At 38.5% G+C, this 57,098-nt stretch carries 55 protein-coding genes, 4 tRNA genes, 1 rRNA gene and 1 pseudogene (1 of these 61 only partly in view); 15 read left to right on the forward strand and 46 right to left on the reverse strand.

What is annotated here, in order from left to right:
* A protein-coding gene (locus C502_RS0106145) for a sensor domain-containing diguanylate cyclase (RefSeq protein ID WP_018677956.1) crosses the window boundary here: on the forward strand, window positions 1-439 show its end. 980 nt of this gene lie to the left of the window's left edge; the window shows 439 of its 1,419 coding nt (coding positions 981-1,419); its start codon lies off the left edge, out of view; its stop codon occupies window positions 437-439.
* Window positions 440-531: 92 nt separating this feature from the next.
* Window positions 532-888: a hypothetical protein gene (locus C502_RS0106150; RefSeq protein WP_018677957.1), complete on the forward strand. Its 357-nt coding sequence runs from the start codon at window positions 532-534 to the stop codon at window positions 886-888.
* Between the two features lie 99 nt (window positions 889-987).
* Here the strand turns inward: C502_RS0106150 and bfmS are convergent, their stop codons facing one another.
* Window positions 988-2,628 (reverse strand): sensor histidine kinase BfmS, encoded by a 1,641-nt coding sequence (gene bfmS / locus C502_RS0106155; RefSeq protein ID WP_018677958.1) that lies wholly within the window; start codon window positions 2,626-2,628, stop codon window positions 988-990.
* Window positions 2,629-2,668: 40 nt separating this feature from the next.
* A complete protein-coding gene (gene bfmR, locus C502_RS0106160) occupies window positions 2,669-3,385 on the reverse strand; it encodes a response regulator transcription factor BfmR (RefSeq protein ID WP_000076440.1) in 717 nt (238 codons plus the stop codon).
* 543 nt (window positions 3,386-3,928) lie between these two features.
* On the opposite strand from bfmR, the gene C502_RS0106165 reads away from it, so the two are divergent.
* The 4 genes from C502_RS0106165 to C502_RS0106180 all read left to right on the forward strand — a co-directional run bounded on the left by C502_RS0106165 (window position 3,929) and on the right by C502_RS0106180 (window position 8,777).
* Window positions 3,929-6,763 carry a ribonucleoside-diphosphate reductase subunit alpha gene (locus tag C502_RS0106165; RefSeq protein WP_018677959.1) on the forward strand — a complete coding sequence of 945 codons (2,835 nt, stop codon included), beginning with the start codon at window positions 3,929-3,931 and terminating at the stop codon, window positions 6,761-6,763.
* A gap of 71 nt (window positions 6,764-6,834) precedes the next feature.
* Window positions 6,835-6,963, forward strand: coding sequence for a preprotein translocase subunit YajC (locus C502_RS18770; RefSeq protein ID WP_081401095.1), 129 nt, complete (start codon window positions 6,835-6,837; stop codon window positions 6,961-6,963).
* Window positions 6,964-6,987: 24 nt separating this feature from the next.
* Complete coding sequence (locus tag C502_RS0106175) at window positions 6,988-7,452, forward strand: hypothetical protein (RefSeq protein ID WP_018677961.1); 465 nt, start codon at window positions 6,988-6,990, stop codon at window positions 7,450-7,452.
* A gap of 41 nt (window positions 7,453-7,493) precedes the next feature.
* Window positions 7,494-8,777 carry a ribonucleotide-diphosphate reductase subunit beta gene (locus C502_RS0106180; protein ID WP_018677962.1) on the forward strand — a complete coding sequence of 428 codons (1,284 nt, stop codon included), beginning with the start codon at window positions 7,494-7,496 and terminating at the stop codon, window positions 8,775-8,777.
* Window positions 8,778-8,839: 62 nt separating this feature from the next.
* Here the strand turns inward: C502_RS0106180 and C502_RS19680 are convergent, their stop codons facing one another.
* From C502_RS19680 to C502_RS0106195, 5 genes are all read right to left on the reverse strand, one after another.
* Window positions 8,840-9,067 carry a sialidase family protein gene (locus C502_RS19680; RefSeq protein WP_018677963.1) on the reverse strand — a complete coding sequence of 76 codons (228 nt, stop codon included), beginning with the start codon at window positions 9,065-9,067 and terminating at the stop codon, window positions 8,840-8,842.
* Window positions 9,068-9,070: 3 nt separating this feature from the next.
* Window positions 9,071-10,465 carry a hypothetical protein gene (locus tag C502_RS18110; protein ID WP_018677964.1) on the reverse strand — a complete coding sequence of 465 codons (1,395 nt, stop codon included), beginning with the start codon at window positions 10,463-10,465 and terminating at the stop codon, window positions 9,071-9,073.
* A gap of 361 nt (window positions 10,466-10,826) precedes the next feature.
* Complete coding sequence (locus C502_RS19465; protein ID WP_018677965.1) at window positions 10,827-11,087, reverse strand: hypothetical protein; 261 nt, start codon at window positions 11,085-11,087, stop codon at window positions 10,827-10,829.
* 25 nt (window positions 11,088-11,112) lie between these two features.
* Complete coding sequence (locus C502_RS18115) at window positions 11,113-11,799, reverse strand: alpha/beta hydrolase (protein WP_228129323.1); 687 nt, start codon at window positions 11,797-11,799, stop codon at window positions 11,113-11,115.
* 165 nt (window positions 11,800-11,964) lie between these two features.
* On the reverse strand, window positions 11,965-13,137 hold the full coding sequence (locus C502_RS0106195) for a zinc-binding dehydrogenase (protein WP_018677966.1): 1,173 nt from the start codon (window positions 13,135-13,137) through the stop codon (window positions 11,965-11,967).
* 308 nt (window positions 13,138-13,445) lie between these two features.
* Between C502_RS0106195 and C502_RS0106200 the strand changes: the two genes are divergently transcribed.
* From C502_RS0106200 to ntrR, 5 genes are all read left to right on the forward strand, one after another.
* Complete coding sequence (locus C502_RS0106200) at window positions 13,446-14,168, forward strand: hypothetical protein (protein WP_018677967.1); 723 nt, start codon at window positions 13,446-13,448, stop codon at window positions 14,166-14,168.
* Between the two features lie 4 nt (window positions 14,169-14,172).
* Complete coding sequence (locus C502_RS0106205) at window positions 14,173-15,018, forward strand: hypothetical protein (protein ID WP_018677968.1); 846 nt, start codon at window positions 14,173-14,175, stop codon at window positions 15,016-15,018.
* A 213-nt stretch (window positions 15,019-15,231) separates the two neighbouring features.
* A complete protein-coding gene (locus tag C502_RS0106210; RefSeq protein WP_018677969.1) occupies window positions 15,232-16,116 on the forward strand; it encodes a phosphoribosyltransferase family protein in 885 nt (294 codons plus the stop codon).
* Window positions 16,117-16,135: 19 nt separating this feature from the next.
* Complete coding sequence (locus C502_RS0106215) at window positions 16,136-17,623, forward strand: nicotinate phosphoribosyltransferase (RefSeq protein WP_018677970.1); 1,488 nt, start codon at window positions 16,136-16,138, stop codon at window positions 17,621-17,623.
* Window positions 17,624-17,892: 269 nt separating this feature from the next.
* Window positions 17,893-18,660, forward strand: a complete 768-nt coding sequence (ntrR, locus tag C502_RS0106220; RefSeq protein WP_018677971.1) for an ADPR responsive transcriptional repressor NtrR — start codon at window positions 17,893-17,895, stop codon at window positions 18,658-18,660.
* A gap of 23 nt (window positions 18,661-18,683) precedes the next feature.
* On the opposite strand, the gene C502_RS0106225 is transcribed toward ntrR, so the two are convergent.
* Window positions 18,684-20,288, reverse strand: coding sequence for a GMC family oxidoreductase (locus C502_RS0106225; protein ID WP_018677972.1), 1,605 nt, complete (start codon window positions 20,286-20,288; stop codon window positions 18,684-18,686).
* 229 nt (window positions 20,289-20,517) lie between these two features.
* On the opposite strand from C502_RS0106225, the gene C502_RS0106230 reads away from it, so the two are divergent.
* On the forward strand, window positions 20,518-20,982 hold the full coding sequence (locus tag C502_RS0106230) for a hypothetical protein (protein WP_018677973.1): 465 nt from the start codon (window positions 20,518-20,520) through the stop codon (window positions 20,980-20,982).
* Between the two features lie 150 nt (window positions 20,983-21,132).
* Here C502_RS0106230 and C502_RS0106235 read toward each other — a convergent pair.
* The 14 genes from C502_RS0106235 to rpe all read right to left on the reverse strand — a co-directional run bounded on the left by C502_RS0106235 (window position 21,133) and on the right by rpe (window position 30,938).
* A tRNA-Pro gene (locus tag C502_RS0106235) sits at window positions 21,133-21,209 on the reverse strand.
* A gap of 4 nt (window positions 21,210-21,213) precedes the next feature.
* Window positions 21,214-21,289, reverse strand: a tRNA-His gene (locus C502_RS0106240).
* 39 nt (window positions 21,290-21,328) lie between these two features.
* Window positions 21,329-21,405: transfer RNA gene (locus C502_RS0106245), tRNA-Arg, on the reverse strand.
* A gap of 70 nt (window positions 21,406-21,475) precedes the next feature.
* Window positions 21,476-21,552: transfer RNA gene (locus tag C502_RS0106250), tRNA-Pro, on the reverse strand.
* Between the two features lie 131 nt (window positions 21,553-21,683).
* Window positions 21,684-22,748 (reverse strand): quinolinate synthase NadA, encoded by a 1,065-nt coding sequence (gene nadA / locus C502_RS0106255; protein WP_018677974.1) that lies wholly within the window; start codon window positions 22,746-22,748, stop codon window positions 21,684-21,686.
* A gap of 143 nt (window positions 22,749-22,891) precedes the next feature.
* Complete coding sequence (argJ, locus tag C502_RS0106260; protein ID WP_018677975.1) at window positions 22,892-24,112, reverse strand: bifunctional glutamate N-acetyltransferase/amino-acid acetyltransferase ArgJ; 1,221 nt, start codon at window positions 24,110-24,112, stop codon at window positions 22,892-22,894.
* Between the two features lie 349 nt (window positions 24,113-24,461).
* The gene (locus tag C502_RS0106265; RefSeq protein WP_018677976.1) at window positions 24,462-24,938 is read right to left on the reverse strand and encodes a methylated-DNA--[protein]-cysteine S-methyltransferase; all 477 of its coding nucleotides are present in this window, start codon (window positions 24,936-24,938) and stop codon (window positions 24,462-24,464) included.
* A 62-nt stretch (window positions 24,939-25,000) separates the two neighbouring features.
* A complete protein-coding gene (locus C502_RS0106270) occupies window positions 25,001-25,321 on the reverse strand; it encodes a DMT family transporter (RefSeq protein WP_018677977.1) in 321 nt (106 codons plus the stop codon).
* A gap of 167 nt (window positions 25,322-25,488) precedes the next feature.
* Entirely contained in the window at window positions 25,489-26,034 is a 546-nt protein-coding gene (locus C502_RS0106275; protein WP_018677978.1) for a hypothetical protein, read from the reverse strand.
* Between the two features lies 1 nt (window position 26,035).
* Window positions 26,036-26,539 (reverse strand): hypothetical protein, encoded by a 504-nt coding sequence (locus C502_RS0106280; RefSeq protein WP_018677979.1) that lies wholly within the window; start codon window positions 26,537-26,539, stop codon window positions 26,036-26,038.
* 82 nt (window positions 26,540-26,621) lie between these two features.
* Window positions 26,622-27,521, reverse strand: coding sequence for a copper resistance protein B (locus tag C502_RS0106285; protein WP_018677980.1), 900 nt, complete (start codon window positions 27,519-27,521; stop codon window positions 26,622-26,624).
* Window positions 27,508-29,397 carry a copper resistance system multicopper oxidase gene (locus C502_RS0106290; RefSeq protein ID WP_018677981.1) on the reverse strand — a complete coding sequence of 630 codons (1,890 nt, stop codon included), beginning with the start codon at window positions 29,395-29,397 and terminating at the stop codon, window positions 27,508-27,510. The genes C502_RS0106285 and C502_RS0106290 overlap by 14 nt, the downstream gene beginning before the upstream one ends.
* Before the next feature lie 68 nt (window positions 29,398-29,465).
* Window positions 29,466-29,885: a hypothetical protein gene (locus C502_RS0106295; RefSeq protein ID WP_018677982.1), complete on the reverse strand. Its 420-nt coding sequence runs from the start codon at window positions 29,883-29,885 to the stop codon at window positions 29,466-29,468.
* 366 nt (window positions 29,886-30,251) lie between these two features.
* Window positions 30,252-30,938 carry a ribulose-phosphate 3-epimerase gene (gene rpe / locus C502_RS0106300; RefSeq protein WP_018677983.1) on the reverse strand — a complete coding sequence of 229 codons (687 nt, stop codon included), beginning with the start codon at window positions 30,936-30,938 and terminating at the stop codon, window positions 30,252-30,254.
* 186 nt (window positions 30,939-31,124) lie between these two features.
* Between rpe and C502_RS0106305 the strand changes: the two genes are divergently transcribed.
* Window positions 31,125-31,400 carry a DUF2218 domain-containing protein gene (locus C502_RS0106305; protein ID WP_018677984.1) on the forward strand — a complete coding sequence of 92 codons (276 nt, stop codon included), beginning with the start codon at window positions 31,125-31,127 and terminating at the stop codon, window positions 31,398-31,400.
* Window positions 31,401-31,531: 131 nt separating this feature from the next.
* Here C502_RS0106305 and C502_RS0106310 read toward each other — a convergent pair whose 3' ends face one another.
* The 9 genes from C502_RS0106310 to C502_RS0106350 form a co-directional block, all read right to left on the reverse strand.
* Window positions 31,532-31,873, reverse strand: a complete 342-nt coding sequence (locus C502_RS0106310) for a hypothetical protein (RefSeq protein ID WP_154650406.1) — start codon at window positions 31,871-31,873, stop codon at window positions 31,532-31,534.
* A gap of 97 nt (window positions 31,874-31,970) precedes the next feature.
* Window positions 31,971-32,336: a hypothetical protein gene (locus C502_RS0106315; protein ID WP_018677986.1), complete on the reverse strand. Its 366-nt coding sequence runs from the start codon at window positions 32,334-32,336 to the stop codon at window positions 31,971-31,973.
* A 147-nt stretch (window positions 32,337-32,483) separates the two neighbouring features.
* On the reverse strand, window positions 32,484-33,323 hold the full coding sequence (gene fghA / locus C502_RS0106320; RefSeq protein WP_018677987.1) for an S-formylglutathione hydrolase: 840 nt from the start codon (window positions 33,321-33,323) through the stop codon (window positions 32,484-32,486).
* Entirely contained in the window at window positions 33,292-34,737 is a 1,446-nt protein-coding gene (locus C502_RS0106325) for a C13 family peptidase (protein ID WP_018677988.1), read from the reverse strand. Before C502_RS0106325 ends, fghA begins: the two co-directional genes overlap by 32 nt.
* 203 nt (window positions 34,738-34,940) lie before the next feature.
* Complete coding sequence (locus tag C502_RS0106330) at window positions 34,941-35,750, reverse strand: class I SAM-dependent methyltransferase (RefSeq protein WP_018677989.1); 810 nt, start codon at window positions 35,748-35,750, stop codon at window positions 34,941-34,943.
* Window positions 35,750-36,571, reverse strand: a complete 822-nt coding sequence (locus tag C502_RS0106335; RefSeq protein WP_018677990.1) for an undecaprenyl-diphosphate phosphatase — start codon at window positions 36,569-36,571, stop codon at window positions 35,750-35,752. Before C502_RS0106335 ends, C502_RS0106330 begins: the two co-directional genes overlap by 1 nt.
* Before the next feature lie 8 nt (window positions 36,572-36,579).
* Window positions 36,580-37,278, reverse strand: a complete 699-nt coding sequence (tsaB, locus tag C502_RS0106340) for a tRNA (adenosine(37)-N6)-threonylcarbamoyltransferase complex dimerization subunit type 1 TsaB (protein ID WP_018677991.1) — start codon at window positions 37,276-37,278, stop codon at window positions 36,580-36,582.
* A gap of 141 nt (window positions 37,279-37,419) precedes the next feature.
* A complete protein-coding gene (locus tag C502_RS0106345; RefSeq protein ID WP_162147117.1) occupies window positions 37,420-37,950 on the reverse strand; it encodes a gamma carbonic anhydrase family protein in 531 nt (176 codons plus the stop codon).
* A 33-nt stretch (window positions 37,951-37,983) separates the two neighbouring features.
* Entirely contained in the window at window positions 37,984-38,598 is a 615-nt protein-coding gene (locus tag C502_RS0106350; RefSeq protein ID WP_023274602.1) for a CoA pyrophosphatase, read from the reverse strand.
* Window positions 38,599-38,718: 120 nt separating this feature from the next.
* Here C502_RS0106350 and C502_RS0106355 point away from each other — a divergent pair, with 120 nt between their 5' ends.
* Entirely contained in the window at window positions 38,719-39,267 is a 549-nt protein-coding gene (locus C502_RS0106355; protein ID WP_018677994.1) for an NUDIX hydrolase, read from the forward strand.
* A gap of 41 nt (window positions 39,268-39,308) precedes the next feature.
* Here the strand turns inward: C502_RS0106355 and filF are convergent, their stop codons facing one another.
* The 6 genes from filF to filA all read right to left on the reverse strand — a co-directional run bounded on the left by filF (window position 39,309) and on the right by filA (window position 47,440).
* Window positions 39,309-41,279, reverse strand: a complete 1,971-nt coding sequence (gene filF, locus C502_RS0106360; RefSeq protein ID WP_018677995.1) for a putative pilus system protein FilF — start codon at window positions 41,277-41,279, stop codon at window positions 39,309-39,311.
* Between the two features lie 23 nt (window positions 41,280-41,302).
* A complete protein-coding gene (filE, locus tag C502_RS0106365; RefSeq protein WP_018677996.1) occupies window positions 41,303-42,505 on the reverse strand; it encodes a putative pilus assembly protein FilE in 1,203 nt (400 codons plus the stop codon).
* Entirely contained in the window at window positions 42,505-44,169 is a 1,665-nt protein-coding gene (filD, locus tag C502_RS0106370; protein WP_026315758.1) for a putative pilus system OmpP1/FadL family transporter FilD, read from the reverse strand. The genes filE and filD overlap by 1 nt, the downstream gene beginning before the upstream one ends.
* A gap of 12 nt (window positions 44,170-44,181) precedes the next feature.
* Entirely contained in the window at window positions 44,182-45,297 is a 1,116-nt protein-coding gene (gene filC / locus C502_RS0106375) for a putative pilus system protein FilC (protein WP_018677998.1), read from the reverse strand.
* A 44-nt stretch (window positions 45,298-45,341) separates the two neighbouring features.
* Window positions 45,342-46,175 carry a putative pilus system C39 family peptidase FilB gene (gene filB / locus C502_RS0106380; RefSeq protein WP_018677999.1) on the reverse strand — a complete coding sequence of 278 codons (834 nt, stop codon included), beginning with the start codon at window positions 46,173-46,175 and terminating at the stop codon, window positions 45,342-45,344.
* 287 nt (window positions 46,176-46,462) lie between these two features.
* The gene (gene filA, locus C502_RS0106390; protein WP_018678000.1) at window positions 46,463-47,440 is read right to left on the reverse strand and encodes a putative pilus system protein FilA; all 978 of its coding nucleotides are present in this window, start codon (window positions 47,438-47,440) and stop codon (window positions 46,463-46,465) included.
* A 503-nt stretch (window positions 47,441-47,943) separates the two neighbouring features.
* Here filA and C502_RS0106395 point away from each other — a divergent pair.
* Window positions 47,944-49,287, forward strand: a complete 1,344-nt coding sequence (locus C502_RS0106395) for an anthranilate synthase component I family protein (RefSeq protein ID WP_026315759.1) — start codon at window positions 47,944-47,946, stop codon at window positions 49,285-49,287.
* Between the two features lie 14 nt (window positions 49,288-49,301).
* On the opposite strand, the gene hisC is transcribed toward C502_RS0106395, so the two are convergent.
* The 9 genes and pseudogenes from hisC to rrf all read right to left on the reverse strand — a co-directional run bounded on the left by hisC (window position 49,302) and on the right by rrf (window position 56,984).
* The gene (gene hisC / locus C502_RS0106400) at window positions 49,302-50,387 is read right to left on the reverse strand and encodes a histidinol-phosphate transaminase (protein WP_018678002.1); all 1,086 of its coding nucleotides are present in this window, start codon (window positions 50,385-50,387) and stop codon (window positions 49,302-49,304) included.
* 64 nt (window positions 50,388-50,451) lie between these two features.
* Window positions 50,452-51,741, reverse strand: coding sequence for a histidinol dehydrogenase (gene hisD / locus C502_RS0106405; RefSeq protein WP_018678003.1), 1,290 nt, complete (start codon window positions 51,739-51,741; stop codon window positions 50,452-50,454).
* A 106-nt stretch (window positions 51,742-51,847) separates the two neighbouring features.
* Window positions 51,848-52,531 (reverse strand): ATP phosphoribosyltransferase, encoded by a 684-nt coding sequence (hisG, locus tag C502_RS0106410; RefSeq protein WP_018678004.1) that lies wholly within the window; start codon window positions 52,529-52,531, stop codon window positions 51,848-51,850.
* Window positions 52,528-53,787 (reverse strand): UDP-N-acetylglucosamine 1-carboxyvinyltransferase, encoded by a 1,260-nt coding sequence (gene murA, locus C502_RS0106415; RefSeq protein WP_018678005.1) that lies wholly within the window; start codon window positions 53,785-53,787, stop codon window positions 52,528-52,530. The genes hisG and murA overlap by 4 nt, the downstream gene beginning before the upstream one ends.
* A 6-nt stretch (window positions 53,788-53,793) precedes the next feature.
* Entirely contained in the window at window positions 53,794-54,045 is a 252-nt protein-coding gene (gene ibaG / locus C502_RS0106420) for a BolA family iron metabolism protein IbaG (protein WP_018678006.1), read from the reverse strand.
* A gap of 138 nt (window positions 54,046-54,183) precedes the next feature.
* Entirely contained in the window at window positions 54,184-54,525 is a 342-nt protein-coding gene (gene hpf / locus C502_RS0106425) for a ribosome hibernation-promoting factor, HPF/YfiA family (protein ID WP_018678007.1), read from the reverse strand.
* Between the two features lie 167 nt (window positions 54,526-54,692).
* Window positions 54,693-56,141, reverse strand: coding sequence for an RNA polymerase factor sigma-54 (locus tag C502_RS0106430; protein ID WP_018678008.1), 1,449 nt, complete (start codon window positions 56,139-56,141; stop codon window positions 54,693-54,695).
* Between the two features lie 268 nt (window positions 56,142-56,409).
* Window positions 56,410-56,734: pseudogene (locus tag C502_RS0106440) on the reverse strand (hypothetical protein).
* Between the two features lie 135 nt (window positions 56,735-56,869).
* Window positions 56,870-56,984: ribosomal RNA gene (gene rrf / locus C502_RS0106445) — 5S ribosomal RNA — on the reverse strand.
* Window positions 56,985-57,098: the final 114 nt, after the last annotated feature.

The raw sequence follows: 57,098 nt of genomic DNA on the forward strand, positions 1-57,098 counted from the left end.
ACTTTTACAACAACAAGCAACTCATTCAACCCAAACAACCGCTTTTCTCATGCTAGATATTGATCATTTCAAACAAGTAAATGATAGCTATGGTCATCAAATTGGGGATCGTGCCCTACAAAGCTGTGTGCAGACAATCCAAACAGTGTTAAGTCCTCAAGATTTATTAGGACGTTTAGGCGGTGAAGAATTTGCGATATTCATGATCAATACTGATATAAATACTGCATACCAATGTGCTGAAATCATTCGAGAAAAAATTAGCAAAACCCCGATTCAATTAGACCATCAGCAGCATTTTTTCATCCAGATTAGTATTGGTATTTGTGTCCACAGACCTAAAAATCAACAACCGATTGAACATTTATTCAAACAAGCTGACGACGCTCTCTACCAAGCCAAACGCCAAGGTCGAAATCAAGTTGTCATCTCGACATAATATGTTTCAATTCAGCTAAATACTTTAATTAACTTTATACACAGCTTGAGCAATTGATCGGTATTCTAAAAGTAGAAAACAAGGAGAAAAATATGCATTTAGAATATACACACGACTCAGATTATTTCTTTTTTTCACAACTCTTAATGCGTCATATAGAAAGTTATATTCGAAAGCATCCAGATGCTGACAATGCAATTTTTGATTTAAGAGATATTTACGAAGTTTTTAGAGAAGATTTCGCTGCAACAACCACAAATCTTGAAAGCATCCTTAATATTGCAGACTCCTATAAAGTAGAAACATTAAATGGGGATCAGGTGCTGATCAAAAGCTATAAAATAGATGTCAAAAATAATTCCTTACTCCTTGATTTTAATGTTGACTCATTAAATAGTCTTAAATCAGGTTATCCACTGATTGAACCAGACTCTTCTGTTCACGAATAAATTATTACTATTTAATAATTTATTAGAGAAATGACAAAAAAGCCAAAGCATCTCAACTTTGGCTTTTTTGTCAACATATTAAAATTTGATAAGTTAAAACTATTTTTTTACATTTTGTTTATAGCGCTTTGCAGGCCATGTCATGGTGAAACGTGCACCACCTAAATTTGGGCTCTGATCAACTTGGATTTGACCACCAAACCAATACGCAATACGACTTACAATAGATAAACCTAGGCCATAACCACCGGAAGCACGAGTACGACTATCATCCAAACGAGCAAAAGCTTCAAAGATTCGTGCACGCTCTTGTTCTGGAATACCAGGACCATCATCTTCAACACAAACATATGCCTTACCATCTGCACGTACACCACCACTAATCCGAACTTTATGATCGCAATAACGAACTGCATTTCCAACCAGATTCTGAACCACACGGTGCAGATAACGTCTCTCAGCATCAACACGTAATGCCAATGGCGGAGCAATTAATTCGATTTCTTTTTGTGTCTTCAGTGCTTCTGTTTCTACAGCAACTTGATCAAGTACTTCAACCAGTACCACATCTTCAAAATCTAACGATGGCGTACCCTGTTCTAGTTTTGCATAAGTCATAATCTCATCAATTAAGGTATTGAGTGCTTCAATATCTTTATCAATCATATCGACTTGCTGAATACGATAATTATAGTCATCCTCTTCAGCCAACATTTCCATGCCAAATCGAATACGCGCAACTGGCGTTCTCAACTCATGCGAAACCGCACGCATTAATTCACGCTGTGCTTCGATCAGACGTTGGATATGATCGGACATATTGTTATAACTCGATGCCAAGTTTGCCATTTCATCCGTACCTTCAATGGGTACACGTAATGATAAATCACCTGACTTCATCTTATTCAAGGCATAACGCACCTGACGAATTTTACGTTCTAATGGCAAGATTAAGCCATAGACCCCCAAACTCAATAAGAATAAACTGAATAGCGTAATACCTGCTGCAAGCTGAAAAGGCATCCAATTAAACATTGGAACAGGACCCAATACCAAAACTTGTGCAGGATGATTTGGCATTGGTGAAACAATTGAAATAGTGGTGCCACGTACAGTTGCGCTATCTTTATAAAGCAATACGCTTTGATCTTGGCGTAATCGACCAATCTGCTCTGAATCCAGATTAATATCTTTAATATTATAAATTTCAATTGGGTAATAAAAATGCTTTTTAATACGCTCTAGATATTCACGTTCTTGACCAGGATAAAAAATCAAATAATCCAATACAAAAATAGGTAACGCCTTCATTTGACGCTCACCAAGCTTATCAACCTTGATATAAAGATAATGTTTCGCATCATCTTTCAAACCAATAATGATATAGCCCACACCATTATTTGCATCATAACGAACCACTGACTTTTGCTCAGCAATCCGTTTTTTTTCTGTACGAGAAAGCTCTACCCGTTCTGCATCCACATAGTAGATTGGAAGTTCGAGCAAATCAGATGCATCAGAAATCCAATCTAACTTTTGTTGTTTTTGAGGCTGTCGAGATACCCCCTCACTAATGACATACGAAATACCATCAGTGAGGGATTCACGATATTCTTGCGCACGTTGGTAGTTGATGACTTGCACTAGCAAATAACAAAATGCGGCAACTACAACAACTAAAACCACTAATCCAGCATAGATTCGCAAGAAAATGCTGTTTCTTAGTACTCGACTCACCATACGAAAAATAATTCCAAGCTAATTTTAAGCAAGCGGCAAATTATAATCCGTTGGTTTCTTTAACGAATAAATAACCTTTACTCCGCACAGTTTTAATACGTTTTGGATTTTCTGGATCATCACCAATTTTTGGACGAATACGTGAAATACGCACGTCAATCGAACGATCTTGACCGTCGTACTCAATACCACGTAGACGCTCAAAGATATCTTCACGAGATAAGATACGTCCTGCATTTGAAGCTAATAACCACAATAAATCATATTCCGCACTGGTGAAATCAACCAACTCACCGTTGAGCGTTACTGAACGACCGCCGTTATCAATCACAAGATCGTCAAACTCAATACGTTGAGCAACTTCATCTTCAACTGTTTTATCTGTACGACGTAATAAAGCACGGATACGAGCCAATAACACACGCGGCTGAACAGGTTTCGCCACGTAATCATCTGCGCCCATTTCCAAACCAAGCACCTGATCCATATCTTCAGTACGTGCTGTTAACATCAAAATCGGTTGATGATAATGTGGACGAACTTCTCGACAAACGGTTAAGCCATCCGCACCTGGTAACATCACATCAAGCACCACTAAATCGGGTTGCTCACTGATAATACGGCGAATCGCACGATTACCATCCGTTTCAACCCCAACTTCTAAACCGTTACGAATCAAATACTCTTGTGTTAAACGTGCTAGGCGTTCGTCATCTTCAACGATCAAAATCTTCGGTAACTTTTCTTCTTGGCTCATTTGTTTGCCCCTAAAATCTGAGTGAATCTGTGTAAAAAATTGGACAGATACATTGGTTTATGTTTTGCAATATACACACGTTTACATTGTAAACAAGTAGGCGTTCACCAAACTGATACACGCCTAAGCACTTTTGTTATACTTTTATTAAAATTATGAATTTTAATATATTTTTTAATTTTATCTGCATTTTCCGACAGGATGAATTTTTAGTATAAATTTTGTGCCAATGTTAAACAATTTGTTTCTTTCTTCGCCCAAAATAATTTAAGTGTTTGTTTTTTGACTTATCCACAGAGTTATCTATAAGCCTTTTTTAATGGCTTTGTTATGCTATGTGCCTGTGAATTCAGCAGTTAAGACATGAAAAAAAATTTACCAAAATGTCAAGGATTGATCTGCTGTAAAAAATCCCGTATCTTGTGTTGAAAATAAACTTTAACCACTAAGTATTGTGTTTATCCCTCAAACATCGTGGCATATTTCTGCTCGATTCAAACGGTCTATGAACATAAAAATAGATGATAATGGAGCTATGCTGACATGAGCATAATCACTTCTACTCCTGGTCAAATTCAGGTTATTAAGCGCACTGGTGAGATTGCGTCATTTAATGCCGAGAAGATTTCTGTTGCGATTGGGAAAGCCTTTTTAGCTGTTGAAGGTCAACAAGGTGCTGACTCTAGTCGCATCCATGACCGTATCACTCAACTCACTGAGATGGTACTCAATACATTTAACCGTCGCTTGCCATCGGGCGGTACGATTCATATCGAAGAAATCCAAGACCAAGTCGAATTGGCTCTTATGCGTACAGGCGAACAAAAAGTTGCCCGTGCCTATGTGATTTATCGTGACCAACGTGCAACCGCTCGTCAGCAAACTGGTGCAAACCACCACCCTACGCTTCAAATCACGGATGCCAAGGGTCAGCTCCAACCGTTAGACCTCGATGCGCTTACAACAACGATTGAAATTGCAAGCGAAGGTTTGGAAGGGATTGATGTTCAAGCAATCGTTGATGAAACTGTTAAAAATTTATATAACGGCGTAAAAGAAAGCGATATCGCGACCACCATGATGATGGCAACGCGTACTCGTATAGAACAAGAGCCAAACTATACCTATGTCACAGCACGTTTATTATCGAATGAATTGGTGAGCACTGGCTTAGAATTCCTAGGTCTATCTACAGATACATTAGAAAATGATGCTCTAGAAACTTTCTTAAAAAAAGGGATTGAGCTTGATCTACTTTCAGCGGATCTTCTTAATTTTGACCTTGCCAAATTGGCAGTAGCGATTCAGCCAGAACGCTCAAACCAATTTACCTATTTAGGTCTACAGACATTATTTGACCGTTACTTCATTCATTCAAATGGTGTACGTTTCGAATTACCCCAATTGTTCTTCATGCGTGTATCAATGGGTCTCGCACTGAATGAAGAAAACAAAGAAGAACGTGCGATTGAGTTTTATAACTTACTCTCTAGCTTCGACTATATGGCATCTACGCCTACCCTGTTTAACTCAGGTACATTACGTCCACAATTATCAAGCTGTTACCTCACCACGATTGGTGATGACCTCTATGACATTTATGGTGCAATGCGTGACAACGCAATGTTATCAAAATGGGCAGGCGGTTTAGGTAATGACTGGACACCTGTACGTGCCTTGAACTCTTATATCAAGGGTACAAATGGTAAGTCTCAAGGTGTTGTTCCATTCCTTAAAGTTGCGAATGATACAGCCGTTGCAGTCAACCAAGGTGGTAAACGTAAAGGTGCCGTTTGTGCATACCTAGAAACTTGGCACTTAGATGTTGAAGAATTCCTAGAGCTACGTAAGAACACAGGTGATGATCGTCGTCGTACCCACGACATGAACACAGCAAACTGGGTTCCTGATTTATTTATGCAACGTGTATTCGAAGATGCTGAATGGACATTATTCACGCCTTCTGAAACACCAGACTTACATGATCTAACAGGTGCTGAATTTGCTGAGCGTTATGCACACTACGAAGCAATCGCAAAAGACCAAAACATGTTGCACAAGAAAATTCGTGCAAAAGATTTATGGCGCAAAATGCTTTCGATGTTGTTCGAAACAGGTCATCCGTGGATCACATTCAAAGACGTATGTAACTTACGTTCACCACAACAACACGTTGGCGTGGTTCATTCATCTAACTTGTGTACAGAAATTACCTTAAACACAAACCAAGACGAAATCGCGGTATGTAACTTGGGTTCGATTAACCTTGTGCAACACGTTCAAGGTGGTGTCTTAGATCGTGAGAAACTTGCTCGCACGATTAAAACTGCGGTACGTATGCTCGATAACGTGATCGACATTAACTACTATGCAGTACCACAAGCGAAGAACTCAAACATGAAACACCGCCCTGTGGGCATGGGGATCATGGGCTTCCAGGATGCGCTTTATGAAATGGGCATTGCTTACGGTTCAGATGCAGCAGTAGATTTCGCTGACGAATCAATGGAAGTCATCAGTTACTATGCAATCGAAACGTCTAGTAACTTGGCGATCGAACGTGGTGCTTATTCAACATTCAAAGGATCATTGTGGGATCAAGGGATCTTGCCAATCGACTCTTTAGAAATCGTTGCAAAATCACGTCCAGAGCGTATGTTTGAAGTTGACCGTACTCAACGTTTGGACTGGGATACTTTACGTACTAAAGTTCAAAAAGATGGTATGCGTAACTCAAATGTGATGGCAATTGCACCAACTGCAACCATTTCAAATATTTGTGGCGTGTCTCAATCAATTGAGCCAACATTCCAAAACTTATATGTGAAATCTAACCTTTCTGGTGAATTTACGGTCATCAACCCTTACCTTGTTCGTGCATTAAAAGAACGTGGTCTGTGGGATACTGTAATGGTCAATGACCTGAAACACTTTGAAGGTTCAGTTCAAAAAATTGCGCGTATTCCTGAAGAATTAAAAGCAATCTTTGCAACTGCGTTTGAAGTAGATACACGCTGGATCGTTGATGCTGCGTCTCGTCGTCAAAAATGGATTGATCAAGCGCAGTCTCTTAACCTTTACATCGCTGGTGCGAACGGTAAGAAACTTGACATCACTTATAAGATGGCATGGTTACGTGGTCTTAAAACTACGTATTACCTCCGAGCTTTAGGTGCAACCTCTGCTGAGAAATCAACAATCAATACGGGTGCGCTTAATGCAGTAAAACCAGCGACTGTTGAAACACCTGTGGTTGCAGCTCCTGTCCTTGAAGAAAAGAAACCAGCAGCTCAAGTTGAAGAAGATGGTTTCACTACTGCTGCTCCAGTACCAATGGCGTGTTCAATTGACAATCCAGACTGCGAAGCTTGTCAGTAATTAAATCTTGGGATAGCCCTTCTCAAATAAAGTAGGGCTTATTCAAGATTTAAAATATAGAGGCAAAGATGATGTTCAATATCAACCATAACTATATGTTAGGACTTGCAGTTCTCATCTTTGCTTTTATTTTCTTTTATGTGCCAATGGTCTATGCATTTTTAGCCATTCGTAAACAACAGCGTAAGCAAGACGAATAAAGTGCTTTATTAGGGAATAGAACTATGCTTCAACCTGATTTAGAACGATATGCCAATGCCCCTGCTGTTTTAGTACAGATCTATGTCGATCGGATAGTACTTCATTATCCATCTTCTACAGAATATCTAACTGAATGTGCACAGTTTTCACATCCACGTTCGTTATTGGGTGATTTTAGTATCGCTGAAACGGCGTTAACGCAGTTATTCAAACGTGGTGGTGGCGGTTTTAAGTATTTAGCTCCTTATATGTTTATTCAAGCAATGGAGCGAATGGAATTTGGTTTAACACAAGTAGAAATACGAGCATTACAAGAGTTAGGCTTAAATAGTGGGGCAAGAGCGATTGCCATTTACGATGAAACAGGCAAATTATTAACGCCAAACTCACTCCCCGTGCCCATCAATCTCAAACGTATAGCAATTATGGGATTGATTGTAACTAGTATTGTTTTGCTATGTTTTCTTTGCGCCATTTTCATTTTTTAAAACTGCAATGTAAATAAATTAAGATTATAGTGAGATTAAATATGTCTATCCTTAGCTGGGACGATTTTGAAGATGATACGCAAAAACCGACTGCACCTGAACACAAGTCTGCGTCCCTCGAATCGCAGAAAACGGTTAATACGCCGGTGGTATCTCCTACAGAGTCATCATCGGAGAGCGTGGCAGTTGCACAACCCACTAGAACCAGTGCCAGCCGATCAACAGATCCAACCGATTCGTTGGCTCGAGCATCTGCAGCCTTAGAACATTTAGATGTTGCACCTGGCTTAGAAGAGCTTGAAATGGGCGCCCAACGTGTACAAGTTGATGATAAAGCCATGATCAACTGTCGCGCAGACTTAAACCAACTTGTTCCGTTTAAATACGAGTGGGCTTGGCAAAAGTATCTTGACGGGTGTGCAAACCACTGGATGCCGCAAGAAGTCAACATGAACCTAGATATCGCACTTTGGAAGTCTGAAAATGGCTTAACTGAAGATGAGCGTACGATTGTGATGCGTTCTTTAGGTTTCTTCTCTACCGCAGATTCATTGGTTGCAAACAATTTGGTTTTGGCAATCTATCGTCACATTACTAACCCTGAATGTCGCCAATACATCTTGCGTCAAGCATTTGAAGAAGCGATTCATACACATGCTTACCAATACTGTATCGAATCTCTAGGTATGGATGAAGGCGAAGTCTTCAATATGTACCGTGAGATTCCGAGTGTTGCACGTAAAGCATCATGGGGTCTGAAATATACCCAATCATTAACTGATCCTAATTTCCATACAGGTACACCTGAAAACGACCAACGTTTACTGCGTAACTTGATCGCATTCTACTGTGTACTTGAAGGGATCTTCTTCTATTGTGGCTTCACTCAAATCTTGAGTATGGGTCGCCGTAATAAGATGAATGGTGTTGCTGAGCAATTCCAATACATCTTACGTGATGAATCAATGCACTTGAACTTTGGTATCGACATGATCAACCAAATCAAGATTGAAAACCCACACTTATGGACGGCTGAGTTCCAACAAGAAGTGATTCAGATGATTCTTGAAGGCACAATGCTTGAAATCGAATATGCGCGTGACACGATGCCACGTGGTGTATTGGGTATGAATGCGGCAATGATGGAAGAGTATTTGAAGTTCATCTGTAACCGTCGTTTATCTCAACTTGGTTTACCTGAGCAATTTGCTGGAGTAACCAATCCTTTTGCGTGGATGTCTGAGATGATGGACTTGCGTAAAGAGAAGAACTTTTTTGAAACGCGCGTTACGGATTACCAAACGGGCGGAGCGTTAAGCTGGTAAACAGATATAAAAAAGAAAAACCGCTTTTATGGCGGTTTTTCACATTCAGTCAAATCATCAACTTATTTTTTATCGGAAGCATTCCGTTGCCTCTTTAGCTCATCTAATTTCTTATTATAAGTACTATAAATTCCCTGCCATGTCTTGCCTTTATCTTTAGATATTTTAACTACAGCATAATCATTCCAAGCATAACTACTCAAAAGCGTCCCAGAATTCAATACAGTTATAGAAGCTGGTGCCATCACATTAGTATAATTTTCCCAAGTTTGCCCGTTATCTTGACTCACAGCTCACTTTGTAGAGCGTAGAAAACCCCCATCAATAGCATATATATCTCCTTGCGTAGAGAATTTCGGAGCTGCATAATTAATAGAAAAGGGTATTTCTAATTTTTGCCATGTTAAACCATGATCTTTTGTGATATATGGATGATCCCCTAAACCGAGTAATACACTAAGCGTCTGATCAGGATTAGAAGCTAACTGTCTAATAACCTTATTATCTGGTGTTTTACTATGCTGCCATTCTTTTGTTTTATAGTTATAATAATGCAGATCACCATTTATATGCGCATAACCAAATCCTGTTTTATCTTCCCATGTCCGAAACGCTTTAAAATTTGGCATTTCAATAGTTTGTTTTTTAACAACCTCTTTCCAGTCTCCTTTTTCTAACTGATCACTTTGATATATTGAAATATAAAGACCTGTAGAACTTTGTACAAAATGCTCTATAAACCATCCCGCTTTATCATTTCCAAAAACAGAAAGGATAATTCCTATCAGCAAATTACCGGTATCAATAGGACTCAGTGCATCACTACCTTTTTGATGTTTATATAGTCCATTCATTTCGCCATAAGCTAAAAAGTCAAAATCAGTACCTTCTTTTACCGTTACACACTCTAGAGCAAGTCCATCTTTACTTCTAATAATCTTTGCCTTTTCCTTTTTATCTTTGATATCATCTGAAAAAGAAAAAACCGAACCAATTTTACTAGCTGAAACTATCCTATTATCTTGTGTTTCCCTAAAACACTGCATTCCAAATGGTAATAGACCTTCTATATTCCCGAATTCTTTTTCTGCGTCTGTAATAGGTTTCATCCAACCCGTTATATCATCATTAGTATAAATTGCTTTGAAATATTGGTCGCCAAGTTTAGTGATTAAATCCTTATTAGAATTAAAACTCTCCAACCTAGCTAATAGATAAGCACTATTTGCATGAGTCAATATAAGACGACCTAAATCTGTTGTTTTATCTTTTTCAACCTTAAAAGTACCCATATAACTTAAGGGACTATCTTCTCTACCATTTACACTTTCAGTAGAAGCCCCTATCTGAACAATACGATATTCTCCCACAGGTAATTTTCCACTATAAATCTGAGTAGAACGCGAAACACCACCATTAATCACACCGATCAAATAGTTCTTATTTTTTTTCATGACTAATGTTTTTTCAGTAATACTTTCCACTATTAAAGAAAAAGGTATAATTCCACTATTAGAACTAAAACTCATAACCACAGGATATAAGTTTTCTTCCTGTTTGTGTGGTTGCAATATATTTTTCGCATATTCATTCACCTCCCTTGACTGTGGTGTTGTCGCACATGCTTGTAATACCAAACAGATAACCAAAGCAATGCTGCTTTTTAATATCAAATCTAATTTATTCATTTACGTCATCATTTCAATATTAGAAACTAAAAATACAAAAGAAGAGAACCGGTTCTCCTCTACCTAATAAAGCCAAACATTACTAGATTTATGAATAACAAACCACAAACAAAACAATAAAATTGGTTTAAACTACATAATAAAAAAAATCAAACACACTAAAAAACCTCTATTTTAAAGTAAAATTAAAACATTAATTTCACTATCTACAAACTCTTATTCTATTTTATATTTAAATCTAACCATCATTTAAAGATTCTTCCACATTCCCCAAATAGGAAAAAAATGTAACTCTTAAAGAAAGTAAACTGAATAAAAAGTCTTAGAAATACTTATGAGTACTTCTATAAATCAAAACAACTTACCTAGTTCGATTTTCCTCTAAGAAATGCAATGTATCTTTGAAGGTGAGCTGAGCAGGTACAATTTTTAGTAAAAATTGATATTCATGACCTGTAGGATAAGTTGCCTGATCAAAAAATCTGGTCGTCGTCGGAACTGAACGCTTTTTAAGTTCTATAGCAAGTTGCCGAGCTTGTTGTTCAAAAGATGCTGTATTTCCATCAGTCAAATAGATTGCGGGTAAGTTTGCAGTCAAATAATCAGAAGCCGTTAGCCCCATATCATTTGGATTAACTAACCAATTTTTATCCTGTAAATAAGCCCACCCTACACGCTTGAATACAAATCGTGTAATCGATGAATTCCATATCTTTTAAATCATAAGGTCCACAATACAACAGTGATCCACGAATCTGTTGTGGTTCTAAAACAGCAGGTATTTTGAGTAATACAGCATAGTGAGGGTTATGCTGTATAAGTAAAAACTGTAATGCAATCTGAGCGCCAGCCGAATCACCTGCAATAAATAGATTAGAGCTATTCAAGCGATGTGTATTTGCAAAGCTTGTATTGATATATCTGATTGCCTCCGAGACTTGAATCACAGACTCTGGATATTTAGCAGAAGGAACTAAATCATAATTCAGTACCATCACATAATAACCCTCGTATGCTAAACGAGTTGCATATTCCTTAACTTCGAATTTATCCCCACCAATAAAACCACCACCATGAACCCAAATAATCAAAGGTTTATGCTGTAAAGGATGATTTGGCGCATAAAAATCAAACTGATTCTTCTGATATCGTGATGGATAGCGTAAATCTTTAAAGACTTGTACATTTTTATCGAGATATTGCTTAGGACGATCGTCTTGAGGAATGCCAAATAAACTATGTTGCAACAACCATAAAGTTGGCTTTGGACTAAATAAACATACACTCAATAACAAGACTAAAAACAATGCAGCTAAAATTATTATTTTTCTCATCGTCATTTCCATGATTCAGTCTCGTATCTAAAACAACAAGACATAATATACATAGATATAAACGTGATTATAAAATTAGGCAATCGTAATGCTTGCCTAATTTTATCCATGACCTAATCATCTATCTCCATAATAATAACGAAATAGATGTATCAATTCACATCATCAACCCAATAGCTGAATCTCTGAACCAGCACGTTTTGGATCAATTAGAATTTTGGCATGTTGTTCTGGGTCACGTAAGGCATCAAAGGCATTACCTACCCCTTCCAAGCCCACCACACCAGTGATGAGTGGTGAACAATCCACTTTGCCTTCCGCAATCATATGTAAGGTGTCACGGAACTCAAGCGGTGTATAGCCCAGTACATACTGGATTTCCAATTCTTTATTAATCGCCAATGCAGGCTCAATTTTATCGCTTTGCATACAGACACCAACCCCCACAATACGTGAGAACAATGGTGCTCCTTCCAAAATTTGCTGCATAATTCCTGCAACACCCACACATTCAAATATCACGGGACGTTTAGGTAATAAACCGAGTTTGTCACCCACTCGCATGGCATTGACCCACGGTAATGAGAAGGTCTGAACTTTGTCAAAAATACCCATCCCCATATTAATTGCTTCAGACACATTGCCCAATAAGCCAAGCTCTTTCCAACTACTAAATGGCGATTGCTGTTTAGGATCAATCAACACATCTGCACCACATTGCTCAGCTAAACGACGGCGATTCGGTGAAAAATCACTCGCAACCACGGTTTTGACGCCTGCCGCTTTGAGCATAATAATCACACCCAAACCGACTGGACCACAACCAATCACGATTGCTGGTTCATTTTTCTTGATGCGACTACGACGTACTGCATGTAAAGCAACTGCCATTGGCTCAGTCAATGCTGCGCTATCCGCATCTAAACCATTTGGCACTTCAAACATCAAACTTGATTGAACCAAGACTTGCTCTGCATAAGCACCCGATGCACTGGGTGAAAGTCCAGTGGGTAGATAACCTTGCGGGTCAACATTTAACAATGGCATCGCACAAACCAAAGTATCCGCTTTCAGTTTACGACGTGTTTTTGGACCATAGTCTAAGACCTTGCCGCAAAACTCATGACCAAAAACTAATTTATCAGAGGATTTTGCAACTCCGTTAAAACCTACACGTGCTGCCAAATCATGCATATGGTCACAGTGATGTTGCATGTGTAAATCTGAACCACAGATTCCACAACGTACCACTTCAAGTAAGACTTGCCCTTTTGCAGGCACTAATTGAAGACTGTCTTCTAGCTTTAACTCAGCGTTATGACAAACCAGAGATTTCATAGGATGCTTTCCTTATTGTTTTATTGCATTTGTTAGCTTTTCTGACTTTTTATTGATTAAAACAGTTTGGCTAACACATTTCATTTTTAATTTTGACAAAGTGTATTGTCAGAATCTATGACCTAAAGATCAATATCACAGAAGAATAAGGTCAGAACTTCATGAAACGATGATTAAAAACAATAAGTTCAAATAACATCCAAATAAATAATGGGTGATTGTAATGAGAATATAATCATTTACAATTAACATTACTTTACGTAAAAGATCAAAATTTTAACAATTACCCTATATTTAAGGAATCTCCTATGCGCTTGCAATTCGCAGCAATCACTTTAACAGCAATCACTTTAACAGGCTGTGCCACACTTAAACCAATGGAATTACAACCTGAGTTTTGGCAACAGTCCAACAAAAAAGTCGCTGTAGTTGTATATGAACTACCTAAAACAGCGGCTTATAAAGCAGGTAATCAAGGATTGTTGGATATCGCCATCAATAATGCGATTTCTAATAAATTTGATAACTTTGTATCTAGTCTACAATTTGAACCATATAGCGCACTTGCAGAAGATATTGAAAAAGAATTTGATCAACGCGGTTTTGATGCAACTGTTGTAAAGGTAGATGTAAAAAATGTTCCTACTTTGGTCAAAACACCTGAACAGAAAAAGAACCCTGCCATTTTTCAGATGAACCTCGCCGCTGTATCAGAGCTAAAAGATAAAGATCTTGTATTTATTATTACGAGTACCCAAGTTGGCACAACCCGATCTTATTATAGTGTTGTGCCAACCTCTGCACCTCAAGGTATATATGGAGGAATTGCCCATCTCGTTGATGTAAAAACCAATGAAATTAAATGGTGGAAACCTGTAAGTGTAATAAAACCTGTAAATGGTGATTGGGATCAACCACCATCTTATCCAAATGTTTCACAAGCAGTGGATTTAGCAATCGAAGCATCAAAACAAGAGTATAAAAAGCAATTATTCAACAATAAAACACCAAATACGGTGATAACTAATTAATATTATGAATAAACTCAACAAACTCTCTTGGTTTGTGGCTGTCGTTATCTTTACTTTTACCTCATCTGTGTCCGCAGATGAGGTGCTAACGCCACCACAAGCAGCAATCAAAATTTCTTTAGCTAGCAGTGATACCGATTTCTCAATTGATATGACGAATGCAGCAGCCGTACCAGTCCCGATACAAGCAGTTCAAGGGGTAGACCCTTTAGTTGCATTAACTGGTGTTATTATTGGTTATATGGCAGTAGATAAAATTAGTTCAACAGCTGAACAAGCTGAACAAAAAAAGAAAATTCCCCATCTTTTAGAAATATCAGAAACAATTAATCCTCATCTTCTGCTCAAAAACCAATTTAACTCAGAAATCATCAAATACCCAAAGTGGGCAGATGGTCGCTCATATCAGTTAGATATAGCACCTGAATATCATTTGAATGCTACGTTAAATACAATAAGGATGGTCTTCAAATATCACTTAAAAGCATCAAAACCAAATACTAAAAGTGAATCAACAAAAGCTAATATTTATATCTTCCACAACCTTGATCAAGAAACAAGTAATCCTGAAAAAATAAAAACTTGGGAAGAAGCCAATGAAGAAAAGCTTAAAAATACCTTTCTACAAAGTGCAATTTTACTCACAGATGCTTTTTCAAATATAGATGTAAATCAAACACTCAATAGTGATTTTTTAATCGCAACTACTTTTAATGATGAGAAACTAAGGGGTTTTGCAATTAAACAAGATCACGATTGGTTATGGCTATTAGACCAAAATAAAAATATTTATATTCTAAAACCTAAACGCACCTTTGTTCTTAAGGCTGGCAATTTAAAAACAAGCTAAGCTCACAAAATTCATCGCCTAAATATATATAGAGTATTTCACGAAAAGACAGCATTCATGCTGTCTTTTTTATGAACTATTCTCTGAATTAATGATTTATTTAAAACACTTACCCTTTTTCTAAAAAATTCTATAGAACGCTTGCATTTAATAGCGTCTTTATGACAATATATATTTACTGGCTTTAAGCCACTATAAATGAGAAGTTAAAAAATGACGATTCAACTTATGACAGCTCAAACGAATGTTCCCATCGAGTTTTTGCAGTTTTCAGGTGGTGAACGTCATATTCAACTCAAACAAAATCTATTAGATCAGCTGCAAGAAAACACGCAGATCAAAGCCTCACTGAATAACAGTGCAGACGTGATGGATTATCTGCTATTGGAAAATGTGTTGCTTGAGCAAGGCTCTCTCCTTTCTGTGGAAATCCCTTATTTCCCTTATGCACGTCAAGACCGCATCTGTACACAAGGTCAAGCCTTTTCACTAGACTTAATGACTAAATTATTGAATAGCAATACAGAAAAATTTGCAGGACAGCGTCAAAAAATTGTGGTGTGGGATTGTCATAGTCAAGTGACCCTTGAACTATTACGCCAAAATACCCGCTTCCAACAGGTGATCAATATCGAACCAATTCAGATCATTCAACAAAGTGAAGCATTGATGCAGATCTTAACCGCCGACAATACGATTTTGGTCTGCCCCGATGCAGGCGCAACACAACGTACCCAAACGATTGCGAATGGCATCAACTCACAACGTCATAATGCGATCGAGATGATTCACTGTGAAAAACAACGTGATCCTAGCACTGGAAAAATTAGTACAACGACAGTGAATAGCCCTGATCTGACAGGAAAAACCGCAGTGATCACCGATGATATTTGTGATGGCGGTGCAACCTTTATTGGTATTGCCAAACAACTGCGCAGCCTAAATTGCCAAAACATTATTTTATATGTCACGCATGGCATTTTTAGCAAAGGTTTAACCGTATTCGATGGACTGATTGATCAAGTGTTTACGAGTAGCAGCTTGGTTCAAGTAGAGCCCACCAAACTCAATATCATTAATTTTCAAAACCAAGATTAAAAGCACGAGGAGTATAAAAATGAGTATTAAAATTAACCCACTCAATGCAATTGATTTCTACAAAGCAGACCACCGTCGTCAGTATCCAGTGGGAACTGAATACGTCTATGCCAACTTTACGCCTCGCTCATCGCGTTTAGCCAAAATGCTGCCTGATTTTGATGACAAGATTGTGTTCTTTGGTCTGCAAGGCTTTATCAAACATTTTTTGATTGAAACATGGAATGAGGGCTTTTTTAATCAACCCAAAGCCAAAGTGGTCGCAGCCTATAAACGCCGTATGGACAACGCTTTAGGTGAAGGAGCTGTGCCTGTTGAACACATTGAAGCCTTGCACGATCTCGGCTATTTACCCTTAAAAATTAAAGCATTGCAAGAAGGTAGCCGAGTCAATATCAAAGTGCCAGTATTGACCATTATCAACACTGATCCAAACTTCTTTTGGTTAACCAATTATGTTGAAACCGTGCTCAGTGCCGAGCTATGGAAAAGCTGTACCACTGCAACCATCGCTTATGAATACAAGCGTTTATTAACACAATATGCAGAAAAAACGGGCGCACCTTTAGATTTCATCCCAGTTCAAGGACATGATTTCAGTAGCCGAGGGATGAGTGGGATCTATGATGCTGCCCAATCGGGTGTGGGTCACTTAACCAGTTTTATCGGTACCGATTCAGTCGCTTCCATTGATTATGCAGAAGAATATTACAATGCAACTGGTGTCGTGGGCGTTTCAGTACCTGCAACCGAACACAGTGTGATGTGTATGGGCAGTGAAGAAAGTGAAATCGAGACCTTTAGACGTTTGATCTGTGAGCTTTATCCTACAGGCATCGTCAGTATCGTTTCTGATACTTGGGATTTCTGGCGTGTGATTACTGAGTTTAGCGTGGCATTAAAAGCAGAGATTTTAAAACGCCAACCCAATACCCTCGGACTCGCCAAAGTGGTGTTTCGTCCAGATTCAGGTGATCCAGTAAAGATTATCTGTGGTGATCCTGATGCAGAGATGGATAGTCCTGCTTATAAAGGTGCGGTGCAATGTTTATGGGAGATTTTTGGCGGAACAGAAACCGCACAAGGCTATAAAGTGCTAAATGAACGGGTTGGTTTGATCTATGGTGACTCAATCACACTAGAACGTGCGCAAAACATCTTAAAAGGTTTGTCAGCCAAAGGCTTTGCCTCTAATAATCTAGTCTTTGGGATTGGTAGTTATACTTATAACTATTTGACTCGTGATACTTTTGGTTTTGCAGTTAAAGCCACTTGGGGACAAGTGAATGGTGTAAGTCGTGAACTGTTTAAAGACCCTGTAACGGATTCAGGCGTTAAAAAATCAGCTAAGGGTTTATTACGAGTAGAACAAACGGTGAATGGCTTCGAACTATTTGATCAACAAAGTTTTGAACAGGAAAATATGGGCGCACTGCAAACTGTATTTGAAAATGGTCAATTGTTAAGAGAATGCTCGCTTGATCAAATTCGAGAGAGATTGATCTAAGCAAAACTCTCTATGATTAAAACACATCCAGTGATTAGATACTCGGAAAAGTCATCCGCAACCTGCATGGTATTAAAAGAATATCTGCACGATTCTCTTTACTAGAATTAAATAGATGCAAGTGGTGAACAGGTTTTGCGGATGACAATGGTTTTGCCTACTTTTGCCAAAACAAAAGTAGGTCGAGCCGAAGGCTTATCCTAAAATATGATGAGAACCCAATAAGACTCCGCTATGATATTACTTTATTCCGATTTCTTAATATTTCTATGAGTAAGGAAACTATCCATACCTCCGAACAGGAATACCTTGCCCACTATCAAAAAACAGACTATGACACGCCTCTGTTTACGGTCGATATGGCAATTTTTTCTGTAGCAAAAGGTCAATTACAAGTCTTAATGATTCAACGCTCCAACTTTCCCGAAAAAGGCAAATGGGCGCTACCGGGTGGCTTTGTCGATTTAAAAACCGATCCAGACTTAATGGCAACAGCCCACCGTAAACTGCTTGAAAAAACAGGGATTCATTCCCCGTATCTTGAACAAGTTGAGACCATCGGCAATCAATATCGTGATCCACGCGGTTGGTCAATCACTTCACTATACTTTGCCCTAATTGATTTTAATAAATTTCAAATCCAACAAAGTACAACAACAGAAAAAAGTGAGTGGCTTTCTATAAATGAAGCCTTGAAACTTGATTTAGCCTTCGATCATAAAGACTTACTACAGCTAGCATTTGATCGTCTTTGTAACAAAACCCGCTATACAGCCTTACCTGCTAGTCTCATGCCTGAGTTATTTACGCTGACTGAATTACAAACCATTTATGAAATTATTTTAGGTCATACATTAGAAAAGAAATCATTTAGACGTCGTATGCAAGAAGCAGCTGTCGTTGAGGAAACAGGGCAGCAAAAGATTGTCGGCAAACGCCCTGCCCAACTGTTTCGTTATGCACTCGACAATTATCATTTCACTTTTCCACGTATGTTAGAAACACCACGTCATCCGACTGAAAATGAAAAGAGCTAAGGCAAAACCCTAGCTCTAAAAATTTACTTCCAAGTTTGACGAATCATATCGACTGCTTTCTCAGCAATCATGATTGCTGGTGCATTGGTGTTACCATTCACAACCGTTGGCATAATGGAAGCATCAATCACACGAAGCCCATCAATACCATAAACTTTCAGCTCAGGGTCCACTACTGCCATTTCATCCACACCCATCTTACAACTACCCACTGGATGATAAACCGTGTCGACACGTTGACGTAAAACCTCACGAATTTCATCGTCAGACTTCACATTGGCAGTAAACATATCTTCTTTGATTTTTTCATTTAACGCAGGTGCGTTCATTAACTTCTGTGTAACCTTATAGCCATCGACCATATCCTGAAGATCTTGTTCATCCTCTAAGAATTTAAAATCAATCAATAATGGATCATCCACATTTTTACCACTGAGTTTGACTGAACCACGCGCACGTGGATTCAATAAACACACATGACATGAAATACCATGACCTGCATGCATCGTGCGAGCATGGTTATCTACTACAGCAATCACAAAGTGCAATTGTAAATTCGGCTTATCTAACTCAGGACGGCTTTTTAGAAAACCACCACATTCAGCATAATTGGTCGTGATCAAACCACGGCGTTCTTTACGATAACGTCCAATCTGCTTGACTAGATCTAGGCTTCCACCCACTGACACCCCAAAGGTTCCATCCATTTGCTTGGTCTTATAAGCAAAAATAAAATCAGGATGGTCATGCAGGTTTTCCCCAACACCAACAAGGTCTTTCACCACAGGGATACCATGCTTTTCCAACTCTTGACGTGGGCCAATCCCTGATAACATCAACACTTGTGGCGATTGGAATGCACCAGCAGAGAGTAAAACCTCTTTTTTAGCATTAATGATCGTGGTTTGCCCTTTATGTTTATACTCCACCCCAACAGCACGACCATTTTCAATCACAATACGAGCAACCATTGCTTGTGTGATGACATGTAGGTTTGGACGTTTACCCAAATAAGGCAATAAATATCCTCGTGCAGCACTCCAACGCTCACCATTTTTTTGTGTAACTTGATAAACCCCCAAGCCCTCTTGCTCAGCGCCATTAAAGTCATCATTCAATGGATAGCCAACTTGTTGAGCAGCTTCAACAAATGTTTTTTGATAAGGATTGTCTGAACGTAGCTCTCCAATATTCAATGGGCCATGCTGTCCATGATATTGATTACGAATGCGTTCGTTATGTTCTGATTTTATAAAATAAGGCAGTACTTCTTGATATGACCAACCTGTATTGCCTAGAGCAGCCCAATGGTCATAGTCACTGTGATGTCCACGGATATACACCATCGCATTAATCGCAGAACTCCCCCCTAAACATTTCCCGCGAGGTTGATAACCCTTACGCCCATTTAAACCTTTTTGTGGAATAGTCTCCAAAGCCCAGTTATTCAGTTTTGTAGGAATACTAATCACAGCAGCAGCAGGTGTATTCACCAACCAACTATTCCCATCACCACCTGCTTCTAGTAAACATACTGATATATTTGGATTTTCTGAAAGCCGACCTGCAAGTACACAACCTGCTGAGCCACCACCAATAATTACAAAATCAAAAGCTGCTTGTGTCATTTCTATCCCTGTTATTTTCATTTTTTAAAAAGTTAAAAATATTATGCCTAAAACTACATAAATAGGCGGCATTACTTGTCTAACAGCTCCATGCTCTACAATTAAAAATTAACTGGATATCACGAGAATCACAATAATTTATTAGCTTCTTTTCGATTCAATATTCAATTAACTTTTATTTTCAATACATTTAAAATACGCTATAAACTGAATTTATTAGAATCAATTGATGATGACAATTAAGAAATTTATATATTTTTTACTATGCTACCTCACAACAAGTCTAGCATTTGCAAACAACCCAACGCCTAAACAATTTTTTAATCACTATATAACACTCAATGAAAACTTTGATCCAGCACTTGCAGATTTATACGCTGACACTGCAAAAATTCAAATCTTTCGAAAATACCCTCATGGTTTGGAAAGAAGCATGGCTCTCTCAGGTCTACAATGGAAAATGTTGATCAACAAAATGATGCCTATCGCTAAAGCTAGTAATGACCGTAGTAAATTTTCTAATATAAAAATTACACCTATTGCTAAAAAATATAAAATCAAAGCAGATCGCTTTTCAACAATAAAGTGTTATACCGACAAAGGCTACTATATGGTGATTGAACCAAAAGAAAATGGAGCATTTGAAATCATTGAAGAATATATGGAAACTCAGCCAAACTCGAATTGCGAATGATCTGAATAAAATTATTTTATACAGCTTTATTCAACAATACGATGAACCAAAGTGATACTCGATATAATTAGGAATTGTGTTGAGTAAACTAAAACTTTAGACGTAAAAAAACCGCTAACTTAGCGGTATTTTATCTCATCTTTAAGATGATGGTCGGAACAGTAGGATTTGAACCTACGGCCCCCTGGTCCCAAACCAGGTGCGCTACCAGACTGCGCCATGCTCCGAATGTGGGGTGAATGACGGGATTCGAACCCGCGACAACTGGAATCACAATCCAGGGCTCTACCAACTGAGCTACATCCACCATAACATGTTTTGATTCTATGTACCAAGCTACCAAAAATGGCGCGCCTGACAGGATTCGAACCTGTGACCATCCGCTTAGAAGGCGGATGCTCTATCCAACTGAGCTACAGGCGCATAACGATGATAATAATATCAAGCGATACTTCGCCGATTTTAAAGCAATGTTTTACAACATTATTTTAAATGGTCGGAGCAGTAGGATTCGAACCTACGACCCCCTGGTCCCAAACCAGGTGCACTACCAGGCTGTGCTATGCTCCGATTTTCTCAGCTTTTATTGTATCGCACATCGTGCGGTACGGTGTGCATTCTAGGCTTGACGTCGCATCACGTCAACACCTAGTTTTAAAAAAAATGCTTTTTCCTTATCAAATGTATATTTAACAAGCATTTTAACGCTTTAGCGAGGCACTAAAGTTCAACATTCGATCTAATGGTAATTTTGCTCGTTCAGCAAGCGCAGGATCAACGTGTATTTCTTGATCAGCATGCTGCAATACATGCAAAATTCCATCCAATTCATTCATTGCCATCCACGGGCAATGCGCGCATGAGCGACAGGTTGCCCCCTCACCTGCGGTTGGTGCTTCAAATAATTCTTTATCTGGTGCAGCTTGCTGCATTTTATAAAAAATGCCACGGTCTGTTGCTACAATCATTTGTTTATGCGGCAAGGTCTGAGCTGCTTTAATCAGTTGCGAGGTGCTTCCCACCGCATCAGCAATATCCACCACAGATTCAGGTGACTCTGGATGAACTAAAACCGCTGCATCTGGATAGAGCGCTTTCATTTGCGCAATACCACGGGCACGGAATTCTTCATGCACGATACATGCACCATCCCACAACAACATTTCAGCGCCCGTTTTCTTTTGAATATAGCGACCTAAATGCTGATCTGGTGCCCAAATAATTTTTTCGCCCAAACTATCTAAATGTTCAATAATCTCAACCGCACAACTTGATGTCACCACCCAATCGGCACGTGCTTTGACTGCTGCCGAGGTATTGGCATACACCACCACGGTATGATCAGGATGTTGATCACAGAATGCAGAAAACTCATCGACTGGACAACCCAAGTCAAGTGAACAGGTTGCTTCTAGAGTCGGCATCAATACTGTTTTTTCAGGTGATAAAATTTTAGAGGTTTCACCCATAAATTTAACCCCAGCAACAACCAGTGTTGTCGCAGGATGATCACGTCCAAAACGTGCCATTTCTAATGAGTCAGAAACACAACCACCTGTCAGTTCCGCAAGCTCTTGCACTTCAGGATCGCAATAATAATGTGCGACAAGTACAGCATTGCGTTTTTTAAGCTCTGCTGCAATTTGCGCAAACTTTTCTTGTTTCACTTCTGGGCTAAGACGATTGTCTTTTGGGTCACCCAAACGATCTAAATGCGCCTGCACAATATTTTTGGCTTCGTTCGCAATTAAATTCGCATCATTCATAAAGCGTCTTCTCTATCCTGCGTGCTTGCATCGCTGCAAACTTATAACGTGGGTATTTTGGTGATCATTTGGGATAAATCACTTTATCCACAAACCAGCTTATAAAAAAAGCCTCCCTGTGGAGGCTTTATTATAACGCAAATTTATGAGCGATAATCGGCATTAATTTTTACATAGTCATAAGAAAAGTCACAGGTATACACCGTGTCTTTGGCTGTACCACGTCCAAGATCAATACGAATCGTGATTTCCTTCTCAGCCATAACTGCTGCACCTGCCGCTTCGGTATAGTCAGGATTCGCACCACCATCCAAACAAATCTGCACATCACCTAACCAAACTTGTACTTTACTACTGTCTAGGTTGGGTACGCCTGCCTTACCGATTGCCATCACAATGCGTCCCCAGTTTGGATCTGAAGCGAATAAAGCCGTTTTAATGAGTGGTGACTCAGCAACACTATAAGCAACATCACAACACTCTTGCGTGTTTGCTCCACCGTCAACTTGAACCGTGATGAACTTGGTTGCACCCTCACCATCACGCACAATCAATTGCGCTAGACGATTCATAATCCGTGCCAACACATCAAGTACCTGTTGATAACGTGCATCATCTTGACTCTGAATCTCAACACCACCCGCTAAACCCGTGGCTACAAAGATACAAGAGTCATTGGTTGAGGTATCACCATCAATGGTGATACGGTTAAATGAATGCTCAACTGTAGTCTGCAAAAGCTGCTGTACAGATGCTTTTGAAATCGGCGCATCTGTTGCAACAAAGCTGAGCATGGTCGCCATGTTCGGGCGAATCATACCTGCGCCTTTACTGATACCTGTCATGGTATAAATCACGCCATCAAGTTCAAACTGCTCAGAAGCACCTTTAGGCGTAGTATCTGTGGTCATAATGCCTGATGCAGCATCTGCCCAACGATCAGCATTTGAATCATTTAATGCAGGCTGAATACCTTGTACTAAACGTTCAATTGGCAATTGCTCACCGATAACACCCGTTGAAAATGGCAATATCTGATTGGTTTGCACACCTGCCAACTCAGCGAGTTTCGCACAGGTCACTTCTGCATTTTTATAGCCAATTGTTCCTGTTGCAGCATTGGCATTACCTGTATTGATAATCAGGTAACGTGGCGTGTTCTCTGCCAAGTGTTTTTTGCTGAGAAGTACAGGTGCAGCAGCAAAGGCACTTTGGGTAAACACCCCAGCAACGTTTGAGCCTTCAGCAAATTCAAAAATGACTAAATCTCGTCGATTTGGATAACGTACATACGCCTCAGTTGAGCCAATTTTTACACCCTGCACCACATGCATAAGTGGCATTGTTACGTCACCAACAGCCATTTTTAAACTTCCATTCAATTTGTTATGAAAGGCTTAAGCTTATTCCAAAAAGCAATGAAAATCGAGCGTTAACGAGATAGATCATTTATAAATTAAAAGCACTTTCATTGTCTGATTTTAATAAGATATTCATGCAGCAGTCGCTATTGTGAGGCGGCATGGATGCCGCCCGTTGAACAGGGGCTACATGGATGTGCCCTCTGTCCAACAAAAGATTTTTTTTACTTTTCATCTTTGAAAAGTAAAAGAATGCCTATACACAATGCATATAAAGTTATGCTTTAACTAAATGGCTGTGCTAACTCTTGATAAGTGAACACTCAAACGATCTACATTTTTAAAACTAAATTTATTGTTCCAAACTCAGTAAAATCTGCTTCTTATCCAAACCACCTGCAAAACCAACTAATGCCCCACTCGAACCAATCACCCGATGACACGGCGCAATAATCGAAATTGGGTTTCTACCATTGGCAGCCCCAACAGCACGTACTGCTTTTTCATTACCAATCTGAACGGCAATGTCTTTATAACTACGCTTCTCACCATAAGGGATGGTCAACAAAGCCTGCCAAACCTGTTGTTGAAAATCTGTGCCTTGGAAGTCCAAAGGTAAATCAAATTGCTGACGCTGACCGGCGAAATATTCTTCTAATTGTTTTTTAACTCGAAGTAACATCGGATGTTGACGATCCTCTATCAGTTCAGCGAGTCGTACTCGTTTATGGTCTTCATTGTCCCACATGACCGCAACAAGTGCCTGATCATGGGCAACCAATTTTAATGCACCGACAGGAGAGTCCATATACATATATATCAGTTGCATTAAAAATCTCCTTTACGCTACTTCAATCTTAGTTCCCCCTCTTTGATAAAGAGGAGTAATTTTTATGAAGTTGAAGATAGTTTCATCAAAACCAAACCCGAAACAATCAGTATTGCTGCAATCATTCGCATTGCGGTCATTGGCTCATGCAAAACAATGATCCCAACAATAAACGACCCAATCGCACCAATCCCAGTCCAAACAGTATAGGCTGTCCCTAAAGGCAATGTTCGCATTGCAATTGACAGCAATACGACACTTAAAATCATAAAAATGAGGGTCACGATACTAGGTGTTAATTTGGTAAAACCTTCAGACATCTTCATGGAATATGCCCAAATAATTTCAAAAACCCCTGCCAATATTAAAATTACCCATGCCATTTTTTACACTCATCTTTATCAAATATTGGGTCGTCCCAACGTGATGCTTTTGAGGGAGGTCGTCCTCCTAGGGCAGTAGTGTACTGTAAAAACTTATAGTGATGTCAGGCATTATGTATTCATTTCAGTCGTGTATTTTTAAAATTTAAATACCTCATCAGTAGAATTTATTGCCATGAAATTTGATCCACTTGCATCAACTCACACGCCCCATTACCCGTGTCTTCACGCGATAAAGAGCTTTTCCAATGCCAGCCATCTTTCGCCTGTATTTCAATTAAAGAACCTTTTAAATAGACTAGATCATCTTTTTTAATTTTTTTCATTTGTGATGCAATATATGCATTTGCGGGAACTAAATGCATATTGGCACTATGTGTTGCGATTTCTCTTAACGCAATAGGCGGCTCATGATCAACGCGCCAGTAATACCAACGATTATTTTGCGAAACATCAATTTGTTTATAAATCTGAGGATTTGCCATATCTCCCCAACCGACCGCAATATCCATAGGAGAAAAGTCGGCTTCACGTCCTAAGTTATAATCTTCCCTAGAAAGCACACGGAATGCCCCTTCATATTTCTCTAATGCGGTAATCTGCACGCCTTGCTGGGTCGTCATTTGGCGAATATCGGGTGCAGGTTTTAGTACCTGTGTCCAAACCAACCATGCAAGCGCCAATCCTAATACGCCATACATCCATCTTGGCATTTTACTTATCCTTCTTTCCTTGTAAGTATGTTATCCATTGCTTTAAACGATTTAAAAATAAATCTAAAAAACGACTGATAAGCCTAAAATAACCACCCGATGACTCAGTTGACCTATTCAACAAAGGAGAAGTATCGGTATTAAAATCCATCATTTCTAAAGGTTCATAATGAGATAAGGTTTGTTGTAACTCCGCTCCCAAACTCAGACGGATTAAGGCAACAGTGACGTCATCAATTGCAAGATAATGATACAAAGTCAGATGGCGTGTGTCCAAATCAATGCTATGTTCGACTAAGATGTCTGCAAATGGCAGTAATGCTTTTCGAATACGTTGTACTTCCACAAAACTACTCATGTGTGGAATATAATAAAAACTCACTTTCATACTGCTATTTAGTGGAACAAGTTCAAGCTGAGCGAACAAATTTTGTGGTTTATCGCTTTGATTTATACATTGATCTGTGTTGTCAGTTATTAGATTGTCTTGTTGTTCTAAAGCCATTTATGCACCATGAATGACTCAAAAAAGATACTGCTAGTATAAACGAACAGTATCTCAGGGTAGTGACATTTTGAACAAAGGATTAGAACTTTAGCGTAAGTCCTAAACCATAAAGCCAACCTCTCTCACTGTCAGAGGCTGATTGCCATTCAGTTTGTTTCAAACCTTTATTATATGTATACGCAATATCAATAAAAGGCATCACTTTTTTACTGATTTCATAACGGGTTTGTACACCTGTCTGTAATTTGGATAATCCAGAATTAGCTGCATAATTCGACTCATCACTCAACACGACATCTACATTCAGATAAGGTTGAGCAATCAATTTTTGCGTAAATAATACATCGCGTGTTGTTTCCAAACTCAGTTGCCAACGTTGATCTTGAGCTGCATAAAGATAGGCTTCTGTTTCAAAGAAATACGGTGCTAGACCATGTAATCCCAATACCGTGTCCCATTGATTTTTATCATGCTTTTGTTCAGGTTGATATTGATAACGAACACCTGCTTGGACATCCCAAAAGTCAGCAATATGACGACTATATAACAGCATCGCTTCGGTTTGAGTTTGCTCAGATTCCGCTTTTTCTACATGAGCTTTGATGAATATTTTATTTTCATCACTTCCCACCCATGTTTTTAGCTCAGTACTGGCACTGCCTCGACCATCATCATCAACGACCCACGCATTTTTAATCGTTGTGGCTTGATAAATTTGTCCACCATGTTCACTGTGATGATCGTGTGCATCATGTTGAATATCAGATGGTACTTGCTTTGTTTCAGGTTGATGTCCTGAATGATCAACAGGAGATGATGTCTCCATCAATATATTCTGTTGTACCGACTGATCCATTTGCATCATTTGATCATGACCCTCGTGCGCAGATGCAAATACACTCAAAGAAGAAATCATGCCACCCATTGCCAATAATTGTGTATAGCGTTTCATCGTAGAAGCTTGCTTAGTGATGTGCATGGCTCGCTCCTTGAGTGGGTTGAACAGGCGTAATTTGTGAAACTTTGCTGTCATCGACATTTGCGACAATCAATTTACTCATCATGCCCGCACTCATGTGGTACAACAGGTGACAATGAATCGCCCATTCACCTAGCTCATCCGCAGTAAGTAGTGCTGTAACAGTTTTGCCCGGTGGCACGATCACAGTATGTTTATTGGGCATATCTTGTAATGCCTGACCATTTTCTAATTGCATAAACATGCCATGTAAATGCATCGGATGCGCCATCATACTTTCATTGACAAATTTCAGTCGAATACGCTCGCCATAGCGGACTGTTAAAGGCTTAAAATCAGGATCACTAAACTTTTTACCATCAATCGTCCAGATGTAACGCTCCATCGTGCCACCCAGACGGATCACCAATTCACGCTCGGCTGGACGGCGATAACTTTCTGGTTGTGGTTGCAGTGACTTCAAATCAGCATAATTTAAGGCTTTTTGGTTTACTGGCGTTGCTGCATTCGCCCAACCCTGTACATGATCAATATTTCCTTTTGTAGAAGATGCAGCCGCTTGATGCTGGCTATGATCCATCTCCCCCATCGTCATCTGCGTATGAGCACTGTGATCCATCTTGCTCATATCCATCTGACCATGTCCACTGTGATCCATTTGCGACATGCCCATTTGAGCATGTGAACGATGATCCATCGTGATCTCTGATGTTGGTACAGGTGTCACTTTTTCATGTGGTACTTGTGATTGGTTATGATCCATATTCGGCATATTCATTTGATCATGCGCGCCATGATCCATTCCCATATCTTCCATACTTAATAAAGCACGTGGGCGTGATTTTGGGATTTGCACTGAGGTTGGACTGCTCACCTGTTCATTCTGCAATGACCCAATTGCAAAACCAGAACGATCTATTGACTCTGCCTCAATTTGATAATGCGCTTGTTCAGGTTCAACCAATACATCATAAGTTTCTGCTGTACCAATACGGAATTCATCCACGGGAACAGGCTGTACAGGCTGACCATCGGCACTAACGACTGTCATTTTTAGGTTTGGAATACGTACATCAAAAAAAGACATGGCTGATGCATTGATAAAGCGCAAACGAATCTTTTCACCCGTTTTAAAAGCACCTGTCCAATTTTGTTGAGGTGTTTTCCCATTCACCAAGAAAGTATAACCAGTAATGTCTGATAAATCGGTTTTGAGCATCCGCATCTGGTTCCACATCGAACGATCTTGCCACGTTGCTTTCAAACCTTGTTGTTTCACTTGTGTCCAAACATCTGAAACGGTTTCACGTTGGTTCTGATAATACTCAGCCGATTTTTTCAGGTTTGCCATGATCTTGTCGCTTTCCGTTTCATGGAAATCAGACAACATCACCACATAATCACGTTCAGCTTTTTCATGTGTTGCAACAGGCTGCTTACCTTTCGGATAGATCACCAACGGACCATATAAGCCATCTTGTTCTTGTCCCTTGCTATGGGCGTGATACCAATAAGTCCCATTTTGTCGAACCTTGAAACGATATTCAAAACTGCCATTCGGTTGAATGCCTTTAAAACCATTAAAACCAGGAACTCCATCCATTAGCCCAGGTAAAAGCAGACCATGCCAATGCAATGACGTATCTTGATTTTTGAGTTGATTATGCACATAAATCACGGCTTCATCTCCCTCTTCAAACTCAAGAAGCGGAGCAATAAATTTACCGTTGACTGTCATACGTTGCACAGGCTTTCCTGTCACATTGACGAGACCTTGATTAATATTCAGATGATATTCTTTGATTGCAGCCAAACTATAAGGTGCAAAAAATAGACTTAAGCTAGCAACGACACCAGCATATATTTTTAAGGACATGATATTTTCCTAATCTGTTAACGATTCAAATTGCTCTTTTCAACAAAATAAAGAGCCTGTAAAACAGATTAGGTTCTAGGAGGACGTAAAATCTCTTGCCAATAACCCGCAAGATGGCGAGCTTGATACGCTGTATTTTTATAGCTGCTCAGTTCTAAAAACGGCGAGCCAGACAAGCTTGGAATCTGCTGATCGAGTGCTAGATTGATCGTTTGGCAATGTGAAAGACTATTACAGTCAGGACAATGTTGCTGATTTTGCATTTGCCCATCATGGCATTTAACAACATTGGTCACATCATGTGACATTTGCATTTGATGATGTTGATCCATCATTTGCTGATCGTGACACGGCATGGTTTGCACTATTGACGTTTTTTGATCCAATCGAACTTCTTGAACTGCTGCAACAGCCACACCACTTCCCCCAATGAAAAATATCATCAGGAATACAAACCATACATGCTTGTATTGTTTATGAAGTTGCACTGAATACCCTTGGATCAATCATCAAATGAATGCGATTTACTTAGCATAATTTCTTTCTATGTTATGCACAATCTACTTTATGTTCAAATTATGCTAATTTCACACACGTACACAACCAAACTGCCAATTTATTGAACAATAAAATATTAGATCACTGATAAGCAAAAACAAAGCAAAATAAAGCGCTTAGCGCATAAAAAAAGGACAAAAATTTGTCCTTTTTTCATCATTTTGCTGTGAATATAAACAACTGAAATCATTTTGTTTATTTTAACAACATCTTATCCACCTGCTTATCAACACGGTTATCCACCCAGTTATAAACAAAGTTATCCACAATCTTATGTGAAAAATAGGATGAAAACACTAAACTTCTGTTGCACCAACTTTCGCCAACTCTGCACGCATTTGATCAATTACCATTTTATAATCGGGTTGACCAAAAATCGCTGACCCTGCAACGAACATATCGGCACCTGCTTCGGCAATCTCACGGATATTTGCAGGGCCAACACCACCGTCAACTTCTAAACGAATATCACGACCACTCGCATCAATAATTTGACGTGCTTGACGCAATTTTTCCAAGGTCATTGGAATAAATTTTTGCCCACCGAAACCAGGGTTTACGCTCATTAACAGGATTTGATCAACTTTATCCAAAACATAATCCAGATGATGTAACGGCGTTGCCGGGTTAAAGACTAAACCTGCTTTAGCACCACCCGCCTTAATCAGTTGTAAAGAACGATCAATATGATCTGTTGCTTCTGGATGGAAAGTAATAATGTCTGCACCTGCTTCCAAGAAATCACCAATCATACGATCAACTGGAGAAACCATCAGATGCACATCAATCGGTGCTTTAATCCCATAGCTTTTTAATGCTTTACAGATGCCCGCACCAAAAGTAAGGTTTGGTACATAATGGTTATCCATCACATCAAAATGCACAACGTCTGCACCCGCAGCTAGAACCTTTTCTACATCTTCACCTAAACGTGCAAAATCAGCAGATAAAATCGAAGGAGCAATTAAATAAGGCTTGGACATGGATGACCTGGCAAACTCTGAGAAAATAATCTAGAGATTATAGCAAATTCATCGCACTTAGGTTTGTTACAAAGTCATTATTACAGCATTGCAAACTTGCAACAGCACGTTGCATGAATACTATTTTTAATCTCAGATGATTTTGTTATTTTTAACGATGAAAAAAGTAGAATATGACCTTAAGACATGAATAGCACAACACAGATTACAACAGATGAAGCAAAACGAATTAGTAAGCGCTTGCTCAATCACTGGAAGCATAAATTTGAAGTGGCTGAAACAGAAGCATACTCAAAAATTTTCATGCCGACTGCAACAGTCACACTTACATCACGTGAGCAATCTTTAGATGTAATGATTGAAAACCAACAAGACAACGTCGAACATCTAGAACAAGTCGTGATTGACCATTTAAATCGTATGGCTCAGCAGGAGTTTATTGTTGAGTGGCAACATCATTAAGAAGCTCGAAAGAGCTTCTTTTTTAATTCATTACTTTTTCGAGTTGAATTATATGGATATGGAGCTGTAAGCGATCATTTTCAATCCGAAATCTATCTAATTTTTCGAAAATATCTGATGTCATATCTTTATCAATAAGCCATAACGTTGAAGTTAAGGCGGTACGCTGAAGTATCCATCTTAAAACGACTGTTAGCCACTTTAATCTGCAAAGTTGTACTCTGCACTTTTACCACCCCTTTTTCAAGCACTACACGACAGCCCCATCGCCCGAAGGTTTTTGACTCTACCATAAAGATCACACCCGACTCTTGGTGAGGGAGATTAAGACCATGCTCCTTGGCGAAGGCACTCAATGCTGCAACTGACATACCAAAAGTAATTTCACCACAGGTTTGGCGCATACGGCTCTCAGCGCTACCAAAGGAATACGAGCAATAAGAGATACTACCAACAATAAGGAGACCTATCATCAGATTTGCTACTTTACTGAATTTGCTCACGAACTTTCCTTAGTGGGAACGTTGGAGCTAAAACACTCTACTGAAAGCATCCACCTTGAACGACTTGTTAGGTTGCACTCATGATTTCTAGATTCCCATCTACAAATCCGATTACAACGGCTCTGGCACCCCTAAGAACTAGAGCTCCTTGTCTTTCAGTGGTTAAGTAATTCTCAATTAGAGTTCTCATCATTGCTAGGCACTCCTCCCAATCGCCTGCACAAATAGATAAGGGAATGTCTATGCCACGGACAGTGGGTACGAAATCCTCATTACATGCCCAATCTTCATCGTTAAGATCAAAGGAAGCTGATCCTATAAGCTCTATTCTATATGGCTCATAAAGATTAAAAGAGTAAGCGATAACTCTTTCTAGAATGGATTCTGAAAGGCAGAGATCTATCCAATTAAAAAACTCCTCTCTGAAATTCACACCGAAATCTCCGTTCAATCTAACTACAGATATATGGCATAACTACCATATAATTAAAAAAAGATATCGCACAATTTTTCTTTTCATTTCGTGGCATTACTCTATCTAACAATTTAGCCTACATATCAAATGGACTACAAAATACTCTTAATGCTTTTCTAACTGAATCGCATGGAATTGCAGATGATCATTGATAAAACTTTGAATAAAGTAATACCCATGATCATAGCCCTTGTGTTGGCGTAGGGTTAAATGTTGCCCTGCATCTAGGCAAGCTTGCTTAAATTTTTCAGGGTTTAATTGAGCATAAAACTGATCGTCTAGACCTTGATCAATTAAAATTTCCTCAAAGATTCCACCCTTTTGCTGAACTAAAGCGGTTGCATCATGCGCTAACCATTGCTGTTGATCCGCACCTAAATATTGGCTAAATGCCTTTTCACCCCATGGGCAAATACTTGGCGCACAAATCGGAGCAAAAGCTGAAACTGATTTAAATTGTTCTGGGTATTTAAATGCCAAGGTTAACGCACCATGTCCACCCATTGAATGTCCAAAAATCCCAATCTGACTTTCGATAATTGGAAATGCTTGTAAAACGTGTGCGTAGAGTTCATCAACCAAATAAGACTCCATTTGGTAATGTTCAGCCCAAGGTTGTTGAATTGCATTGATATAAAAGCCTGCACCCTGACCAATATCCCAATGATCACCTTGTGCAACGCCCTCCCCACGCGGAGAAGTATCAGGGCTAATTAAAATCAGACTCAGTCGAGCAGCCATACGCTGTGCATGTGCTTTAATTGCAAAGGTCTCTTCAGTACAAGTCAAACCTGCAAGATAGAATAATGCTGAACAAGGCTTTCCTTCTAAAGCAGCAGGAGGTAAATACACTCCAACTTTGGTTAAACCGTTAAGATGCTGTGATTCCAGTTGATAAATACGCTGTTCACCCTCAAAACAACGATTTTTTTGCAGTAGCTGCATGTTGATTATCCTGTGTTTTTGTAATGTCTGTTGTTGTGATATTTTGTGTTGGGAATAGATACGGCTCAAGTTGTGGCAACATCAATTCCATGTTACGACCAATGGCCCATTGCGGTTCAGATGGTTCAAATCCTTGCGCGGTTTCCCACTGTGTCACAGTTTGCTTAGACTGATCAAATGCTTTTTTGATTGAGGATTGCTCACGCATCGCTAAATCAAAGAAAGCTCGACCGAAGTAAGTATAATCTGCTTCATTATTACAGCCAAAAGAGGTTTTATCTGCTGCTGAAGCGGTAATAATTAAAGTTTCAGGCGACTGTAATGCAGGAATGAAGCTCCCCGAATAACACGCTGAAATAACAATAACGCGCCAACGAATACCTGACTTATCGAGCGTTTCACGTAGCCATTTTGGATCGACTTGCCCCAACTCTAAAGGTGCATTTTCAATTTCAAAGTGATTACGCTCGCCATGCGATGTCATATACAGGAATAACACATCACTATCACGATTCATCTGCTGCCCAATACGGCGCAAAGCCAACTCAATACTGGTTTTAGAGGCAATCGGAACATCTAAACGTGTCGCAGAATTATTAATCAACATAATAGAACGACCAAACGTTCCAAAACGTGTATCAAACTGCTCTCTGATGCGCTCAATCTCAGATTTGAATACATCAGCATAGCTATCCCCTGCGACACCCATAAAATACCAGTGGCTTTTCGCAATATCTCCATATTGGATTTGATCTAATGCTTTATCCAACACATGACTTTGCGCATAAAAAGCATCTTCAGCAAAACTTGGTGGGGTTTCTTCAACTTTCCAAATCGGCTGATCTTTTACCGAGAGTTGCCAAACCACCATCGTTGCAATCGTTGCCACAAAGACTAAGGCACGTTCCCACCACGGCCAATTTAATGCCCGTGAAAATACCCAAATCACAGCCAGACTTTGCCAGACAAATAGTCCAACAAACAAAGGCGGCAAGAAACCGTTATAGATGGTATCGGGAATAAAATTAAGATAGCCGTTTGAACCTAAATATTGAATCAAACACTGTAACAATAAGATATTGGTATCAAGCACTAACCACAATAACGCAGGTACAAGCATCAAACGGGTTTGATTCATACGTTGCGAAAGGAAAATACCCACAATTAAGGCAATAAAAGGCCAAAGTGCATAACCAATCAATCCTTGTGGATTGAATTCACCAATTTGCCCTGCCACCAACCAACTATAAAGTGAGTTGGTACATCCACCTAAGATCCCCCAGATAATGAGTTGAGTAATTGATGGATGGACAACCTGTAAGGAACGTCGAGACCCAAGGAACAACCACATTCCAGCAATTTGGTTACTTTTAAAATCATGCCAGATATTAATGGAGGGTTTAAGGTCTATCATAAAATTCTTCGGGTGTTTCTCTTTTTAAGCCTAAACTGAAAATATGTTCATCTTTTATAAAATGAATATCGCTTTTCCCAAAAAGGTACGATGTACCATTCTCATTTAAGCTCGACAAGAATTTTTTATCAATCATGCTTTTGCACTATATCACAAATCTTTACCGAGCATTGACCTAAGCTAAACAATCAGTTGGATCAAAGTTAAATTGAACCTTTGGGAAAATATGCATCAAAACGGCAGGCATCACCTAACCATTGGTGATCAGGTGTTTGATCTGCCAGATAAACTGCATGTCGTGGGCGCTTAACGATAACGCGCTTTGCGATCTTATGGGCAAGATGTAACAACTCATCCCCTAAGTCCATTTCACCATCTTCAGGTAATAACAGATGCAGTAATTGCATTTGCTTTTTGACTTGTGCTTGCTTCTTTTGCACTTGATGATTTTGATCTCGCTGTGGAAACATCGGGTCTAAATACACCACATCCACTCGCTCGCCTTGCTGTTCTAATCCATGTAGATAGCAATTTGAATCGGCATGAATAAGTTGAATCCGCTGCATAACAGACTGCAAAAATGGATCGTGTTCCGCTTGAGTTTTCGTATATTCCAATAACACAAATAGGATCGGATGACGTTCAACCAAACGGACATCAGCACCAAGATAAGCCATCAATAAACTATCATGACCTAAGCCTGCGGTTGCATCAATCAAGCTAGGCTTTTCACCCAATTGACATGCTCTCGCAATCATTTCAGATTTCAAACTGGCGCGCTTTAAACGAGGAATCTCAGCATGCCAATCAGGTTGCATTTTCATTCCATTGGCAGCAAGACTGAGTCCATCCTCATCTAAAACCAAAGCCATTTCTGGATTCAGACGAAGGAAACGTGCATTCACTTTCTCAACGATTTGACCTTTGAGTTCGACATCCAAACTCGCTAAACGGGTTTGAAGTTGTTGAAATTGCTCTGCATACTCAGTCTGATACCAACAGATCATTTGCATTACCAATGCACCCAACCTGTCCACCATGTCGCCAAAATAAATAAACCAAAGACAATACGATAGTAAGCAAAGGCTGTGAAATCATGCTTAGAGACATAACGAATTAATGCACGAATCACGATCAAAGCTGAAACAAAGGCAACAATAATTCCAACTGCTAAAATAGCCATATCATTACTATGTAATTCATGACGCATTTTATACATATCCAGTAAGCCTGCACCCATCAACACAGGAATACCAAGGAAGAATGAAAATTCAGCTGCTGCTTTACGTGAAATACCTAAGAACAATGAACCAATAATGGTTGAACCAGAACGTGAAGTCCCTGGAATTAACGCAAAACATTGAATCAGACCAATCAACGCGGCTTGCTTGAAGGTCAAATCCTCAACTTCAGGGCTTATGACCTGATGTTGACGACGTTCAGCCCATAAAATAATGAAACCACCAACAATTAATGCAATTGCAACCGTAACTGCATTAAACAAATAAGCCTTTACCACGTCACCAAAGGTCAAGCCAATAATCACAATTGGAATAGAGGCGATGATTAAATTAAGGCTTAAACGGCGACCTTGTTCTTGTCCTGTGAGTGCGCCAATTAATGCCCCCCACAGTTTGCCCCAATATTCATAGATTACCGCTGCAATCGCACCAATTTGCACAGCAACTGCAAACATTTCTCGTTTTTCAAGCGTCCAAAAATCTAGCAATTGTCCAGCTAGAATTAGATGTCCTGTACTTGAGATTGGTAGAAATTCAGTAATCCCTTCTACCAAACCCATAATTGCTGCTTTAAATAGCAATAAAAGATCCATAATTAACCTTAATTCGCTTTACCTTGTTCTGGAATTTTTTTCCACGCATCATCACGTAAATACACCGGGAGTGCATGCTCAGCATCAACCCATTTTTGCTGCGCTGCATAAATTCGAGCAATTGTTGCAATATCCTGCGCAGTTGCTCTGATTTCTGGGATAGACGTTTTCAGAATGGAAGCCTCTTGCGAGTCTATTTGATTTGGCTTAACCAGTTCTGAACCTGAGCCAATCGCCGTGAATTTACAATATGCCGCAGCTTGCTGATAATTTAATAATTTTTCTTCATCGACTGCTTGCATGATGCCATGTTCATCAACGCTAAAATTAGCAATATAAACTTCTTGCATACGTGCATCGAGAACAGCTGTAACCTGCTGTAATCCTGTCAAACGATATGCAGCTTGCGCCAACGCTTGCAAGCTTGATACAGGAATAACAGGCAAATCTTGTGACCATGCCAATGCTTGGGCAACAGCCGCATTGATACGCACACCACTAAATGAACCTGGCCCGCGACTAAATGCGATTGCGGTTAAATCGGCTAACTGAGTTTGAGTTTGCAGTAAAGCTTGCTCAGTTAAAGGCAAAATCGTTTGGGTTTGTGCTTTTGGTCGCTCATCTAATTGAAAATAGAGTTCTTCAACATCATCAATCAATGAAACAGAACAGTGCTCATTTGCAGTTTCCAATGCAAGCAACTTCATGCAAAAACCTTAGTCTAAAAGAGATAAAAAACGTCGAGTATCATACCCCACTCAAGCGCCCTAAGCGAGTTATTGGCTTTTGCTAGATACAAAAAAGCCAAGTCTATACTTGGCTAAATTTAAATCTAGTTTAGCTTAAAATCATTCGAAGCTAAATTCTTCCAATGCTAAGAAATTTTTATAATGTTCCGCATAATGTAAAGCGCTCAAGCGTAATCGTGCAGCGCCATGCTCATCTAAAGTCTTAATCACTTTTCCTGGTGATCCCATCACCACAGAATTATCAGGGATAACTTTACCCTCAGGAATCAACGCATTTGCACCGATAATACAATTTTTACCAATCACCGCATTATTCAAAATTACCGCATTGATACCGATTAAAGAATTATCTCCAATCGTACAACCATGTAACATCGCTTGATGCCCCACCGTCACATAATCGCCAATATTCAGTTCAATGCCTGCATCGGTATGTAAAACTGCATTTTCTTGAATATTCGAAAAATTTCCAATCCGAATAATACTATTATCCGCTCGTACAACTGCACCAAACCAAATACTGACTCGACGCCCCAATTCAGCTTGACCAATCACTGTCGCAGTTGGTGCAATCCAGCCATCCCAAGGTTCATGTAATGCTTTTGGACTCAATCCCTGATAGGTATACATCATGACAAAACACCCAATTTAAATAAAAGATAACTAAAACTTAGATAATCCAAAATGCGGTGGATTCACTAAAAAAGGCCATTTCTTTTGATGCCCAAGCCCATACTGAAATAACGATACCAACATACGAGCGGTTAAACCCCAAACAATTTCATTTTCCACTTGCATGCTTGGAAAATAAATGGATTGTCGAACTAAACGTACTTCATAGGGTAAAGGGGGTGCATCAATTAATTGCTGTAACGGCGCAAAAAAAATACGATCAATCTCTGTAGGTTGAGCAATTAAGTCCACCTCCGCAGGGATTAATCCTACAATCGGTTTCACAGATAAACCGCTACGGGCTCGTTGTATCGGCAAATCACCCAACAATTTGACGTCAAAAGGATTAAGTGCTGTTTCTTCCTGTGCCTCACGCAAAGCCACCACAATATTACTGGTATCACTTGGATCACGTTTACCCCCCGGAAAAGAGACCTCTCCTGCATGTTGCGATAAATGAATCGAACGACGTGTGAGTAAAACTTTCGGTTGAGGCTCTTGTGTAATCGCAATTAAAACAGCTGCATCAGCTTGTTGGATTCGTTTGGAAAAACGCAACCGTTGTTGTAAAAGCTGTATTAACGATGGTTCTTCCATATGACTCATCTCTTTTTCTCTTTTTCCTTACAAATCATCATAACTGAAATTTTAATGACAATCATAGATCATGATGCGAAGTGATAAAAATTCAGTTATGCTGAGTTATCTCTATGGTTGATGATAATTATGAGCTTTTGCGTTGCGTGTGGACATCAAACTGAAGCAAAAATCCCGCTAGGCGATCATAAAACACGGCTTGTCTGTACACACTGTGGCAACATCCACTATGAAAATCCGAAAGTCATTTGTGGAGCATTGGCCATTTGGGATGATAAGGTGTTACTTTGTCGACGTGCTATCGAACCTCGTTATGGACTATGGACACTTCCTGCGGGTTACATGGAATTATTTGAAACCATGGAGCAAGGTGCTGCACGTGAAACACGTGAGGAAGCTGAAGCCGAAGTTGACATTGAACAACTGTACTGTATGTATAATATTCCGCGTATTGGGCAGATTTATGTGCTGTTCAAAGCACAGATAAAACAAGGTTTATTTGGTGCAGGGGAAGAAAGCCTCGAATGCCGTTTATTTGAAGAACATGAAATTCCGTGGACAGAACTCGCATTTCCGAGTGTAGAGCAGACTTTAAAACATTATTTCTCAGATCGTAAGCAAGGGGTATTCCCCTCTCATCTAGAAACATTAGGTACACGTTTAGATCATACGGGTTAAATAAAAAAAGACCGCTGATTGCGGTCTTTTTTATCTTTAATTTAAGCTTTTATTTTAATTGCTTTACAAGCTGGAATAGTTTGATCTGCAATCTTAATATTTACAGTACCTGAATAACGTTTTGCTAACTCACGCTCTTCTGTTGTAGGTGCTATATAACCATTTCTTTCTGTATCATCTTTTAACTTGTCATACAAATTATTATAAACTAATTGATAGCCTGCATATACATTAGACCATACCACAGTCTTGTCTTTAAAATTACTTAAGTTGATTCCTGTTGGTTGTCCTGCTAGTAAATTATGTAGATTAATTTTAGCACCTGTCCCCGTACTGAGATTTAATCCAAATAAGACACCATCAACATTCCCAAACTTCGGATTAGAGAAAATCATCCGTACTGTCAAAGATTTATCAGTTGCTGAGAAGGATGTTCCACCAGTTGTACCAATACGATACTGGATTTGATCATTACTATCAGTAATTGTTCCATCCGAATTTAAAGTTTTAACAGTACCACACACACCCGTCATATTAGTTGACGTTGAATTATTCTTGATATCCGTACGAATATCACCATTCTCATCAATAACAATTCCTATATCGACACCAGGTATATTCGACTCCTCAAACTTAAAGTTTAAGGTTGCATATAATGGGAAGATATATGACTGGTTAGCTTTAACATTTTTTTCCGTCTTAAAAACATCTTTAGCTAAATAACTAACAGGATTAACTTTGACAATATCGATCACACCTTTATATGTTTGATTGGCAATTGTATGCTGCCATGAACCTAAATGAGTTGTATCAACTGTATCACTGTCCTTTATTTTTGTTAATTCTCTATAAATAGCTTCAGTTCCAGTAATGGTCGTACCATTCAGAATCTTCCCTTTCTGAATGATTAAATCTTCAGCAACATTATTATTAAAGCTAAAATGTAATGGTTGATTCGGATTAAGCGTTCTAGTAATCGGGTTAAGCCAAGCATTCTGTGGATTAACATTCATTTTTACTGGTTTAACTTTAGTTGTTAAAATATAAGGAGCTAACACGATATCTTTTATTATTGTTGCGGGACCTTTCCACTGCTGCCCGTATCCAAGAATATATCCTTGACGGTCTGATAATAATAAAAAACTCCCCATCGAATGTAACAAATTACTCTGATTTCCATTAGTACATGCTGTATATGTACTCTTATTACATCCAAAAAAACCATCTGGTCTAGCTGTTGTCGTAGCGACACCATCACCACTGGCTTTTGCAACTGGTGGATCAGCTTGCCAAACGCCTGTATTGGACACATTTAGGAGCTGTATCAATATTTCAAATGCTTGTTGCTTAGAAAGATTGTCCACTTTTAACCATGGTTTTAATATATCTATATATTCACCACTAGAAAGCTCTTGAACACCAATATCCTTTGAAACATCTATCAATTTATCTTTTTTATCTTGAGTTAGTTCAGTGAGCTGAATATCCCCAGCCACATTATCTTCTCTTTCAATACCTAAACCTTGAAAAATATTGATTAAAGCTAAAGCAACATGAATAGTTTCATCATCAATATCAAGCGCAGTGGGTGTTTTTCCTGTAAGTGCTGCAGCTAAATCAATTAAACGTATTCTGGGTGGAGTTGCTAGTTTTAATTTGGAAATATCATCTAATTTAATAGTTCCTAAACTAATTTTACGTGGGCTCTTCCCTTGAATATAAAATGTGACATTGTCGCCTAATTTACATGCGCCAGTAGCAATATTCCCAACTATCTTTGTCGCAAAATGATTTACTTTATCGGTACTACAATCAAAATTAAGTCCAGCAATTGGATAATCTACTACAAAAGATAAACAGTCAGTCGCAGAAACATCACAACTTGTATTTTCTGTAATACCATTAACACCATTATTTGGATTTTCATTAATATTGGCGCTTTCGCCACCACAACCATTCAATAAAATTGCAATTGTTGATAATGCAAATGGTAATAATATTTTCCTATTCATACTTTATATATCCTAAATTCTTGTTACTGTAAGACAGAAATACGCACCTGTCCCTGATTAGAAAGTTCTTTTTCTGAAACATCCACAGCAGAAGCTAAAGGTGTAATCATCATATAATATGCATTGGCAGGAACTTTTATTATTCCTTGTATCGCAGCATGTTGAAACAAAGTCGCTGTTGTACTTCCATTTTTAAATCCACTTACACCTTCTTGAATACAACCGTTTTCATCAAGAAATACAACTAATGGCCAATAATAATGTGGTTTTTCATTACTTGATGCATAAGAATCGATTTGCATAAACTGAATTGAACTGTCTAATTTAACCAATTCGTATTCAAATTTTTCCTTCAATGGCTTCGTCGGCCAAAGCCCAATTTCCTTTTGAGGTGTCAACGTTTTAATAGATTTGGAATAGTCTTTTATGAAACAACGATCATTCTCAAATGCCAAAGCTAACTCTTGAGGAGATAAGCGTATATAATTTTTTGACAAACTAATAGGCGCATTTGATTGCTGTGCTTTATTCATAAACTTATCTAATACGGAACGACTAATCCCTTTTTTACGTTCAATCGTTTCTAATCGACCAGTACCATCTGGCATCATATAAAAGCGTTTTTTACCTTCTAAATTGAACTCTTGATTCTCTAAATATTCGTTATTTACATATTCAATTCCATCAACGCTAGAAAAAGCAGCACTATTTAGCTCAGTATCACTATTGGAATTAATATCAGAGGTTTCTTTATTCAAAGATTTAGAAGGGTCTTTTTTTTCGGAAATTATAACTTTCGCATCTTCCTGAGCGTTTATTTGACTTTTCCCAAATTGTTTTAACTGATTAGTTTCAGAATGTTCTACCAGACTATTTTCCTTAGTCTGGTTCATCGTGCTGACAGTATTAAGATTTACATCTTTTGTCAATGGCACTGTCAATTCAAAGCGAGGATTGACCGGAGTCTTTGTTACGACTGCTTGTTTTTCAAAACTTTCTCGCTTAGCTTCAGGTACATTATTCGACTGTTTTGATTTATCCGCAACATTACGGTTGTGTATAAGTTCAGAGGAATTTTTTGATATTTTTTTAGGCACAATCATTGGCCGGCCATCAGGACCAATGATTGTGTAAAAACCATCTGCATATAAATTTGATCCATTTGCTAATAATATGCATAAACTCAACATAGCAAATTTAGATCGACTCATCATTTTCTTTTGCATTACCATCTTGTTCTATAGTTAATACCAAGTAAAGTTACTTTAGTATTTGTTTTAACATCCAAACCAGCATATGGATTTAATAAAATATTACCGACACCAGTTTGATTTGACAAACTACTTGTATTTGCCGGAATATCATCACGACTACGCAAAAAGCCTAGCGATAAATCTAAATCAGTATCTTGATCAAAACGGTAACCAATCCCCAAGCCAAACAATTGTGCATTATTAATTGGCACCATTGTGTTTCGCTTATCATCTGGAATTGAACTTGTTCGTGGTTCATATCCCATACGCAACTTCAAACGATCCGTTGCTGAATACTCAAAACCAATCCCCCAACGCCATGATGACTGGAATTTCAAAGGCAATGCTAATGAACGATCTGTCACATCTGCTGATAATAGTTTTGCAACTTTCAATAATGAAATTTGTCTATCAAATTCAAACTTAAATTTGTCCCATGCAGAGAAGTCGGTCCAACCAACATCAAAGTTCATTTGTAAATCAGGGAAAATATTATATTTTATCCCTGCTTTAAAATGTTGTGGATATTTAAAATCCATAGCAACTAAACCAGATTCAACATCTGGAACATAGCCAGGTAATCCGAGAATCGCAGCTAGAATTTGTCCAGTTGCAGAAGAATTAAGACCTGCCACCAATTGTTGCGGAGCAGTTGCGTTATTAATTAAATATTTTCCATGCAATCGCATTTTCGCTTCGCTTTGGTAAACCATACCAAAGCTAAAATCATCTGTCGGTTCCCAAAGTACACCTAAGTTATAGCTTGGACTAAGTGACTGCTCTAGCGAAACATCTAATGAGCCCATTTTATTAAATGGATTCATACCCTCCTTTGCATTACACATACCAAATAACAATAGGTCAGTGATAATATCGCCATTATCTTTAAAGGGTCCACAAACAACTTCATCGACCATACGCAAGACCCCAATCATTTCATTTGGGAAGCGCAGGTCTGTTTTCATTGCAATTGCTTGATAAGACATACCAAAAGATGCACCAATCGAAAGGTGATCATTTACTTGATAAGCAAAGGATGGAGAGAGATAAGTGATACGCTCTAAGGCAACCTGTTGTCCCATATAATTACTAGGGTTACCATCTTCTGCTCCAAAACCTGCCACTAAAGGTGCATATATTGCTGTAGCATAGGTTACTTTTGAACCTGGAGGTTTATAGGCAATACCTGCGGTTGGTGCAGCTAAAGGAGAATTTGGTCCTAAATCTACAATCTTTTTAAGAATCGGCACATAAATACTTGCATATTCAACGTCCCCACTCACCGTACCTTTAAAATCCGTACAAATATTAGAGTCGACCTCAGGTCCATCATTACATACGAGTGGATCATCTGAATAACCAAAAACATTATATCCCGCTGGGGCAGAATAGTCTCTTTTGATTGCAAAGTTCGCTAAAATACCTTGTACATCGGTTTGTAAGCCATCAATTTTCGTCAATGCAGCTGGGTTAAAATGTACAGCACTAATTCCAGGAGGATCTGCAGTAACGGCATTTCCCAATGCAAGAGACCTTAAATCAACCGATAAATCTTGCCCCAATTGGGCATTTGCAATATTTGATAGTCCTGCAACAAAAATAGCTATCGCTAAAGGACATAACTTAGGATATTTCACCATTACATCTCCTTAGCGTATTTTTTTGCCAAAACCTATGATATCTAACGGGAATGATAATCCTAGAGATACATCTGGCGCATCTTCTGTTAATCCAATACCAACCGTTCCATTCACAATAGTTTCTGGCGATACTCTCACACCAAGAGCAAATGACAACATTGCACTACTTTGATCGGCTGACTGATAGCTCTCGCCATTTTTAAAATAGAATTTTGCGCCTGTATTAAAGCTTTGTTGATACGACATGGTTAGTGATACATCATAGTTAAATGAGTACGCAAAACCGAAAGAAAAACCACCACTTAAACCTGGATCAAAACTCTCCAACGTACGTGAACCACGTAATTGATTTAAACCTGTTTCTTTTAAACCATAGTTTGCTGAAACCGAGCTAAAAAGAACTACTGGATCAATATATTTACGAGTACTTGCTCCAACCCCAGCAGAATAATAGCCTTTACCTGTTGATAGTTCATCGATACCAATTTCATATGGACTATCACCTGTTTTAGTTGATAAATTACCAAATAAGACTAAAGGAAGACGACCTTGTTTTAACGGGAATGGTTCCCAACGAGCACCAAATGAAATATCACCAAGACCAGCTGTAGTTGTATCCTGTAATAGATCTTTTTTAGCCATCAATGGGATGGATGTAGAAAGTGTGAGATTATCCAAAAAACCATATTGAACAGTGAACGTATTTGTCAATGTATGATTCGCATCTTCTTCAACACGTAATCGAGCTAATGCACTCGTACTATCACTCGTTGCTAAATCAATTCGACTATCACGATAATAAGTATAATCAATATCATAGTAAGACGAAAAAACACCTGTCTTGATTAAAGAATACTGACGCTCATTGGAAGTGAATACTTCTTGCAAATTTGTTTCTTTAGTTGCATCACCTTCTTGCTTTTGCAAGGCATTAGCTGCTTGATTTGCATCACTTCCTGCTGATGAGCTAGTATCACTCGTTTTCGTAACTGAAGCATCAGTATCAGATGATGCTTGAACTTGCTCAGTTGGGTTGACTGGAGGTTGCTCTTCCGCATAAATTACTGAAGTGATTGTGCTTAAACTTAACGCCAGCACACTCATGTTCATCCATTGATTATTCATTATGACGTCCTACTTATGCATTTAATTTACTAAAATTTAGATGATTATTTACGCTTATAGTACATTCGCATATAAGTCGTGATTGGCTTATTGTAGTTATCAGACTTTGGGTCAGAATCCAATACACGACGCATAGTTGATGCTTTATCTGCAATACGCTCAATTTTTTGATTTGGAAACTGAATTTCAGCTAGAGCATATCTATTTATTGTAGCATCGTCGACATGTCGCATATCAGCATCCTGCAATGCCAATAAATCCTTACGATATTGCTCAGGCACATCAATAATAAATAACGTATTATTATCCCAAATCTCTTTAAAACGAGACTCATCAAAACTAATATTACCTAGCGATGGATCTGCGACATAAACTCGTCCATCTTTATATGCTTTATATACGACAAAATGCTTAAAACCTGCATAAGTAATCGGAACAATTGCGGGTTGCTTAAGAGCAGTTAAATCAGAAAATTCACCGCGATAACCACCACTATTTAAACCTAGAGCTGTTACAAACCGTTTCATATCTAAAAGAGAAAAACTTCTTCGCTCAATAATACGTTGGTATTCACCATATTGAAGCAGCCCAGTCATAGTCTGCTGCTCAGTAAGTTTTAAACCACCGTATCCATTTAAAAGAGTAGTTAAAGCTGCAGAACCGCAACTATAATCATAGGCTTGACGAACAATTCCACGAAACTGATCCGCTACGGCAGGCTTAATTGTCACTGCTTCACGATGATTCCGTGTGAATGAAGGATTTCTAGAATCCAAAGTTTCTGTGTAATACACAGTCCCTTCTGGTTTTTTTTCTATTTCGAAGGCTTGCGTTGTAAAGTAATACATCAATGCAGAGCCTAGAGCAATCTCTAACATAATTCTCTTTTCTTAACAGCGGCATTACTTGCCTTATTCATTTTATTCTTAGCGTCCATGACACTACGTCCCTGTCTGTTGAAGATACCTTTTTTTATAAAAAAAAACAGCATTTTTTTAGTTTTTTTTGACGAAATGTAGCAAAACTTAATGTTCAGTAAACTTATAGAACAAATTAGTGATTAATGTTGCATTTCAATAAAAAATCTAAAATAAATTTCATGATTAAAAAATATTTGCCCAATAAAAAAAGCGCATCATGTGCGCTTTTTTTATTAAACTAAAACTTAGTGACCAGAAATTGTGATACGAGTACCAGCAACATCACCTGCACCTACGTTATAGTAAGTTTGCATGCCTTGAACTTCGATATCACCAATTGAACCAGCAGCAGCGCTACCTAACTTAACACTTTGAACATACAAATCAGTTTTCGGAGTAGAAGCACCTGAACCAGTGATAATTTGTAGGAAACCATTACCCGTAGTTGCAGAAGCACCATATACACTTACTTTTGCATTTACAGTTAAATCTGTGCCATTTGCATCAGCAACTTTAATGCTACCGATACGAATTTCACCAGCTGGGCGGCTTGCAGCAGTAGAAGCTGTTGAATTATCCAAAATACCAAGGTTTGTAATTTCTAAACCACCTTGCATAGTTGTATTCAACATGATCATTGCACCTTGAGGAGCAGCACCCAATTGAATATTTGCACTAGTTACGCCAGTTTTTAAAGTTAAACCAGATAAAATTGCATTGTAGTTAGAAGCAGTATCACCACGACGAATGTTACTTGCACTTGTAGCGCCAGAAGCAGAAACACCAATTTCACCGATGTTAATTGTCAAGCCTGAAACTTGTGCAGCAACGTTTAAGAATGCAGAGTTAGCACCACCAACACCAGCATCTGTATCAATCACGATATCAGCTAAGTTGTGTGAAGCTAAAAGTGAAGTAGCATTTGGAGAAATCACGATACCATTAGTAGCTGTAGCACCAGTACCATTTGCTTTAATTACGATTGCACCAGCAACACCAGTACCACCAAAGCCAGCTGTACCAGCTGTACCAGCTGCAGCCAAACCATCGTTATCGTGAATTAAAACTTTTTCGATTTCAATTTTTGAAATACCGATACCTAAATTGATACCGTCTTGACCTGTTGCAGCGCTTAGTGCAGCATCATCCATTGACTGCATAGCCATTGCATTTGCGCTAATCGCCATTGAAGAAACTAAAGCTAGTTTAGTAAACATTTTCATTGAGCACTCTCCCAAGAGCATTTATTTTTTGACTTACACTACTCTAAACTGTCCACTGTCGTTTTTTTCTTAATGACAACTTGAACTTCCGATCCTTGAGTAGTTCGCTTAGCAAGTACTAAATTACAGGTTTGTTATTTTATGTTCAACTCCTGTTAACCGTTTTTTGTACACAACCCGATAAACGGCATTAGCAATGTTAGATCTTTAATTCTTCTTCATTTAGCAACATCAAGAAAGATCTAAATATTTTAACCACCTTTTTTTACTTGCAGGTAATATCTGATAAAAATCTCCACTTGTCGACTAAATACACCCGTTATCAAAATACAAACAAAATCTCTTTTTTATAATGAAATTTGAAATAAAATACATTTTAAAGCAACTTAATAGCCCAAAAAATTAAATATTAAACAGCTTTCAAGACTATAAAAGATCAGTAGAATTTTTATGATTGTAGTACAATTCATTTTTCTAAATGTATGTGAATGCACTTTCGTTTTATGTCTTATTTTCAGCAAAAGCTTAACACGCAACTCACTTCTGCATTTGATCTACTTTCACAACTTTGTGATATGACAGGTCTCATCTATTTACATGATCAAAACAGCCCTATTATCGCTTTTTTACCGCAAAAATTTTTATTATTTCAACAATCAATACTCAAGCAATTCCATCAAACTGAATTTAATCAATATATACAAACTGAAACAGTATCAATTATAGATTTTTCAAGCTTTGATTCAAAGCAAGCCCCCCAAAGTGACACTTGCTTCAATGGAGGATATATTGGTTTTTTTAGTTATGACTATAGTGCAAATCAGTTTGTAGATGTCACTCATCATCTGCAACCTAATTTCTTCTTAGGTCAATACACGACCTTTTTAAAATTTCATGAGAACGAATGGTACTTTTATAGCGACGATCAAGATCAGAATATTTACGAGCAAATATCGATATTGCTCAATAAACCGATGAGAAAAAAGCTAAATCCGCTTTCTTTAGTTGAAAAATGCCACCCTCGCTGGTCGAAACAACAATATATACAAGCATTCGATCAAGTTCAGGAATATATTAAAGCAGGTGATTGTTATCAAATTAATCTAACTCAAGAGTTCATTGCAACTGCTCAAGGTTCATTATTAGATCAAGCACAAAACTTATGGGAGCTTACTCATGCCCCTTATGCAGGTTATCTGAAAATAGATGATTTTGAGCTGCTCAGCTGTTCACCAGAACTGTTTATTGAATTTCAAGCAAATCGAAAAATTAAAACACGTCCAATCAAAGGCACTATGCCGCGTTTTGAAGATGATCAACAAGACCAAATATCAAAAAATAAACTCAGTCAATCTGAAAAAGATCAGGCTGAAAACGTCATGATTGTTGACTTACTCCGCAATGATTTAAGTGTGTATGCTGAAATAGGCTCTGTTGAGACAACAAAATTATTTGAAATTGAAAGCTTCAATCAAGTACACCATATGGTGAGTGAAATCACAGCAGTATTAAAAGAAGATGTTAATCCAATAGAGATGTTATTGTCGGCACTCCCTGGTGGTTCGATTACAGGTGCACCAAAAATTCGTGCCATGCAAATTATTGAAGAATTAGAAGGTGCTCCACGTGGTGCTTATTGTGGCAGTTTAGGCTATTTTAATTTTGATGGAACAGGTCGTTGGAACATTCTGATCCGTAGCATCCAAAAGTATCAAGATCAATTATCGTTATGGGCTGGCGGTGGTATTACCATCGCATCTAATGCAGAAGCCGAATATCAAGAATGCTTCGATAAAATTTCTGCCATGCTTGATTTAATCAATACATGGCAGATGTCTGAAAACTAAATCTCAATATAGATTTATAAAACTTTCGTTTTAAGGGTATCCACTAGACGTTGGTTTTGTTCATCTGTACCAACCGTGATACGCAAGAATTGATTAATGCGTGGTTTATTGAAATAACGAACAATAATCCCCTGCTCACGGAGTTGTTGTGCAAGCTGTGCAGCATCATGTTGTGGGTGAGTTGCAAAAATAAAATTCGCTTTTGAGGGTAGAACATCAAATCCTAAAGCCGTTAAATCAGCAACCAAGTGTTCACGACTCTCAATCACTTTTGTACATTGAGCTTCAAAATAGCTTTGATCTTCGAAGGAGGCAACTGCAGCTGCAATCGCAAAACGATCAATTGGATACGAGTTAAAACTATTCTTTACAGCTTCAAGTGCGGCAATCAAATGAGATTGTGCGATCGCAAATCCAACACGCAAGCCAGCCAATGACCGTGATTTTGATGTCGTTTGGCAAACCACTAGATTTTCATATTGATTGACCAATTGAACTGCTGATTCTGCACCAAAATCCACATAGGCTTCATCAATCACAATTACTCGATCAGGATTGGCTTTTAACACCTGTTCAATTTGATCTAAGCCTAATGCAATACTCGTCGGTGCATTCGGATTAGTAATGATAATACCGCCATTTTCCTGTTCATAATCCGATACATCAATTTCGAATTTTTCATTCAATGGAATCTGCTTGGTTTGAGTTCCAAAAAACTGGCTATAAACAGGATAAAAACTATAGGTAATATCAGGATAAAGAATCGGCTCTTTCTGAATAAAAAAAGCTTTAAAAATATGTGCTAGGACTTCATCCGACCCATTACCAACAAAAACTTGTTCAATGCCAACATGCTGCTGTTTGGCAATAGCTTGCTTTAGAGCAGTTGCATCTGGGTCTGGATAGAGACGCAGAGCATCCGCGTTATTCACTAAAACAGATTGGACAGCTTCCACAACTTTGGGTGATGGTGGATATGGATTTTCATTAGTATTGAGTTTAAGTAAGTTCTGAATCTTAGGCTGCTCACCAGGTACATATGGCTCAAGCTCACGAACTTCTGGACTCCAAAAACGCATTTGTTCTGCTGTAACCGTCATTGTTCTACTCTCATATATCTCAAAAAAGGGGCTTTTATCAGCCCCCATCTATTCTTCGAATCAGTTATTGATAGCGATAGCGTGCCGAGCGTGCATGGGCATCAAGATTTTCTTCAACAGCAAGGACATCGGCGGTTTTCGCCAAGGTTTTAACCCCTTCTTTTGAGCACATAATCAGACTTGAACGTTTCTGGAAATCATAGACACCAAGCGGTGAAGAAAAACGTGCTGTACCAGAGGTCGGCAAGACATGGTTTGGACCAGCACAATAGTCACCAATCGCTTCAGGCGTATAGCGCCCCATAAAGATCGCACCCGCATGACGAATCTCTTGACTCATTAATTCTGCCTCATCGAGACATAATTCCAAATGCTCTGGAGCAACCTGATTAATGAGTTCAACCGCTTCTGCACGATCTTTAACAAGAATCAATGCACCACGATTTTGAATCGAAGTTCGAGCAATCTCTGCTTTTGGTAGTTCACTTAAATGTTTTTCAATCGCAGCATCAACCGCATTTAAAAGTGCTTCATCCGGAGTAACAAAAATGGCCTGAGCAACAGTATCATGCTCTGCTTGAGACAATACATCCATAGCTAGCCATTCTGCATTATTTTCACCTTCAGCATAAACCAAAATTTCCGAAGGCCCTGCAATCATATCAATACCGACCTGACCAAAAACAGCACGTTTTGCAGCAGCAACGAAACGATTTCCTGGACCTGTAATTTTATCTACCGCAGGAATTGTCTGTGTACCGTAAGCCAATCCAGCAACAGCTTGCGCACCACCAATCGTAAAGACTCGACTCACCCCTGCTAAATAAGCAGCAGCGAGTACCAATGGATTCAATTCACCATTTGGTGCAGGAACAACCATGATAATTTCAGGCACACCTGCCACATGAGCAGGCAAAGCATTCATTAATACTGAAGAAGGATAAGATGCCAACCCACCTGGCACATAAATCCCAACACGATCAAGTGGCGTGACTTTTTGACCTAGTGTATTACCCAACTCATCGACATAAGTCCAACCTTCTTGCTTTTGCGCTTGATGAAAAGTGCGAATACGTTTTGCAGCAAGCTCCAAGGCTTCACGAATTTCAGTACTTAAACCATCAAATGCTATTTTGAGTTGTTCTTGAGTGAGTTCTAGATCTGAGAATTGATGCGCAGGATGTCGATCAAACTGTTGTGTTAATTTAAGTACATGATCGTCACCATACTGACGAACATCAGCAATAATTTGATCTACAGTTTGTATTAATTGAGGATCATTAACTGTTTCAAATGCTAAAAGTTCAGCAAATCGTTGTTTAAAGTTTTGATCCTGAGTCGATAAACGTCGCATCAATTTACCCACAAGGCGAATAAGAGAAGGCTAAGTTTACTCTTTTTCAGGCGACTTGTGGGCATCATCTCTGCAACTATCGTTCAGTCATGATGGAAAATCACGTTTAACGTGATTTGATTGCTTCTTCCAACTGAACCAGAATTGGATTAAGGATCGCTTGCTTACGTTTAAAGCTGGCTTTATTGACAATTAAACGGGAAGAAACTTTGCAAATTTCTTCTAATGGTTCTAAACCATTGGCACGCAGAGTATTCCCCGTATCGACCACATCAACAATATAATCCCCCAAACCGACAAGTGGTGCTAGCTCCATTGAACCATAAAGCTTGATCACATCCACTTGCTCACCTAAGCTTGCATAATATTGACGTGTTAGATTGACGTATTTAGTCGCAATTTTCAAACGACCTTTAGGACGTTCCATACCAACCTTACCAGCAGTCATTAACTTACAATTCGCAATCTTTAGATCAAGTAACTCATAAACATGCTGAGCGCCATGCTCCATCAATACATCTTTACCCGCCACACCAAAATCTGCTGCACCATTCTCAACATAAGTCGGTACATCAGAAGCACGTAAAATCAAAATACGTACTTTTTTATGTGTAGTTGGAAAAATTAATTTACGTGATTTATCAGGATCTTCTAATAAATTAATACCCGCATTCTCAAGTAAAGGTAAGGTTTCTTTTAAGATACGTCCTTTACTGAGTGCTAAGGTTAAACCATGATCAAAATTACCCATTACATCAAAATTTGGATCATCGTTTCTTACGTCATTCATCCTTTCACTCGCTTAATCTGAGCACCTAAACTTTGTAACTTTTCTTCGATTTGTTCGTATCCACGATCAATATGATAGATACGATCAACTAAAGTCTCACCTTCTGCGACTAATGCAGCAAGAACCAAAGAAAATGATGCGCGTAAATCAGTTGCCATAACAGGAGCTGCTTGTAGTGTTTCTACACCAGTCACAACTGCATCATGTCCTTCAACTTGAATGTTCGCACCCATACGAGATAATTCTGGAACATGCATAAAACGATTTTCAAAAATTGTTTCTGAAATCGTTGCAAAACCACGACCAATCACATTGACCGCCATAAGCTGTGCTTGCATATCAGTTGGAAATTCTGGATGGGGCAACGTTCTGAAACTAACTGCTTTAGGACGCTTGCCCTGCATATCCAATTCGATCCAGTCGTCGCCACGAGTCACTTCTGCACCCATTTCTTCAAACTTATCCAATACTGCTTCTAGTAATGCTGGATCCGTATGCGTGGTTTTAACTCGACCACCTGTAATTGCAGCAGCAGCCAAATATGAACCTGTTTCAATGCGGTCAGCAACAACGGCATATTCACAGCCATGTAAGCTTTCAATACCTGTCACAACTAGCGTATCTGTATCCAAGCCTTCGATCTTAGCACCCATTTTAATGAGCATTTGTGCAAGATCAGTGATCTCAGGCTCGCGAGCAGCATTACGAATCGTGGTTACACCATCAGCCAATACAGCAGCCATCAAGATATTTTCAGTACCACCGACTGTAACCATATCAAAAATGACTTCACCACCTTTTAATCGACCATCAACTGAAGCATGAACATAACCATTTTCAACTTCAATCTGTGCGCCCAAAGCTTCTAAGGCTTTTAAATGTTGATCAACAGGGCGTGATCCAATTGCACAACCTCCAGGTAATGAAACTTTGGCATTACCATAACGAGCCAATAATGGACCAAGTACCAAGATTGATGCACGCATGGTTTTCACGAGTTCATAAGGTGCAAACTGATTGTCTAATGTTGATGCATCAGCACGAACCGTATCACCCTCATAAGTCATGGTGACACCTAAGCCAGCAATCAACTTCACTAAGGTATTAACATCTTTTAAATGCGGTACATTGGTTAACGTAATCGGAGAATCAGCAAGAATCATTGCTGCAAGTAAAGGTAAAGCCGCATTTTTAGCACCAGAAATACGGACTTCACCATCGAGCTTAACACCGCCCGTAATTAAAAATTTATCCATTAATATTTAAGCTCCGAAAAGGCTTGCTTTGCGCCATTCGTCTTTTGTCATTGCACGAATCGTGACCGCATGAACTTCACCACTCGCAATATAAGAATTTAACGGTGCGTAAACGGCTTGTTGACGAGTAACCGTACGCTTACCATCAAACTGATCATCAACAATTCGAAGGTCGAATTTTCCAGCTTGGCCACTCACTGCTACTTCTGCTTCAGGGAAAGCTTCTTTTAAAATTTGCGTGAGCTGCTCACTATTCATTACAAGACCTCTTATACAACCATTGGCGTAAAACGGTATATTTTACTATAACTTTTTCACATAATTCAGTAAGCCGTTTCTTTTTTTATCGATAAAAAAAGAGGCTATGTCAAAAGCCTCTTTTGATAAAGAAAAAACTTAGGTCAATATTGCCAGCTCATGCTGATAAGAACACTGTATTTTTCTATGTTTTGCAAGCTGTCTTTTTAATTTTTCTGTTAATTTATTAATTGAAGTATACATATCATCAGCCGTTGCCTGCGCAAACAACTCAATCCCTGGCAGACGAATAATCGCTTCAGCAATATGATTTGCACTACCTTTGTGAGATCGCTTATCAATTTGATGATCTTTAGCCAATTTGATTTGCATACTATTTACTTGATCTAGATGCTTGGTCATTTGACTAAATTTAGTTTTTATATTTTCTTCAATAGCAGGCGTGATGGTTAAATGGTGTCCACGAATTGTTATTTGCATAATTCTATCCCTCACCTTTTCTAAGGATACAAAAAATCGCTCAGGCAATATTAATGCTCACAATGTGATTAAACATCCATTAAATCATCCGAACGATTCCTTTAGTGATTATTGAAAAATTCATTATTTCGTCATAATGAACGCTTAGAATAGTCACACCTTGAAATTTAGATCAAGACTTTTCTTTCTGAAGACGATGGAATATGTAACGATTCGCGATATTTTGCGACAGTCCGTCGAGCAACCTCAATCCCTTCATTTTTCAACATTTCAGCAATTGCATTATCTGACAAAGGCTTGCGTGGATTTTCATTTAAAACCAGCTTTTTAATCATTGCACGAATAGCAGTAGATGATGCCTCCCCACCTGCAGTCGTTCCAACGTGGCTGGAAAAGAAGTACTTCAACTCAAATAAACCACGCGGAGTTAACATATACTTATTCGTGGTCACACGTGAAACTGTAGATTCGTGCAATTCAACCTCTTCAGCAACATCTCGAAGCACTAGAGGTTTCATTGCTTCTGCTCCTTGTTCCAAGAAGGCACGTTGGTGTTCAACTATACAAGTTGCAACTTTTAATAAGGTTTTATGACGTTCATCAATACTTTTAATAAAGTTTTTTGCGTCAAGCATCTGATTTCGTAAATATACGTTATCATCACTTTGATCAGCACGACGAATCATATTTGAATAAAAAGAATTAACCCGTAATTTAGGCATAACATCAGGGTTAAGCTGTACTTGCCAATGCTGGTCTTTCTTAGAAACGACCACATCAGGAACTTGGTATTCAGATTCTTGTTGGTTAAACTCTAAACCAGGATATGGTTTTAAAGTTTTTAATAGATCAACCGCACCTTTCAATTGCTCTTTAGATAAACCAGTTTGTTTCAATAACTTATTTAAATCATTTGAAATTAACAACTCATAATATTGCAATAATTTCTTTGCTTCGACCAAATACTGAGCTTTCGTATCTACTGTTTCTAATTGAATATTTAAACATTCCGCCAAATTACGAGAACCAACACCAATCGGGTCTAAGCGTTGTATATGTTTTAAAACAACAATAATTTCATCTTGCTCAACCTCTTCATTACTTTCCATTTCTTGTAATAATCGAGTAACTGCTAGTAAAATATCATCTAAACCAGTGTCTAAAAAACCCTTATCGTCCAGAGAATCTACAATACAATATGCTATCAACTTATCTACAATAGAAAAATGCAGTAAATTCACCTGTTCTAGAATATGCTCTTTCAGGCTTAATTGAACTTGACGATTATCTTCTCTTTCTTCATATTCTGGCGATGCTAAAGCCGTCGATTGATGGGTATAAATATCATCCCATTCCGTATCAACGGGCAAATCATTTGGTAAATGATCCGCATTAAGTTCAGTAGTTAAATCTGCCGCTTCATTTGGCTCTAAAGAAGATAAACTTTCAGTTGTATTTATCTCTTCAATTTTTTCAAGTAAAGGGTTACTATCTAATTGAATTTGTATTTCTTGTTCCAATTCCAAACTAGAAAGTTGTAGTAAACGAATTGCCTGCTGTAATTGAGGGGTTAACGACAAACTATTCGCAACTTTCAACCCAACAGATAATTTCATAGCACCTTCCTTTTAAGATAAGCAAAAAACATGCCTACTTATATATTTATAACATAATGCAAAGTTTACGCCTATAGAAGAACGAATATTCATCACACTTTTTCTATTAAAAAAAAATAATTGATTTGATAATTTTGATAGAAATAATCATAAGCTGTCATAAAAGACTATTTGTTATCCACAATTATTATTAAAAATACACTTAATTTCATTTCTCCAAAAATTTTTAAATCAATACCTTCAAGAGATTTAGCAAGGTAAAACTTTTTTACTCTATAATTTGCTGCTTTAGGCATTCACTCATTTCATCCAATACTTTCTGCCCCATAGTTTTTCGCACAAGATCATTTAAATCCCCTGATAGAAAGCCAGACCAAGTCGTACTCGTTGAACCAGAAGAATGCGCATAACGACCAGAAGCAGACCAGACCTTTTGATCTGATGTAATAAAAGCTACATATAACTCCCCTTCAGGATCATCCAATATCCATTCGCGAATAACCCTAGGTTCTTGATTTTGTTTCTCTATGTTTTTTAAAGCTGTTCAATATTAAGAAACACAAATAGATAGAAGCAATAGCAGATAAAAGTATTTTATTAAAATGAGCATTTACGAGAGTTTTAAATATCAATTCACAATAATTTTTTTATTAATATAATATATTTTTAATTCTGCCCCAATAAAAAACACCCCCTAACCGCTAGGTTAGGGGGTGTTAGAGTTTAAAAGCTGGCGATGACTTACTCTCACATGGCAAACGCCACACTACCATCAGCGCTAAGAGGTTTCACTTCTGAGTTCGGGAAGGGATCAGGTGGTTCACTCTTGCTATTGTCGCCAGCAAACTGTTGTGGTGCTTTGGGGTCTTATTCACATTACTTAATAATGTATGCCTTACTTACGAACCAAAGAGTTATTAACGGATTAGATAATTGGTCTGTATTGTAACTAGTATT

Origin of the sequence: Acinetobacter tjernbergiae DSM 14971 = CIP 107465 (genome assembly GCF_000374425.1) — a bacterium.
Classification (GTDB): Bacteria; Pseudomonadota; Gammaproteobacteria; order Pseudomonadales; family Moraxellaceae; genus Acinetobacter; species Acinetobacter tjernbergiae.

Bases quoted from the DNA above. Each gene is read 5' to 3' on its own strand.
- filF (WP_018677995.1), bottom strand. From the start codon at position 41,279: ATGAATAGGAAAATATTATTACCATTTGCATTATCAACAATTGCAATT.
- C502_RS0106210 (WP_018677969.1), top strand. From the start codon at position 15,232: ATGACGATTCAACTTATGACAGCTCAAACGAATGTTCCCATCGAGTTT.
- C502_RS0106225 (WP_018677972.1), bottom strand. From the start codon at position 20,288: ATGACACAAGCAGCTTTTGATTTTGTAATTATTGGTGGTGGCTCAGCA.
- C502_RS0106355 (WP_018677994.1), top strand. From the start codon at position 38,719: ATGAGCTTTTGCGTTGCGTGTGGACATCAAACTGAAGCAAAAATCCCG.
- hisG (WP_018678004.1), bottom strand. From the start codon at position 52,531: ATGAATGACGTAAGAAACGATGATCCAAATTTTGATGTAATGGGTAAT.
- C502_RS0106270 (WP_018677977.1), bottom strand. From the start codon at position 25,321: ATGGCATGGGTAATTTTAATATTGGCAGGGGTTTTTGAAATTATTTGG.
- C502_RS0106395 (WP_026315759.1), top strand. From the start codon at position 47,944: ATGTCTTATTTTCAGCAAAAGCTTAACACGCAACTCACTTCTGCATTT.
- C502_RS0106305 (WP_018677984.1), top strand. From the start codon at position 31,125: ATGAATAGCACAACACAGATTACAACAGATGAAGCAAAACGAATTAGT.
- filC (WP_018677998.1), bottom strand. From the start codon at position 45,297: ATGAATAATCAATGGATGAACATGAGTGTGCTGGCGTTAAGTTTAAGC.
- filB (WP_018677999.1), bottom strand. From the start codon at position 46,175: ATGTTAGAGATTGCTCTAGGCTCTGCATTGATGTATTACTTTACAACG.
- bfmS (WP_018677958.1), bottom strand. From the start codon at position 2,628: ATGGTGAGTCGAGTACTAAGAAACAGCATTTTCTTGCGAATCTATGCT.
- C502_RS0106165 (WP_018677959.1), top strand. From the start codon at position 3,929: ATGAGCATAATCACTTCTACTCCTGGTCAAATTCAGGTTATTAAGCGC.
- C502_RS0106215 (WP_018677970.1), top strand. From the start codon at position 16,136: ATGAGTATTAAAATTAACCCACTCAATGCAATTGATTTCTACAAAGCA.
- ibaG (WP_018678006.1), bottom strand. From the start codon at position 54,045: ATGAATAGTGAGCAGCTCACGCAAATTTTAAAAGAAGCTTTCCCTGAA.
- C502_RS0106330 (WP_018677989.1), bottom strand. From the start codon at position 35,750: ATGCAAATGATCTGTTGGTATCAGACTGAGTATGCAGAGCAATTTCAA.
- C502_RS0106350 (WP_023274602.1), bottom strand. From the start codon at position 38,598: ATGAGTCATATGGAAGAACCATCGTTAATACAGCTTTTACAACAACGG.
- C502_RS0106285 (WP_018677980.1), bottom strand. From the start codon at position 27,521: ATGCACATCACTAAGCAAGCTTCTACGATGAAACGCTATACACAATTA.
- hpf (WP_018678007.1), bottom strand. From the start codon at position 54,525: ATGCAAATAACAATTCGTGGACACCATTTAACCATCACGCCTGCTATT.
- tsaB (WP_018677991.1), bottom strand. From the start codon at position 37,278: ATGAAGTTGCTTGCATTGGAAACTGCAAATGAGCACTGTTCTGTTTCA.
- C502_RS0106230 (WP_018677973.1), top strand. From the start codon at position 20,518: ATGATGACAATTAAGAAATTTATATATTTTTTACTATGCTACCTCACA.
- C502_RS0106205 (WP_018677968.1), top strand. From the start codon at position 14,173: ATGAATAAACTCAACAAACTCTCTTGGTTTGTGGCTGTCGTTATCTTT.
- C502_RS0106280 (WP_018677979.1), bottom strand. From the start codon at position 26,539: ATGGCTTTAGAACAACAAGACAATCTAATAACTGACAACACAGATCAA.
- C502_RS0106175 (WP_018677961.1), top strand. From the start codon at position 6,988: ATGCTTCAACCTGATTTAGAACGATATGCCAATGCCCCTGCTGTTTTA.
- nadA (WP_018677974.1), bottom strand. From the start codon at position 22,748: ATGAATGATGCGAATTTAATTGCGAACGAAGCCAAAAATATTGTGCAG.
- C502_RS0106310 (WP_154650406.1), bottom strand. From the start codon at position 31,873: ATGATAGGTCTCCTTATTGTTGGTAGTATCTCTTATTGCTCGTATTCC.
- C502_RS0106430 (WP_018678008.1), bottom strand. From the start codon at position 56,141: ATGAAATTATCTGTTGGGTTGAAAGTTGCGAATAGTTTGTCGTTAACC.
- filA (WP_018678000.1), bottom strand. From the start codon at position 47,440: ATGAAAATGTTTACTAAACTAGCTTTAGTTTCTTCAATGGCGATTAGC.
- C502_RS0106150 (WP_018677957.1), top strand. From the start codon at position 532: ATGCATTTAGAATATACACACGACTCAGATTATTTCTTTTTTTCACAA.
- murA (WP_018678005.1), bottom strand. From the start codon at position 53,787: ATGGATAAATTTTTAATTACGGGCGGTGTTAAGCTCGATGGTGAAGTC.
- C502_RS0106345 (WP_162147117.1), bottom strand. From the start codon at position 37,950: ATGTATACCTATCAGGGATTGAGTCCAAAAGCATTACATGAACCTTGG.
- C502_RS0106335 (WP_018677990.1), bottom strand. From the start codon at position 36,571: ATGGATCTTTTATTGCTATTTAAAGCAGCAATTATGGGTTTGGTAGAA.
- C502_RS0106275 (WP_018677978.1), bottom strand. From the start codon at position 26,034: ATGCCAAGATGGATGTATGGCGTATTAGGATTGGCGCTTGCATGGTTG.
- C502_RS0106200 (WP_018677967.1), top strand. From the start codon at position 13,446: ATGCGCTTGCAATTCGCAGCAATCACTTTAACAGCAATCACTTTAACA.
- C502_RS18110 (WP_018677964.1), bottom strand. From the start codon at position 10,465: ATGAATAAATTAGATTTGATATTAAAAAGCAGCATTGCTTTGGTTATC.
- argJ (WP_018677975.1), bottom strand. From the start codon at position 24,112: ATGGCTGTTGGTGACGTAACAATGCCACTTATGCATGTGGTGCAGGGT.
- hisD (WP_018678003.1), bottom strand. From the start codon at position 51,741: ATGCGACGTTTATCGACTCAGGATCAAAACTTTAAACAACGATTTGCT.
- C502_RS18115 (WP_228129323.1), bottom strand. From the start codon at position 11,799: ATGAGAAAAATAATAATTTTAGCTGCATTGTTTTTAGTCTTGTTATTG.
- hisC (WP_018678002.1), bottom strand. From the start codon at position 50,387: ATGACGGTTACAGCAGAACAAATGCGTTTTTGGAGTCCAGAAGTTCGT.
- C502_RS0106290 (WP_018677981.1), bottom strand. From the start codon at position 29,397: ATGTCCTTAAAAATATATGCTGGTGTCGTTGCTAGCTTAAGTCTATTT.
- C502_RS0106195 (WP_018677966.1), bottom strand. From the start codon at position 13,137: ATGAAATCTCTGGTTTGTCATAACGCTGAGTTAAAGCTAGAAGACAGT.
- filE (WP_018677996.1), bottom strand. From the start codon at position 42,505: ATGCAAAAGAAAATGATGAGTCGATCTAAATTTGCTATGTTGAGTTTA.
- C502_RS18770 (WP_081401095.1), top strand. From the start codon at position 6,835: ATGTTCAATATCAACCATAACTATATGTTAGGACTTGCAGTTCTCATC.
- C502_RS0106325 (WP_018677988.1), bottom strand. From the start codon at position 34,737: ATGATAGACCTTAAACCCTCCATTAATATCTGGCATGATTTTAAAAGT.
- rpe (WP_018677983.1), bottom strand. From the start codon at position 30,938: ATGTCCAAGCCTTATTTAATTGCTCCTTCGATTTTATCTGCTGATTTT.
- C502_RS0106180 (WP_018677962.1), top strand. From the start codon at position 7,494: ATGTCTATCCTTAGCTGGGACGATTTTGAAGATGATACGCAAAAACCG.
- ntrR (WP_018677971.1), top strand. From the start codon at position 17,893: ATGAGTAAGGAAACTATCCATACCTCCGAACAGGAATACCTTGCCCAC.
- C502_RS19465 (WP_018677965.1), bottom strand. From the start codon at position 11,087: ATGGGGCTAACGGCTTCTGATTATTTGACTGCAAACTTACCCGCAATC.
- C502_RS0106265 (WP_018677976.1), bottom strand. From the start codon at position 24,938: ATGCAACTGATATATATGTATATGGACTCTCCTGTCGGTGCATTAAAA.
- fghA (WP_018677987.1), bottom strand. From the start codon at position 33,323: ATGCAGCTACTGCAAAAAAATCGTTGTTTTGAGGGTGAACAGCGTATT.
- bfmR (WP_000076440.1), bottom strand. From the start codon at position 3,385: ATGAGCCAAGAAGAAAAGTTACCGAAGATTTTGATCGTTGAAGATGAC.